53 protein-coding genes and 3 tRNA genes (1 of these 56 only partly in view) are annotated in these 47,677 nt (G+C 58.1%); 42 read left to right on the top strand and 14 right to left on the bottom strand.

The genetic code is table 11. The features are described from left to right. Positions 1-98: 98 nt before the first annotated feature. The 4 genes from Q7W83_RS16580 to Q7W83_RS16565 all read left to right on the top strand — a co-directional run bounded on the left by Q7W83_RS16580 (position 99) and on the right by Q7W83_RS16565 (position 4,357). Positions 99-175 (top strand) — tRNA-Asp (locus Q7W83_RS16580). Positions 176-424: 249 nt separating this feature from the next. After that, complete coding sequence (locus Q7W83_RS16575) at positions 425-934, top strand: sigma-70 family RNA polymerase sigma factor (RefSeq protein WP_150632462.1); 510 nt, start codon at positions 425-427, stop codon at positions 932-934. Continuing rightward, positions 931-1,875 carry a FecR domain-containing protein gene (locus tag Q7W83_RS16570; RefSeq protein ID WP_150637400.1) on the top strand — a complete coding sequence of 315 codons (945 nt, stop codon included), beginning with the start codon at positions 931-933 and terminating at the stop codon, positions 1,873-1,875. The genes Q7W83_RS16575 and Q7W83_RS16570 overlap by 4 nt, the downstream gene beginning before the upstream one ends. A gap of 67 nt (positions 1,876-1,942) precedes the next feature. Beyond that, the gene (locus Q7W83_RS16565; protein ID WP_150632460.1) at positions 1,943-4,357 is read left to right on the top strand and encodes a TonB-dependent receptor; all 2,415 of its coding nucleotides are present in this window, start codon (positions 1,943-1,945) and stop codon (positions 4,355-4,357) included. A gap of 68 nt (positions 4,358-4,425) precedes the next feature. Here Q7W83_RS16565 and aldA read toward each other — a convergent pair whose 3' ends face one another. The 4 genes from aldA to Q7W83_RS16545 are packed head-to-tail and all read right to left on the bottom strand — an operon-like array spanning position 4,426 to position 9,179. Beyond that, entirely contained in the window at positions 4,426-5,850 is a 1,425-nt protein-coding gene (gene aldA / locus Q7W83_RS16560; protein WP_458377219.1) for an aldehyde dehydrogenase, read from the bottom strand. A gap of 16 nt (positions 5,851-5,866) precedes the next feature. Beyond that, positions 5,867-6,667, bottom strand: coding sequence for an aldolase/citrate lyase family protein (locus tag Q7W83_RS16555; protein WP_473656363.1), 801 nt, complete (start codon positions 6,665-6,667; stop codon positions 5,867-5,869). Positions 6,668-6,681: 14 nt separating this feature from the next. Further along, positions 6,682-7,866, bottom strand: a complete 1,185-nt coding sequence (gene rhmD / locus Q7W83_RS16550) for an L-rhamnonate dehydratase (protein ID WP_008067008.1) — start codon at positions 7,864-7,866, stop codon at positions 6,682-6,684. 17 nt (positions 7,867-7,883) lie between these two features. Further along, entirely contained in the window at positions 7,884-9,179 is a 1,296-nt protein-coding gene (locus Q7W83_RS16545) for an MFS transporter (protein WP_473656362.1), read from the bottom strand. Between the two features lie 124 nt (positions 9,180-9,303). On the opposite strand from Q7W83_RS16545, the gene Q7W83_RS16540 reads away from it, so the two are divergent. From Q7W83_RS16540 to Q7W83_RS16520, 5 genes are all read left to right on the top strand, one after another. Then, positions 9,304-10,245: a LysR family transcriptional regulator gene (locus Q7W83_RS16540; RefSeq protein ID WP_458377221.1), complete on the top strand. Its 942-nt coding sequence runs from the start codon at positions 9,304-9,306 to the stop codon at positions 10,243-10,245. 184 nt (positions 10,246-10,429) lie between these two features. After that, complete coding sequence (locus tag Q7W83_RS16535) at positions 10,430-13,261, top strand: xanthine dehydrogenase family protein molybdopterin-binding subunit (protein WP_473656361.1); 2,832 nt, start codon at positions 10,430-10,432, stop codon at positions 13,259-13,261. After that, positions 13,254-13,793, top strand: a complete 540-nt coding sequence (locus Q7W83_RS16530) for a (2Fe-2S)-binding protein (RefSeq protein ID WP_150632453.1) — start codon at positions 13,254-13,256, stop codon at positions 13,791-13,793. Before Q7W83_RS16535 ends, Q7W83_RS16530 begins: the two co-directional genes overlap by 8 nt. A 2-nt stretch (positions 13,794-13,795) precedes the next feature. Further along, positions 13,796-15,031: a c-type cytochrome gene (locus Q7W83_RS16525; RefSeq protein ID WP_473656360.1), complete on the top strand. Its 1,236-nt coding sequence runs from the start codon at positions 13,796-13,798 to the stop codon at positions 15,029-15,031. A 1-nt stretch (position 15,032) separates the two neighbouring features. Further along, entirely contained in the window at positions 15,033-16,004 is a 972-nt protein-coding gene (locus tag Q7W83_RS16520) for an XdhC family protein (protein WP_150654176.1), read from the top strand. 72 nt (positions 16,005-16,076) lie between these two features. On the opposite strand, the gene Q7W83_RS16515 is transcribed toward Q7W83_RS16520, so the two are convergent. Then, the gene (locus tag Q7W83_RS16515; protein ID WP_473656359.1) at positions 16,077-17,360 is read right to left on the bottom strand and encodes an NAD(P)/FAD-dependent oxidoreductase; all 1,284 of its coding nucleotides are present in this window, start codon (positions 17,358-17,360) and stop codon (positions 16,077-16,079) included. Between the two features lie 183 nt (positions 17,361-17,543). Between Q7W83_RS16515 and Q7W83_RS16510 the strand changes: the two genes are divergently transcribed. The 3 genes from Q7W83_RS16510 (at position 17,544) to Q7W83_RS16500 (ending at position 18,887) form a co-directional block, all read left to right on the top strand. Continuing rightward, a tRNA-Val gene (locus Q7W83_RS16510) sits at positions 17,544-17,620 on the top strand. Positions 17,621-17,915: 295 nt separating this feature from the next. Continuing rightward, positions 17,916-18,251 (top strand): hypothetical protein, encoded by a 336-nt coding sequence (locus Q7W83_RS16505; protein ID WP_150632449.1) that lies wholly within the window; start codon positions 17,916-17,918, stop codon positions 18,249-18,251. 180 nt (positions 18,252-18,431) lie between these two features. Beyond that, positions 18,432-18,887 carry a DUF2214 family protein gene (locus tag Q7W83_RS16500; RefSeq protein WP_150637384.1) on the top strand — a complete coding sequence of 152 codons (456 nt, stop codon included), beginning with the start codon at positions 18,432-18,434 and terminating at the stop codon, positions 18,885-18,887. A gap of 169 nt (positions 18,888-19,056) precedes the next feature. On the opposite strand, the gene csrA is transcribed toward Q7W83_RS16500, so the two are convergent. Then, positions 19,057-19,248: a carbon storage regulator CsrA gene (gene csrA / locus Q7W83_RS16495; RefSeq protein ID WP_008028241.1), complete on the bottom strand. Its 192-nt coding sequence runs from the start codon at positions 19,246-19,248 to the stop codon at positions 19,057-19,059. A 250-nt stretch (positions 19,249-19,498) separates the two neighbouring features. Between csrA and Q7W83_RS16490 the strand changes: the two genes are divergently transcribed. Next, a complete protein-coding gene (locus Q7W83_RS16490; RefSeq protein WP_473656358.1) occupies positions 19,499-19,864 on the top strand; it encodes an SPOR domain-containing protein in 366 nt (121 codons plus the stop codon). Between the two features lie 81 nt (positions 19,865-19,945). On the opposite strand, the gene Q7W83_RS16485 is transcribed toward Q7W83_RS16490, so the two are convergent. The 3 genes from Q7W83_RS16485 to Q7W83_RS16475 form a co-directional block, all read right to left on the bottom strand. Next, positions 19,946-20,635, bottom strand: coding sequence for an endonuclease (locus Q7W83_RS16485; protein WP_150637380.1), 690 nt, complete (start codon positions 20,633-20,635; stop codon positions 19,946-19,948). Positions 20,636-20,639: 4 nt separating this feature from the next. Beyond that, a complete protein-coding gene (locus Q7W83_RS16480; protein ID WP_150632445.1) occupies positions 20,640-20,930 on the bottom strand; it encodes a DUF1654 domain-containing protein in 291 nt (96 codons plus the stop codon). A 155-nt stretch (positions 20,931-21,085) separates the two neighbouring features. Further along, positions 21,086-22,174, bottom strand: a complete 1,089-nt coding sequence (locus Q7W83_RS16475; protein WP_150632444.1) for an asparaginase — start codon at positions 22,172-22,174, stop codon at positions 21,086-21,088. A 349-nt stretch (positions 22,175-22,523) separates the two neighbouring features. Here Q7W83_RS16475 and Q7W83_RS16470 point away from each other — a divergent pair, with 349 nt between their 5' ends. The 8 genes from Q7W83_RS16470 (at position 22,524) to Q7W83_RS16435 (ending at position 30,173) form a co-directional block, all read left to right on the top strand. Beyond that, positions 22,524-22,979 carry a hypothetical protein gene (locus Q7W83_RS16470; protein ID WP_150632501.1) on the top strand — a complete coding sequence of 152 codons (456 nt, stop codon included), beginning with the start codon at positions 22,524-22,526 and terminating at the stop codon, positions 22,977-22,979. Positions 22,980-23,165: 186 nt separating this feature from the next. After that, positions 23,166-24,119 (top strand): sugar ABC transporter substrate-binding protein, encoded by a 954-nt coding sequence (locus Q7W83_RS16465; protein ID WP_150637378.1) that lies wholly within the window; start codon positions 23,166-23,168, stop codon positions 24,117-24,119. A 56-nt stretch (positions 24,120-24,175) separates the two neighbouring features. After that, on the top strand, positions 24,176-25,729 hold the full coding sequence (locus Q7W83_RS16460) for a sugar ABC transporter ATP-binding protein (RefSeq protein ID WP_150632442.1): 1,554 nt from the start codon (positions 24,176-24,178) through the stop codon (positions 25,727-25,729). After that, positions 25,726-26,703 (top strand): ABC transporter permease, encoded by a 978-nt coding sequence (locus Q7W83_RS16455; RefSeq protein ID WP_150632441.1) that lies wholly within the window; start codon positions 25,726-25,728, stop codon positions 26,701-26,703. Before Q7W83_RS16460 ends, Q7W83_RS16455 begins: the two co-directional genes overlap by 4 nt. Before the next feature lie 3 nt (positions 26,704-26,706). After that, positions 26,707-27,726, top strand: a complete 1,020-nt coding sequence (locus Q7W83_RS16450) for a LacI family DNA-binding transcriptional regulator (RefSeq protein WP_150632440.1) — start codon at positions 26,707-26,709, stop codon at positions 27,724-27,726. Positions 27,727-27,782: 56 nt separating this feature from the next. Then, positions 27,783-28,700, top strand: a complete 918-nt coding sequence (gene rbsK, locus Q7W83_RS16445) for a ribokinase (RefSeq protein WP_150654171.1) — start codon at positions 27,783-27,785, stop codon at positions 28,698-28,700. Continuing rightward, a complete protein-coding gene (gene rbsD, locus Q7W83_RS16440) occupies positions 28,697-29,101 on the top strand; it encodes a D-ribose pyranase (protein ID WP_150632438.1) in 405 nt (134 codons plus the stop codon). The genes rbsK and rbsD overlap by 4 nt, the downstream gene beginning before the upstream one ends. A 43-nt stretch (positions 29,102-29,144) precedes the next feature. Continuing rightward, on the top strand, positions 29,145-30,173 hold the full coding sequence (locus tag Q7W83_RS16435; protein WP_150632437.1) for a nucleoside hydrolase: 1,029 nt from the start codon (positions 29,145-29,147) through the stop codon (positions 30,171-30,173). A 32-nt stretch (positions 30,174-30,205) separates the two neighbouring features. Here the strand turns inward: Q7W83_RS16435 and Q7W83_RS16430 are convergent, their stop codons facing one another. Further along, complete coding sequence (locus Q7W83_RS16430) at positions 30,206-30,418, bottom strand: hypothetical protein (RefSeq protein WP_150632436.1); 213 nt, start codon at positions 30,416-30,418, stop codon at positions 30,206-30,208. A 131-nt stretch (positions 30,419-30,549) separates the two neighbouring features. Here Q7W83_RS16430 and Q7W83_RS16425 point away from each other — a divergent pair, with 131 nt between their 5' ends. Together Q7W83_RS16425 and Q7W83_RS16420 are read left to right on the top strand one after the other, a co-directional pair. Next, the gene (locus Q7W83_RS16425) at positions 30,550-30,855 is read left to right on the top strand and encodes a hypothetical protein (RefSeq protein ID WP_150632435.1); all 306 of its coding nucleotides are present in this window, start codon (positions 30,550-30,552) and stop codon (positions 30,853-30,855) included. A 165-nt stretch (positions 30,856-31,020) separates the two neighbouring features. Then, on the top strand, positions 31,021-31,341 hold the full coding sequence (locus tag Q7W83_RS16420) for an I78 family peptidase inhibitor (RefSeq protein ID WP_150632434.1): 321 nt from the start codon (positions 31,021-31,023) through the stop codon (positions 31,339-31,341). A gap of 72 nt (positions 31,342-31,413) precedes the next feature. Here the strand turns inward: Q7W83_RS16420 and Q7W83_RS16415 are convergent, their stop codons facing one another. Further along, positions 31,414-31,626, bottom strand: coding sequence for a cold-shock protein (locus tag Q7W83_RS16415; protein WP_003179963.1), 213 nt, complete (start codon positions 31,624-31,626; stop codon positions 31,414-31,416). Between the two features lie 292 nt (positions 31,627-31,918). Continuing rightward, the gene (locus Q7W83_RS16410; RefSeq protein WP_150632433.1) at positions 31,919-32,221 is read right to left on the bottom strand and encodes a hypothetical protein; all 303 of its coding nucleotides are present in this window, start codon (positions 32,219-32,221) and stop codon (positions 31,919-31,921) included. Positions 32,222-32,594: 373 nt separating this feature from the next. On the opposite strand from Q7W83_RS16410, the gene thrS reads away from it, so the two are divergent. From thrS to Q7W83_RS16355, 11 genes are all read left to right on the top strand, one after another. Further along, a complete protein-coding gene (gene thrS, locus Q7W83_RS16405) occupies positions 32,595-34,517 on the top strand; it encodes a threonine--tRNA ligase (RefSeq protein ID WP_473656357.1) in 1,923 nt (640 codons plus the stop codon). Next, the gene (infC, locus tag Q7W83_RS16400; RefSeq protein WP_172668659.1) at positions 34,517-35,068 is read left to right on the top strand and encodes a translation initiation factor IF-3; all 552 of its coding nucleotides are present in this window, start codon (positions 34,517-34,519) and stop codon (positions 35,066-35,068) included. Before thrS ends, infC begins: the two co-directional genes overlap by 1 nt. A 60-nt stretch (positions 35,069-35,128) precedes the next feature. Then, positions 35,129-35,323, top strand: coding sequence for a 50S ribosomal protein L35 (rpmI, locus tag Q7W83_RS16395; protein WP_002553160.1), 195 nt, complete (start codon positions 35,129-35,131; stop codon positions 35,321-35,323). Between the two features lie 28 nt (positions 35,324-35,351). Further along, complete coding sequence (gene rplT, locus Q7W83_RS16390) at positions 35,352-35,708, top strand: 50S ribosomal protein L20 (RefSeq protein WP_007905879.1); 357 nt, start codon at positions 35,352-35,354, stop codon at positions 35,706-35,708. Positions 35,709-35,817: 109 nt separating this feature from the next. Then, positions 35,818-36,834 carry a phenylalanine--tRNA ligase subunit alpha gene (gene pheS / locus Q7W83_RS16385; RefSeq protein WP_007940232.1) on the top strand — a complete coding sequence of 339 codons (1,017 nt, stop codon included), beginning with the start codon at positions 35,818-35,820 and terminating at the stop codon, positions 36,832-36,834. A 26-nt stretch (positions 36,835-36,860) separates the two neighbouring features. Then, entirely contained in the window at positions 36,861-39,242 is a 2,382-nt protein-coding gene (gene pheT, locus Q7W83_RS16380) for a phenylalanine--tRNA ligase subunit beta (RefSeq protein ID WP_150654169.1), read from the top strand. 3 nt (positions 39,243-39,245) lie between these two features. Beyond that, on the top strand, positions 39,246-39,548 hold the full coding sequence (gene ihfA, locus Q7W83_RS16375) for an integration host factor subunit alpha (protein WP_002553164.1): 303 nt from the start codon (positions 39,246-39,248) through the stop codon (positions 39,546-39,548). Continuing rightward, positions 39,529-39,885, top strand: coding sequence for a MerR family transcriptional regulator (locus Q7W83_RS16370; protein WP_003179985.1), 357 nt, complete (start codon positions 39,529-39,531; stop codon positions 39,883-39,885). Before ihfA ends, Q7W83_RS16370 begins: the two co-directional genes overlap by 20 nt. Before the next feature lie 89 nt (positions 39,886-39,974). After that, positions 39,975-40,051: transfer RNA gene (locus Q7W83_RS16365), tRNA-Pro, on the top strand. A 280-nt stretch (positions 40,052-40,331) separates the two neighbouring features. After that, the gene (locus Q7W83_RS16360) at positions 40,332-40,682 is read left to right on the top strand and encodes an ArsR/SmtB family transcription factor (RefSeq protein ID WP_150637268.1); all 351 of its coding nucleotides are present in this window, start codon (positions 40,332-40,334) and stop codon (positions 40,680-40,682) included. 38 nt (positions 40,683-40,720) lie between these two features. Continuing rightward, positions 40,721-41,791, top strand: coding sequence for a flavin-containing monooxygenase (locus Q7W83_RS16355; protein ID WP_150654168.1), 1,071 nt, complete (start codon positions 40,721-40,723; stop codon positions 41,789-41,791). A gap of 53 nt (positions 41,792-41,844) precedes the next feature. Here the strand turns inward: Q7W83_RS16355 and Q7W83_RS16350 are convergent, their stop codons facing one another. After that, complete coding sequence (locus Q7W83_RS16350) at positions 41,845-43,047, bottom strand: MFS transporter (protein ID WP_473656356.1); 1,203 nt, start codon at positions 43,045-43,047, stop codon at positions 41,845-41,847. A gap of 137 nt (positions 43,048-43,184) precedes the next feature. Between Q7W83_RS16350 and Q7W83_RS16345 the strand changes: the two genes are divergently transcribed. From Q7W83_RS16345 to Q7W83_RS16330, 4 genes are all read left to right on the top strand, one after another. Then, on the top strand, positions 43,185-43,682 hold the full coding sequence (locus Q7W83_RS16345; protein ID WP_150637263.1) for a MarR family winged helix-turn-helix transcriptional regulator: 498 nt from the start codon (positions 43,185-43,187) through the stop codon (positions 43,680-43,682). Positions 43,683-43,747: 65 nt separating this feature from the next. Continuing rightward, the gene (locus Q7W83_RS16340) at positions 43,748-44,251 is read left to right on the top strand and encodes an arsinothricin resistance N-acetyltransferase ArsN1 family A (protein WP_150637262.1); all 504 of its coding nucleotides are present in this window, start codon (positions 43,748-43,750) and stop codon (positions 44,249-44,251) included. 14 nt (positions 44,252-44,265) lie between these two features. After that, the gene (locus Q7W83_RS16335; protein WP_191630143.1) at positions 44,266-44,970 is read left to right on the top strand and encodes an FAD-dependent oxidoreductase; all 705 of its coding nucleotides are present in this window, start codon (positions 44,266-44,268) and stop codon (positions 44,968-44,970) included. Beyond that, entirely contained in the window at positions 44,948-45,622 is a 675-nt protein-coding gene (locus Q7W83_RS16330; RefSeq protein ID WP_224787839.1) for an NAD(P)-binding domain-containing protein, read from the top strand. The genes Q7W83_RS16335 and Q7W83_RS16330 overlap by 23 nt, the downstream gene beginning before the upstream one ends. Before the next feature lie 53 nt (positions 45,623-45,675). On the opposite strand, the gene Q7W83_RS16325 is transcribed toward Q7W83_RS16330, so the two are convergent. Further along, on the bottom strand, positions 45,676-45,948 hold the full coding sequence (locus Q7W83_RS16325) for a hypothetical protein (protein WP_150654167.1): 273 nt from the start codon (positions 45,946-45,948) through the stop codon (positions 45,676-45,678). A 263-nt stretch (positions 45,949-46,211) separates the two neighbouring features. Here Q7W83_RS16325 and Q7W83_RS16320 point away from each other — a divergent pair, with 263 nt between their 5' ends. The 4 genes in view from Q7W83_RS16320 to arsB are tightly spaced (at most 27 nt apart) and all read left to right on the top strand, a layout consistent with a single transcriptional unit that may run on beyond the window. Then, the gene (locus Q7W83_RS16320; protein ID WP_150637256.1) at positions 46,212-46,625 is read left to right on the top strand and encodes an arsenate reductase ArsC; all 414 of its coding nucleotides are present in this window, start codon (positions 46,212-46,214) and stop codon (positions 46,623-46,625) included. An 8-nt stretch (positions 46,626-46,633) separates the two neighbouring features. Next, positions 46,634-47,005 carry a metalloregulator ArsR/SmtB family transcription factor gene (locus Q7W83_RS16315; protein ID WP_150637254.1) on the top strand — a complete coding sequence of 124 codons (372 nt, stop codon included), beginning with the start codon at positions 46,634-46,636 and terminating at the stop codon, positions 47,003-47,005. 27 nt (positions 47,006-47,032) lie between these two features. Beyond that, entirely contained in the window at positions 47,033-47,503 is a 471-nt protein-coding gene (locus Q7W83_RS16310; protein WP_150637252.1) for an arsenate reductase ArsC, read from the top strand. Positions 47,504-47,520: 17 nt separating this feature from the next. Next, positions 47,521-47,677, top strand: partial view of an ACR3 family arsenite efflux transporter gene (gene arsB, locus Q7W83_RS16305; RefSeq protein WP_473656355.1) — the 5' end (the start) only. Its footprint extends 917 nt past the window's final position; 157 of the gene's 1,074 nt are visible here — the first part of the coding sequence; the start codon lies at positions 47,521-47,523; its stop codon lies off the right edge, out of view.

Here is a 47,677-nt window from a genome sequence, read left to right as displayed (position 1 = left end):
TTCCGAGTCGGGTTTATCCCTGATTTGAGATTGAAAGAGAGATTGAAAAGTCTCTGAGCTTCAATCAGACGAGTTAGGACGCAAGTCCAAAGCGATACGCAGCGGTAGTTCAGTCGGTTAGAATACCGGCCTGTCACGCCGGGGGTCGCGGGTTCGAGTCCCGTCCGCTGCGCCATATCTGCCTCAAGGCCCACTGAACGCCTTGGAGCTACGAAGAAAACCACTGGTTTATCTTCGAGTCGATAGCAAAGACCCTGGTCGAAAGACCGGGGTTTTTTGTGTCTGAAATTTGGCTTTTATCCCTCTTCAGCCTTCCAAGACCAACTTTTTGCCCGCGCGGTGCATAAAGGACTTGGTTCACAGTGCTGATATTAATTAGAATCACTCTCATTTACGATAACTCCTTGGCACAGGGCTTCTTGAGATGAGTGATGCAGCGATGCCGAAGGAGCAAACCCTTCACGACCTGTACCGCGATCACCGTGGCTGGCTTGAAAGCTGGTTGAGAAGACGCATGGGCAACGGCTGTGATGCGGCAGACCTGAGCCAGGATACGTTTCTGCGTTTGCTGGCCAGCTCCCAGCGGATCGCCGACCTGAAAGAACCCCGTGCCTATCTGCTGACGGTGGGCAAACGCCTGCTGAGCAACTTCTACCAGCGTCGCAGTCTGGAGCAGGCCTATCTGGCCGCGTTGGCGTCGATGCCCGAAGCGTGCGCGCCATCACCGGAACAGCGCTGGCTGCTGCTGGAAACCCTGCAAGCACTGGACGAGTTGCTTGACGGACTGCCGAGGGCGGTGCGCCGGGCGTTTCTCTGGAGCCAGCTTGAAGGTTTGAATTACCAGCAAATCGCCGAGCGCCTGGAGGTGTCCGAGCGCACGATCAAACGCTACATGGCGCAAGCCTACGAGCATTGCCTGTTGGTGGACCTGTGAACAGTCAAGCGACCGATGCCCGTCAGGCTGTCCGTGCTGCGGCGCAGTGGCTTGCTTTGTTGGAGTCTGGCGGCGCCAATGAGCAGGACCGCGCGAATTTACAGCGTTGGCGTGATACCTGCGCCACTCACGAACACGCCTGGCAGAAGGCACAAGCCTTGCGTCAGCGTTTCTCCGATCTGCCTTCAGGGCTGGCGCTGAGCAGTCTGGATCGTCCTGATCCGGGGCGGCGCGTGGTACTCAAGCGCGCATTGGGCGCCGTGGCGTTGGTGCCGACGGCCTGGCTGATCAGCCGACAATTGCCTCTGGATGTCTGGCGTGCCGACCTGCACACCGCCACTGGCGAGCGTAAAAAAGTGCAGCTCGCCGATGGCAGTTCCTTGCAACTCAACACCGCCAGCGCCGTCGATGTGGATGTGCAAAGCCACCGCGTGAAATTGATCGAGGGCGAACTGTCGCTGAAGGTGCCAGGTACTGCGCCGCTGACGATCCAGACGAAGTTCGGAAATGTCATCGTCAGTCAAAGCGAAGTCTGCGTTCGCCAACACGCGCAAGGCTGTCGAGTGTCGGTGTTCAACGGTTCCGTGCAGTTGCAGCCCTCGCAAGGGCCTGCTCTGGCAGTGCGCGGCGGTCAGCAGGTCAGCCTGCAAGCGGTGGGTGCCGGAGCGATCACGCCATTCGATGCGCTGGCTCCCGGTTGGCGCGAAGGTGTACTGATGGCGAAAAACCAGCCGTTGGGGGATTTCCTCCGCGAACTCGGCACTTACCGACCGGGTGTTCTGCGTTGGGAGCCGGAGCTGGAAACATTGCGCGTCACCGGCAGTTTCCTGCTGGACGACACTGACCGCGTCCTCGCGCTGCTCGCGGCCAGCCTGCCGCTGCAGGTGCATTCCCGAACCCGTTACTGGGTCACGTTGCTGCCGCGCAAAAATAGTGTGTAACGCCTGTCCCCTTTTTTCGACTCGCTTGTCATTCAAGGCATGTGAACGAATCAAGAGAGCAAATTGAATGCCCACCGCCTTTCCACGCCCGGCTACTTTCCGTCTGCGTCCGTTGTTGCACCTGAGCCTGTTGTTGGGCCTGAGTGCCAGTCCATTGTTCGTCACCGCAAGCTGGGCCGAAGACGGTGCCCGACGCAATTATCAGGTGCCTGCCGGCAGCCTGAGCGATGCGCTGACCCGTTTCGCCGGGCTATCCGGGGTCAATCTATCGGTTGACCCGGCGCTGGTCAGCGGTCGCAACAGCACCGGTCTGTCCGGCGAATACGCGGTCGAGGAGGGCTTTGCGCGGCTGTTGCAGGGTTCCGGTCTGCAACTGCAACCGGTGGGCGAACAGGCTTACATCCTGACCCCCGCGCCAGAAGGCAGCAGCCTGCAACTGGCCCCCACCTCGATTCTTGGCGCCACAGGCGGGACGGACGGCGAGGTGTATGCCGGCGGCCAGGTCGCACGTCGCGGATCGCAGGGCTTGCTGGGCTCGAAAGACTTTATGGAAACGCCATTCAGCATGACCACTTACACCAGTGAGGCGGTCAAGAACTTGCAGGCGCGTACCCTGGGCGAGCTGATCGCCAGCGATCCTTCCGTTCGCGCCACCAACCCGGCGGGCGGGCGTTATGAGCAGTTCACCATTCGCGGGTTCAGCCTGTTCAACAGCGATGTTGCCTACAACGGTCTCTACGGCATCCTGCCGACCTATACGATCGACATGGAGATGGCCGACCGCGTCGACATTCTCAAAGGCCCGAGCCAGCTCATCAATGGCATCTCGCCGCGAGGCGCCGTGGGTGGCGGAATTAACGTGGTGCCCAAGCGCGCGACCGACAAGCCGATCACTTCGTTTACCGGCAACTACGCGTCCGACAGCCAGACCGGCGGTGCCGTGGATATCGGCAGGCGCTTCGGTGAAGACAACAAGTTCGGGATTCGTTTCAACGGCGTGAAGCAGTCCGGCGACACCGAATGGGATGACCAGAATGTCGACCGCGAGATGGCCGTGCTGGGCCTGGATTTTCGCGGTGAACGCCTGCGACTCTCGACCGATCTCGGGCGCACCGAGCGTGATACCGATGCGCCGCAAGAGCGCGTGCAGGTGGGCGCCAACGCGCAGGTTCCGCATGCCAGCGACGTACGTCACAACTATGCGCAGCCCTGGAGCAAGGCAAGTACCAACGACACGTTTGGCACGGTGAACGGCGAATTCGATGTCAGCGACAACGTCATGCTGTACGGCGGAGTAGGGGCGCGCGAAAGCAGTCATGACTTCCTTCGTCATGCCGTTTCGGTCACGAACAACAGGGGCGACTTCAGCGTTCAACCCCGTGACTTCACCCGTGACGAGAGTGTGCGGACGGCGACCGCCGGGGTGCGCAACTGGTTCCACACCGGCCCCGTGAGCCATGAGGTCAACCTGGCCGCCAGCTATTTCTACATGGACTTCGAAAACGGCGGCGCCCGTTATGCCAATGGCAATAGCAACCTCTACAACCCTGTGGAAACACGTACGCCTGTTACGCCGACCCGGCAGGATTCCAAGGTCTACACGGAGCAACGCTTCAGCGGCGTGGCGCTGTCCGACACCCTGGGGTTCTTCGATGACCGGCTGCTGCTGACCCTCGGCGCCCGCTGGCAGCGCGTGAAGGTTGACGACTGGACCGATAACGTCAAAGGCGACACCGGCTACGATGAGGAAAAGGTCTCGCCGTCGGGCGGTATCCTGTTCAAGGCGACCGACAAGTTGTCGCTGTATGCCAACTACATGGAAGGCCTGAGCCAGGGCAAGGTCGCACCGTCGACCTCGATCAACGAGGACGAAATCTTCCCACCGTTTGTCAGCCGGCAGGTCGAGGTCGGCGCCAAGTATGACGCGGGTAAGTTTGCCGTCACCGCCGCCGTGTTCCGGATCAAGCAGCCGGCCTACGAGACCAACGCCACGACGCGCGTCTTCGGCCCGAATGGCAAACGTCAGAACGACGGTGTGGAGCTGAGTGTTTTCGGTGAGCCGCTCCAGGGTTTCCGCTTGCTCGGCGGTGTCATGTACATCGACAGCGAGTTGACCAAGACCACCAATGGCACTTTCGACGGCAACCGTGCGCCGGCCACGCCCAAGTACAACGTCAACCTGGGCGCCGAGTGGGACGTGCCGACCGTACAGGGCTTGACCCTGACCAGCCGCGGCATCTATTCCAGCTCGCAGTTCCTGGACCAGTCCAACAACAAGGAAATCGATTCGTGGGAGCGTTTCGACGTGGGCGCACGCTATGCGTTCAAAGTCGAGGACAAGAACATCACCCTGCGTGCCAATGTCGAGAACGTGGCGGACAAGCGCTACTGGAGTTCGGCCGGGGCTTCGGATGACAGTGAGCCTGGGTTGACGCTGTCGACACCGCGGACCTACTTGCTTTCGGCTACCGTCGACTTTTAATTCGATGTGCCTGACCTGACGCCATCGCGGGCAAGCCCGCGATGGCGGCATCAGCAACACCGCAAAACTCAGCCCTGCAAATACACCGCATGCGTATGGGTGTACTCATACAACCCATGCTTGCCATCCGCACCGCCAATCCCGGATTTGCGCACCCCGGCGTGGAAGCCCTGCATGGCTTCGAAATTCTCCCGATTCACGTAGGTTTCGCCAAAATCCAGCTCCCGCATCGCGTGCATGGTTTTGCTCAGGTCGCGGGTGTAGATCGATGACGTCAGGCCGTATTCGCAGTCGTTGGCCAGGGCGATGGCTTCGTCGAGGTCATCGATGATCTGAATCGGCAGCACCGGGCCGAAAATCTCTTCGCGCATGATCTCCATGTCCGCCCGGCAACCGGCCAGCACGGTGGGCTGGAAGTGGAATCCATTGGGCAGATCGGCAATCTGCCCGCCGCTGATCAAATTCGCACCCTGGCTCAACGCCGTACGGACTTTACGGTTGACGCTGTCCAGGCCCTGGCGGTTGATCAGTGGTCCCATTTCGATATCGGGTTGGGCGATCGGGTCGCCATAGCGCGTAGCACTCATCGCCGCCGCAATACGCTCGATGAATTGATCGGCAACCTTGCGCTCGACATACACCCGCTCGGCGCAATTGCACACCTGACCGCTGTTGATAATCCGCGAATCGCGGATGGCCTTCACCGCCAGATCCAGATCGGCATCCGCCAACACAATCGCCGGCGCCTTGCCGCCCAGTTCCAGATTGAGTTTGGTGATGTTCGGCGCGGCGGCGGCCATGATTCGCGAGCCGGTATCCACGCTGCCGGTGAAGCTGATCATGTCCACGCCCTTGTGCGCGCTGAGCGCCGCGCCGACTCGACCGTCGCCGCAGACCACATTGAACACGCCGGGCGGCAGGTCGGTTTCCGCCACCAGTCGGGCGAATTCGAAGCAGTTGTTCGGGGTTTCTTCGCTGGGCTTGATCACGATGGTGTTGCCGGTCAGCAGTGCCGGCGCCATTTTGCGGGCGATCAGGAAGAACGGAAAATTCCACGGCAGAATCCCGGCGACTACGCCTAGCGGCTTACGGAACAGAAAGATGTTTTCGTTCTGCCGGTCGCTGGTGATGATTTCGCCTTCGATGCGTCTGGCCCATTCGGCCATGTAGTCGAGGTAATCGGCGGTGAAGTTGACTTCGACTTCCGCCAGGCCGCTGATTTTGCCCTGTTCCAGCGTGATGGTGCGCGCCAGGTGCGCGACGTTTTCCCGCAGCTTGGCGGCGATGCGACGCAGATGCCCGGCGCGCTCAATCGCCGGTTTGCGCGACCAGTCTTTTTGCGCGGTGCGGGCGGCGGCGAGGGCGCGGTCTACGTCTTCGGCAGTCGAGGCCGGGACTTTCGACAGCACCGCGCCGGTGGCCGGGTTGATCACGTCGAGATGAGCAGCGCTGGCCACAAACCGGCCGTTGATGAAGTTTTCGTAGACAGGCATGGAGACGACTCCTTGATCAGTAGGTACGCGATGGCGCTTGAGCGGTGGCCGGTGTGCGATAACGCGCCAGGGTGGCCATGGCGCTCTGACGCAGCAGGCTGATATCGATGGCCACCGCAATGAACTGACAACCCCAGCTCTGATAGCGGCGCGCGTCCTCTTCGTTCGGCGCAAGAATGCCGCAGGCCTTGCCGGCCGCCAGCGTGGCGTTCACCGCGTGTTGAATCCGTTCCTGGACTTCCGGGTGACCGGGATTGCCGGCATGACCCAGCCCGATGGACAGATCCGCCGGGCCGATAAACACCGCATCGACGCCTTCGACGGCGGCAATCGCTTCGACGTTTTCAACACCCGTGCGCGATTCCACCTGAACGATCAGGCACAGCTGCTCATGGGCGGTGGTCAGGTAATCCGGTACGCCGTCCCAGCGGGTGGCGCGAGTCAGGCCGCCGCCGACGCCACGAATACCGTGCGGCGGATAACGCATGGCGCGCACCAGTGCCGCCGCCTGCTCGGCGGTTTCGACCATCGGGATCATCAGCGTCTGCGCGCCGACGTCCAGCAGTTGCTTGATCAGATTGGTGTCGCCCGTCACCGCACGCACCACGGGCGCGGTGGCGTAGGGCGCCACCGCCTGTAGCTGCGCCAGCACGCCGGGCACGGTGTTCGGCGCGTGTTCACCGTCGATCAGCATCCAGTCGTAACCGGTGGTGGCGACGATCTCGGCGGCGTAGCCCGTGGCGAAACCGGCCCAGATGCCATATTGGGTCGCCGGGTTTTTCAGGGCGGCCTTGAAAGCGTTGTGAGGCATGTTCATGACAGGGTCCTTTCTCAGCGGTTGTACGGCCGATGCAGTTGGCATTCCGGGTTGAGTGTCACGCCAAAGCCCGGCTGGTCGAGTGCCGACAGACGCATGCGGCCGTTCACCGGAACCGGTTCGCCGAGCAATTGCGGGTGGAACATCGGCACCACTTCGTCAGCCTTCGGCGCCATCATCAGGAACTCGGCGAATGGACTGTTATGCCGCGTGGCGACGAAGTGATAGCTGTAAACCGACGAACCGTGAGGGATGACCAGCGCGTTGTGGGCGTCGGCCAGGGCGGAAATTTTCACCAATTCAGTGATCCCGCCGCACCAGCCGACATCCGGCTGGATGATGTCGCAGCAGCCCATCTCCAGCAGCATGCGAAAGCCCCAGCGAGTGGCTTCGTGTTCGCCGGTGGTCACCAGCATGCCTTTGGGCACGTTGTTGCGCAGTGCGGCGTAACCCCAGTAATCGTCCGGCGGCAGGGCTTCTTCGATCCACTTCAAACCGTATTCGTGGGCGCCGACCGCCAGTTTGGTGGCGTAGTTGAGGTCCAGACTCATCCAGCAATCGAGCATCAGCCAGAAGTCCGGGCCGACCCGTTCGCGCATGGTCGCCAGTTCTTCAAGGTTCTTGCGCAGGCCTTCCTCGCCTTCGGCCGGGCCGTGGTGCAACGGCATCTTGCCGCCGATGAAACCCATTTTCTGCGCCAGGTCGGGGCGAGCGCCGGTGGCGTAGAACTGCAATTCGTCGCGCACCGCGCCGCCGAGCAATTGATGCACCGGCTCCTGGCGGATCTTGCCGAGCAGGTCCCACAGCGCCAGATCGACCCCGGAAATCGTATTGATCACGATGCCTTTACGCCCGTAATACAGGGTCGACTGGTACATCTGGTCCCAGATTTTCTCGATGTCGGTAACCCGTGCGCCTTCGAGGAAACGCGCCAGGTGTTTCTCGACGATGTAGGCGGCGGGCTCGCCCCCGGTGGTCACGGCGAAACCGACGGTGCCGTCGCTGGCTTCGATTTCCACCACCAGCGTGCCGAGCACATTGATGCCGAAGGTGCGGCGGCTCTGGCGGTATTCGGGGTATTTGCTCATCGGCGTGGCAATGTGATCGTCGATCCAGTGGCCGTCCGCCTGATCGTGATAGTCCGCGCCGCCGCCTCTCAATGTAAAAGCGCGGACGTGTTTGATGGTTGGAATGCCCATGGTGTGACTCCTCAGGTTTAAACGGTGGCCGGTTTGTTCGACGCTTTATGGCCGGGCGAACGCACGCCCAGCACCAGCAACGCGGCGATGACGGTGGTGCCGGCCAGCACGTACAAACCGGCGGCCGGTGAATGGAAGGCGCCTTCGGCCCAGTTTTTCAGCACCGGGGCGATGAAGCCGCCGAGGGCGCCGAACGAGTTGATCAGCGCGATACCGGCCGCCGCGGCACTGCCGGCGAGGTAACTGGAAGGGAAGGTCCAGAACACCGGTTGCACGGCGATGAAGCCGGAAGCGGCGAAGCACAGGGCGACGATGCCGAGGAACGGGCTGGCGAAGGTCACCGAGCAGGCGATCCCGGCTGCCGACATCAGCAAAGTCAGGCAAGCGGTGCCTCGACGTTCGCCGGTGCGGTCGCTGTAGCCGGGGATCAGGTACGCCGCGACTATCGCGCAGATCCATGGAATCGCCGTGACCAGTCCGACCATCAGCCCGACCTTGGTGCCCAGCAGTCCGCCGACCTGGGTGGGCAGATAGAACACCACGCCGTAGACGCTGGCCTGAATCAGCAGATAAATCAGGCACAGGTACAGCACCGACGGCTGGCACAGGACGTTGAGCAGGCTGCGGCCGTGGTTCTGTTTGTGGCTGTCTTCTTGATCGAGGATGCCTTGCACTTGCTGGCGTTCTTCAACCGTCAGCCACTTTGCATCGGCCGGGCGATTGTCCAGGTACCAATAGGCCCAGACACCGACCGCCGTGGCCATCAGGCCTTCAACTGCGAACAGCCATTGCCAGCCGTGGACACCGGCAAATCCGTCCAGCTCCAGTAACAGACCGGATAACGGGCTGCCGAAGATGAACGCCAGGGGAGCACCGAAGTAGAAGAAGCCCATGGCTTTGCCGCGCGCGGCGCTGGGGAACCAATAGGTGAGGTAAAGGATGACGCCGGGGAAAAAACCGGCTTCGGCCACGCCCAGCAAGAAGCGCAGAACGTAGAAGCTGGTTTCGGTGTGGGCGAAGACCATCGCGGCGGAGACCAGGCCCCAGGTGACCATGATCCGGCACATCCACAGACGGGCGCCGACGCGGTGCAGGATCAGGTTGCTCGGCACTTCTAGCAGCGCGTAACCGACGAAGAACACCCCGGCGCCGAAGGCGAACGCAGCGTCACTTATGTTGGTGTCGGCTTGAAAGGCTTGCTTGGCGAACCCGACGTTGGCGCGGTCGAGGAAGGCCATGATGTACATCAGCAGGAGAAACGGGAGCAGCCGCCAGGAAATTTTGGCGAGCAGAGGCGCGGGTAGAGTCTTCATCGCAGTTTTCCTTTGGTAGGGCATTTGTTCTTATGGGAAAGACTGTACGGCTGCGGATCGATGCGTTACAAATCGAATCTAGCTCACAACTGATACCTTCCGGGTATCGATAAAAAGGCTTGTCATGACGACACCCACCGTTTCCCGCAGCCTGCTCAACCGTCTGCGCTACAAGCATCTGCACATGCTGGTGGCGCTGAGTAGCAGCCTGAACCTGCACCGCGCCTCGCAAACCCTGAACATGTCGCAACCCGCTGCGACCCGCATGCTGCATGAGATTGAAGACATGTTTGGCTGCGACCTGTTCGAGCGCCTGCCGCGCGGGATGCGGCCGACGGCGTTGGGCGCCGAGTTGATCCGCTTCGCCGAGTCGGCCATCAGTGGTCTCGACCGCTGCGCCGAAGACCTGATCGCACGGCAGCAGGGCGGCTACGGCTATCTCTCCATCGGCACCATCATGGGCGCGGCGCCGGACCTGGTGATGGATTCGATTGCCGAGATCAAGTCGCTCAATCCGCAACTGCGAATTCGCATCATGGGCGACACCAGCGACCAGGTGATTCAACTGCTGGAGCAGGGCCGCATCGACCTCGCCATCGCTCGACGCAATGCCGCCACTGACAGCGAACACTACGCGTTCGAGCAATTGGGCAACGAACGATTGCTGGTGGTGGTACACGCCGGTCATCCACTGGCCAAACGCAAAAAACTCGAGCTGTCGGAACTGGTCAGCGGCTGGCCGTGGATCCTGCAGCCGGAATCCAGTCCGGCGCGCATTGGTCTGGATCAGGCCTTGCAACGACTGGCCTTGCCACTGCCGGCGGACATCATCGAATGCAGCTCGGTGTATTCCATGCAGCAGCTGATTCAACTGACCGACGCCATCATGGTGCTGTCGGAAACCGCGTTGCGCGACTACCTGAAAATGGGTCTGGTGGTGGCGTTGCCGGTCGAGCTGGACGTGCAACTGGCGCCGTTCGGGTTGTTGTTGCGCAAGGGCGAACACATCAGTCGGGAGCTGGGTTTGTTCATTGATTTGCTCCGTCGGAAAGCAGCGGTTTTTTGATTGTTCGGTCAGATTTTTGTAACCAGTTGTTTTCTATAAACGCATAAATCTATAAAGTTAACCTTTCGGTCAGCTTTGCACTGTCAACACAGCCCTTTGCAACGTCAAAAAGGGCTTCTGCAAGACTCGAGATTTCCAGAACATAACCAGAAGGGCGGACCCATAACCGCCCAGAGGATGATCCATGTCCAACCGTGAAATATCCCGGCGCTCGTTCCTTCAGGGCGGGCTGGTGGCGGGTGTGAGCGTGACGCTTACACCGCTCGGCAGTCCGGCGCTGGCAGCCTTGATGGAACACAGCGTGACCGTGCCTTCCGAGCAATGGCTCGGCAACAACGGCAAGGCGCGCTCGCGAAACGATGCCCTGTCCAAGGTCTGCGGCAGCAAAGTCTTTGCCCGCGACATCCGCGCCAAGGACATGCCGGGCTGGCCGCAGCAGCAGGGCCACGCCATGTTGCTGAAAACCATCAAGGCCGATCGCATCTACGCAGGCTACGACCTCGCCTGGCTCGGTGCCGACTTGCAGCCCGACCGCATCGTCACCGCCGCTGACCTGGTCAACGACGGCATCGCTTTCCCGGAAGAGCACGCGCCTGATCCGCTGCTGCCGGAAGGCAAAGTGCCGATGTTCATCGGTCACCCGGTGGCGATCCTGATCTGGAACGACTTCGAGCGTTTTCGCCGGGCCAAGGCCCAACTCAAATTCAATGACAAAGCGATTCGTTACGGTGCCCAGGTGCCATTCTACGAAGGCGATCCCTACGGCAGTTTCCGCTACGTACGCGTCGGCGGCGCCACCTCGGCGGACGAAGACGAATTCGCCAGCCTCAAGGATTCGATCCTGTTCCCGATGCTGCGCAACCGCCGTCCGGTGTGGAATTCCCAACCGAACCTGCACGGCAACCTGACCGAGCGCGGGCTGTTTTACGCCGAGCGCATGAAGCAGCAGATCGACACCCCGCCAGACAACTGGCTGGTGTTCGACGAGCGCTACAAAACCCCGTCGATCGAACCCGCTGCGATGGAGCCGGACAACGGCAACGGCTGGTACGACCCGGCGACCAAGACCCTGCATTTTGTCGTCGCCACCCAGTGTCCGCTGGAAACCGCGACCGAGACCGCGAAGATGATCGCGCCGTCGCGTTTCGGCCTGGCCAACCTGAACATGCACCCGGGCTACACCGTCGGCTACGGCTCCAAAGACCACAACATTTTCGTCTACTACGCGGCGCTGGCGGCGTTGTACGGCGCCGGTGTGCCGGTGCGTCTGGCCAACGACCGCTACGAGCAATTCCAGAGCGGCATCAAGCGTCACCCGTTCGACATCCGCTACCAACTGGCGGTGGACAAGACCGATCACAGCTTCAAGATTTTCCGCGCCGAGATGAGCGTCGATGGTGGCGGACGGATCAACTACAGCCCATCGGTGGCGGCGGTTGGCGCCACGGCGGCGCAGTCGATCTACTACATGCCGCAGAACGATTTGCAGGTCACGGCTTATCACTCGCGTGCTGTTGAAGCGGGCTCGATGCGTGGCTACGGCACGCTGCAAAGCATGGCCTCCACCGAAATGATGGTGGATGAAATTGCCGGTCGCCTCGGCATCGATGCCATCGACCTGCGAAAGAAAAACGCCATGGTCTCGGGGATGAAAAACACCCAGGGCGCGGTGCCGGCGGGTGCTTTGCGCCTGCATGAAATTCTCGACAAGGCCGCTGTTCACGATGTCTGGAAAAACCGCGACGCAATCAAGAAACAACGCGAAGCCGCAGACCCGGATAACTGGTATGGCGTTGGTTTTGCCATCTGCCAGAAAGACTTCGGCACCGGTTCCGAAGCGCCGATGGCGAGTGTCGAATTCAGCGCTGAAGGCCGCATTCACTTGCGCCACATCGGCATTGAAATCGGCACCGGGATGTCCACCTCGCAAGCACTGGTCGTGGCCGATTTCCTCGGCAGCCCGGCGCACGAGGTGAAGACCGGCGAGACCGAATGGAAAGAGTTGCAACTGATCACCGGCGGCAACCCATACATCATGAGTCAGGCCGAGCAGGACAACTTCCTGCGTAACCCGCGTTGGGTCGGCAAGCTCGCGTCGGCCTCGTCGGCGACCAACTCCGCGTACTACTTCAGCCACGCCACCCGTGAAGCGGCACGCGTGCTGTTCAACCACGGCTTGTGGCCGGCGGCGTTGCAGATCTGGGGCCAAGGCCCTTACGGCGGCCAAGCCAACCCGTACGTGGTGCGCCGTGAAGACGCGCATTGGGTCGACGGCAAGCTCACCGCCAACGGCATGCAGCCGCTGAGCTTTGAGCAATTGGCGAAACACGCCCACGAAAAAGGTTTGGTGACCGGCGCGACCGTACACGGTTTCAACCGCTGGAGCTGGGCTGAGGCCGAGTTCAGCATCGACGGCGTGCGTGAACGTCTGCCGCTCGACAGCCTGGCGGTGAAGTACGGCGATGGCGCTCCAAACGTGAAAAAGGCGCAGATGAACAGCGCCGGTTTCCATCTGCTGGACCGGCAGAACGTGCATTACCCGGACACTCAGTTGAACAACGCGGCGGTGACTTACTACAGCCCGGTGGCGACGCTGGTGGAACTGAAAGTGAACAAGGGTTCGGCTGAGGTTCAGGTGCTCAACCATCACTCGTGGGTCGAGTGCGGTCGGGTGCTGGTGGAAGAACTGGTCAAGGGCCAGCTCGAAGGCGGGATCGCCATGGGCATCGGCCATGCACTGATGGAAGAGATGCCGCTGTACGAAGGCGGGCCGGGGGAGGGGGACTGGAACTTCAACCGTTACCGCTTGCCGATGGCGCGCCACGTTGCGGTGTGGAAGCAGACGGCCGAGATCCTGCCGCCGCTGTCGCCGAGCGATCCATCGAAGGGCATCGCCGAAGTGGTGATGATCCCGGTGGTCGGTGCCATCGGTAACGCCGTGGCCCACGCCATCGGCAAACGGGTCCGCGACATGCCTATCACTTCTGCTCGCATCAAGGAGGCCCTCAATGGCTGACCGTCCGCTTCAACTGACCCTCAACGGTCAATCCGTCGGCCCGGTGGACATCCCTGATGACCTGCCGATGATCGACTACCTGCACGAATACAAAAACCTCACCGGCTCGCGTCTCGGCTGCGGCCAGGGCATCTGTCACGCCTGCGTGGTGATCGTCGACAACCCCGACGGCACCAGCGAAGAAGTGCGCACCTGCATCACCGGTGCGCATTACTTCGAAGGCAAAAAAGTGCGGACCATCGAAGGCCACGCGACCCGCGACGAGCAGGGCAAGGTCACCGAACTGAACCCGATCCAGCAGCGCTTCGTCGATGAATTCGCCTTCCAGTGCAGCTATTGCGCTCCGGGTTTCGTGAATGCCGCGACGGTGCTGGTGGAGAAGCTGCAACGTCAGCCGATCGTCAAAAGCCAGTTGGAACAAGTGATCGAGGACAGCCTCGGTCACCACATCTGCCGCTGCACCGGGTACGTGCGCTACTACAGCGCGACGCGCAACGTGCTGACCGATCTCGGCCTGGTCAAGGAGGGTTAAGCATGAAGCATCTACTTTCCCGTCTGGCGTTGGCGGTTGGCCTGGCTGCACCGGTATTGCTGGCGCAGGCAGATGATCAGGTAGTCCGCGGTGCCTATCTCGCTCGCGCCGCTGACTGCATGGCGTGTCACACCGCGCCGGGTGGCGCGCCGTATGCGGGTGGTCTGCCGATCGTCTCGCCGTTCGGCACGATCTACGGCACCAACATTACGCCAAGCAAAGAGCACGGCATCGGCCTCTACAGCGATGATGAATTCTTCGCCGCGCTCACCGACGGCAAACGCCGTGATGGCGCGAACCTGTACCCGGCGATGCCCTACACCTCGTATCACTTGATGCCCCGTGAAGATTCCGATGCGATTCACGCCTACCTGAAAACGGTCGAGCCGATCGAGCGCGCGGCACCGGTCACTAGCCTGAGCTTTCCGTTCAATGTGCGCCTGGGTTTGATGGGCTGGAACATGCTCTACGGCAAGGACGTGAAACTGTCGTCCACCGAAGGCAAAAGCGAAGCCTTCAAGCGTGGTCAGTACATGGTCGATGTGCTCGGCCACTGCGGCGAATGCCACACGCCGCGCGGTTTGCCCGGCGCGATGCAGCAAGACAAACGCATGACCGGCGGCCTGCTCAACGGCTATCTGGCGCCAAGCCTGCTGGCCGATGACCTCGCCGCTCGCGGCTGGAATCATCAGGACCTGAGCTCGTTCCTCAAACACGGCATGAGCGCCCAGGGCACGATGTTCAACGAGATGTTCCCGGTGTTCCACAACAGCACCCAAAGCCTCAATGATCCGGACCTGGCGGCGATGGCGACCTTCCTGCTCGGCGACCAGCCACCAGCGGCGAAAGTGCTGACTGACGTGCCGTTGGACACACTCAGTGCCAGCGCGCAACGCGGTCGTCAGGACTACCTGAACGTCTGCGCCGGTTGCCACGCGGTCAGTGGCGAAGGCAAGCCGCACATCGCCGTGGCCATGCGCGGCAACACCACGCTGCGCCTGGAAGATCCGCGCAATTTGGTGCGGGTGATCGACGACGGTATCGGCGAGCAGAAGTTTGCCGGGTTCGAACACATGCAACCGATGCCCGGTTTCGCCGAGAAGCTCAGCCACGAGCAACTCACGGATCTGCTGAACTACCTGCGTCAGGGCTGGGGTGGTCAGTCGAGCGATCTGGCGGTGAGCGACGTGCAGGCGTTGCGGGCGGATGCACCGCCGCTCGAGCACAAGGCGCACTGACATGCAGCATCTCGATCTGCAAGTGGTGCGCCGGGCGCTGGACTGGTCGACGGCCGGCCAGCGCCTCTGGTTGTGCTCGGTGCTCGCCACCTACGGCTCGGCACCGCGTGCGCCGGGCTCGCTGCTGGCGGTGAATGCCGAGGGGCAATGGATCGGCTCGCTGTCCGGCGGCTGTGTCGAGGAGGATTTCCTTGAGCGGGTCGCCGAGGGTGCATTTGATCAGGTTGTCAGCGTCGTTCGATATGGCGAAGGCGATGATCCGCGTTCCCGGGTGAGTCTGCCCTGTGGCGGTGTACTCGATGTGCTGGTGGAGAAGCTGGATCCTGATTGTGAGGTTCAGGCGCATTTGCGGGAATTGGAGTCGGCGTTGTTGGGTCAGCGTCGGTTGATCCGCGAAGTCGATCTTGCCAGCGGGGCGCGCAGCGTGTTCGCAGATCGTGAGCAGGGCGTACGCGTCGAGCGCGAGATCGACCGGATTCGACTGCGGATCGGCGCGGCTCAACGCTTGCTGCTGGCGGGGTATTCCAGCGTCGCTCAGGCGTGTGCGGAGTTTGCGGTGGGCCTGGGTTTCGAGGTGATCCTGTGCGATCCCCGCGACGAAGTGCTGGAAGGCGTGGTGCTGGAAAACGTCGAGATCCGCCGTCAGTTGCCATCGGTGTTCATCGCCGATGGCGGCTGTCACCGCGACACGGCAGTGGTGGCGCTGACCCACGATCCGCGCATCGACGATCTGGCAATGATGGAAGCGGTGCGCACCGAGGCGTTTTACATCGGTGTGATGGGGTCCGTGCAGACTTCGCAAAAGCGCTTCGAGCGGTTGCGCAGGATTGGTGGTTTGGGAGACGCGGAGTTGGCGCGGATTCATGCGCCGATCGGTCTGAACCTGGGCAGTAAAACCCCCGCAGAAATTGCCCTCGCCGTACTCGCCGACATCCTGCGAATCCGCAGCGGCATCAGCCGCGATCGGCTTTAACACCCTTCCACACCGGATTCTTGGTGGTCTGAAAAAAAGGGCCACCGCAAGCGGCCCTTTGCATATCGGTCGTCAGAATCCTAACTTGTCCCGCAACCCGTAATACCACGCACCCAGCGCCGCAAAGGGTGTCCGCAGCAATTGGCCGCCAGGAAACGGGTAATGCGGCAAGTCAGCAAAGGCGTCAAACCGCTCGGCTTGCCCGCGCAACGCTTCGGCCAGGACCTTGCCCGCCAAGTGCGTGTACGTCACGCCGTGGCCACTGCAACCCTGGGAATAGTAGATGTTGTCGCCCAGGCGCCCAACCTGCGGAAGACGCGACAGGGTCAGCAGGAAATTGCCGGTCCAGGCGTAATCGATCTTCACGTCCTTGAGCTGTGGGAAGGCTTTGAGCATCTTCGGCCGGATGATCGCTTCAATGTTTGCCGGGTCCCGTGCGCCGTACACCACGCCGCCACCAAAAACCAGGCGCTTGTCGCCCGTCAGACGGTAATAGTCGAGCAGGTAATTGCAGTCTTCGACGCAGTAATCCTGAGGTAGCAGGCTCTTGGCCAACGCCTCGCCCAATGGCTCGGTGGTAATCACCTGGGTTCCGCACGGCATCGACTTGGCTGCCAGTTCCGGCACCAGATTGCCGAGGTACGCGTTGCCCGCCACGATGATGAACTTGGCCCTGACCCTGCCCTGAGGCGTGTGCACTATCGGGTTTGCGCCGCGCTCGATGCGCACCGCCGGCGACTGCTCGTAAATCATACCGCCCAAGGACTCCACGGCCGCCGCTTCACCCAGTGCCAGGTTCAGCGGATGAATGTGCCCGCCGCTCATGTCGAGCATGCCGCCAACGTATTGCTCGCAGTTCACCACTTCACGGATGCGCTGTTGATCCATCAGCTCAAGCTGCGTGTGACCAAAACGCTCCCACAGACGCTTTTGCGATTCCAGATGGCCCATCTGCTTTGCAGTGTTCGCGGCAAACACGCCGCCGTCCTTCAGGTCGCACTGGATGTTGTATCTGGCAACCCGCTCACGAATGATCCGCCCGCCTTCAAACGCCATCTGCCCCAGCAACTGAGCCTGTTTGGGGCCGACGCTGCGCTCGATGACGTCGATGTCGCGGCTGTAACTGTTAACGATCTGGCCACCGTTACGGCCCGATGCACCGAAACCCACCTTGGCGGCCTCCAGTACCGTGACCTTGAAACCGTTCTCCAGCAGAAACAGGGCAGAGGACAGCCCCGTGTAACCGGCGCCGATCACACAGACGTCAGTCTCTACGTCACCCTGCAAGGCCGGACGCGGTGGAACCGCATTGGCTGATGCGGCGTAGTAGGACTCTGGGTAGTGGGTGTTCGCCATCCTGCTGCCTCTGTTTAATATATTTTACGAGTGCATCGATCCTACCCGACTTAAAAATCGACCGCCAGCCACTGCAAAATCTTCTTTGCAGCGGTGAAATTAAATATTTTGCATATTCATAGGGTTAGCTCGAAAAAAGGTGTTGACACCCCTCCGGAATTCCGTAGAATGCCGCCTCACAGCAGGCACGTAGCTCAGTTGGTTAGAGCACCACCTTGACATGGTGGGGGTCGTTGGTTCGAGTCCAATCGCGCCTACCAAACAAAATCCGCTCTGCTGGGCGGTCTAGAGGGGCTCACCGAAAGGTGGGCCCTTTTTTGTTGTCTGTGGATTTACACAACGTTTGCAACACCCCCGCTCAAAACGCCAATTCAGCGCCCATCTGCAATTCATCACCTCAAGGCAATCGCCGAGGGATAACCAAGGCTCCGTGGTCATCCAAGCCGGGTATCACCTTCCGTTACCTGATGCGACGCTGAGGTGATGGCAATTTGGCATTGCTGAGATTTCCGGGTACCGTAGCTCCCAATCTTTTACAGGCAATGGACGGCAGTAATGACAACAGGGACTTCAATCGTTACGAAGCAAGAGACTTACTCAGGTTACGAGATCCTTGTCGCTACAGTCGGCCCCATCAAAACAAATCCAGACGAGCCGGAAAATCTGCAAACGCATCACACGACAAAAATTTCGATTTGGTTCAACGGCAAAGAAATCAGAGAGGTCAGTGAAGCACCTTCGATGCTTTTTGTGTCGCGTGAAGATGCGGCTGAATTTGGCTTCGAAATTGGCCGAATGATTGTCACCCAGCGTCGCAAGTTAACTGCTTTCAAGCGGGTAGTTCGCATCTGCGAGCTCTTTAAGCTACCGCGATTGCTTTTCCGTTATTAAGAATTCAGGCCGTGAAGCGGGTGGGCTCATCCGTAATCATTCAACTGCCGGGCAGGCACTCTCCATAAAGTTCCGGATAGCGCAGGCAGCCTCTATTGCAGATACCTGAAGCAGGCAATACGGTGCTTTTTGAGCTACTACTTCAGGCCAATCCGAACGTTGGCTTGAGGGAGTATATCGATGCTTGTGCACTGGTTTCTTGCTGCGATCCATCTCTTGGCGTTTGCCTTGGGTTTCTGGGCAGTCCTGTCCCGCGGTACGGCTTTTCGGCGCCTGGCCAAGGGCGTAGGGGATGCTCGCAGCGTATTGATTGCGGATAACCTGTGGGGGATTTCTGCAGTCATCCTGCTGGTCACGGGTGGGATGCGAGCCTTCGCCGGGTACGAAAAGGGCGCTGACTATTATCTTCACCAGCCGCTGTTCCATCTAAAGATGACGCTTTTCGTTCTCATCCTGCTGCTTGAAATTGCGCCGATGATCACGCTGATCAAGTGGCGGATGGCGCAGGCGCGCGGCGTAGCCATTGATGCCGGTCGATCAAAGTTGTTCGCGCGGATCAGCCATATCGAAGCGCTGCTGGTGATGCTGATGGTTGTGGCGGCCACGGGCATGGCGCGGGGAGTGATATTCGATTAGTTGGGTAGGAATGCATTCTTCCCCAGGCTTAATCCGAAACGTCCGACAGCCATGGCTTGAGATATGCCGCTAGTATCGGCTTCACGTTCGGGGATGGGATCGACGATGCGTGAATCTTTAGCCAGCCGTGGTCCGGAGCGAACAGGCTGGCTACTGACTGCAGCAGGATTCAGGATTGCGGCTTGTCCGGGGCGGTCAGGCCAGCCTGAATGCGCTGATAAATTTCTTCGCGGTGCACCGCAACGTCTTTCGGGGCGTTGATGCCAATTCTGACTTGCTGGCCGCTTACGCCCAGAATGGTGATCGTAATGTCATCACCAATATTTATGCTTTCACCGACTTTGCGGGTGAGTATCAGCATGGTCTTCTCCTTGATTGCTTTGTAGGGCACCTGATTCGGACAGTGCAGAGGTCGGTGGTATGTATAGATTAGTGCGAAGTCTCACGGTTTGGGTGCCTCTTTCTGACGCGCAGATGCTGCATTAATTCCCAAGGCGTAACTATACAGAGGCCGCCTCCATGATTCTCGTTGTTTTGAGCCCATTTTGCGGCACTCGAGAAGTATTTATGGATGTTAAAATCCCCGCTTTCAGCATTCAGAGGGAAGCGTTGTGCGCAAAATGGCTTTGGTAATCGCAGTACTGGCATTGGCGGGATGCGGTGAGGGTAAGCGCGTTGATGCGCCAAAGCCGCAGCCAGCTGTGGCGGCAGCACCGACGGCGGTATCTGCGCCGCAGTGGGATCTGGAGGTTCGAGGCGAAATAACCCAGGCTGTCAGCGACCTGAGTGGCTGGCTGATCGAGCACAGTTTCATTTCCAGCGTGGTCAAGGAAAATGGCAAGACCCGCATCCTGATGGGCCCATTCAATTCGAAAGCCGAAGCTGAAGCCAAACAGGAAGAGGTGCGCGCGGCACTGACCCGGGCGAAAAAACAGAACATCGAACTGCTGGTCATCGAGCATCCGGTGACTCAGTAAGGCGCCTTGGCGCCAGCACTTGTTGAAAACGAAAAAGGCCTGGGGCATTCAACCCCAGGCCTTTTTGTTTTCAACAAGTGCTTAACCGCACGCTTTCATGTCTACCGGCCCGACAAACTCGTTGCCGCGCCCCATCACGCACGCCACGCTCTGATTGCGCTGGCGTTCCCAGGCTTGTACCGGATAGGTCTTGTTCCATGCATCGTACAGTTGTCGATCCTGTTTCGACAGGCGCAAACCGTACTGCTTGCTCATGTAGAAGTAAGTCCGGGCGATCATGCCGCGAATGGAAGGGCGGGGCATGACCTTTTTGGCCTTGAAGTCGACTTGGGTCAGGCATGAACCGTATTGCCCCGATTGCTCCGGCAGCCAGCCAAAACTGAAATTACTGCGATCACCATTCACCTCGCCGATGCTTGGCACCAGGTTATGCAAGTCAGCCTCGGCCTTTTGGTAGGTTGGGTCGTAGCGAGTGCAGTTCTTGCGTCCGCCTTCCTGCCAGCACTGGCGCTGATGGCCGATCTGCCAGGCCGGAACGATGTGCTCCCACTCGATGCGCGAAGCGCGCTTGGCATTTTTGCGTGGTACATAACCGCAGGCCGACAGGTTCACCTTGTTGCCGGTGTATTTACAGCCGCAATAGAACTCGGTGGATTGCGGGGCGTACAGCTTCCAGGCGACTTTCTTGGCTTCGCTGAAGGTGCGCGGGGCGTCAGCTTGCGCGCCCATTGCGAAGAGCAAAAACAGTAAAGCAAAGCAACGGACACTCATTGACTCAATCTTCCTTCGGCACAACCCAGAAAATCTGCACACCGCCATCGTCGCGGTAGGCGAGGGTAACGTTGTCGTTTTCGTCAATTTCTTCGAGTAGTTGCTCCCACTCATCCACCGGTTCGTCCGGAAGGCGGAAGATCAGGGCCGCCTTGGCTTTCTGGGCGGTGGGGGAATTGATGATTTTCTGAACGCGCATGCCCATGCGTTCATAGGCGTCAGGAGAGGCAGAGGTCGTAGCCACGGGATTATCCTTATTAAGCTGTACGTGCATACAGTATTTAACTGTAGGCATTTTCGCAACTGCTTAAAATTCAAGAAAATCCTCTGACAGCAGTTTTTTCCGTTTGGTGTAGGAAGAAGGAAATTTTTATCAGATAAGAAACCACTCGCCATGGATGGCGAGTGGTCAAAGCGGTGCCCGGCCGGGACCGGTCGGGCGAGGGCGAATCAGTATTCCCAGAACATCCGTTGCAGCTCTTTGCTGTCATTGGTCTTGGTCAGCGCGACCATGGCCAGGATGCGCGCCTTCTGTGGGTTCAGGTCATGGGCCACAACCCAGTCGTACTTGTCGTCAGGCTGTTCGGCGTTACGCAATACGAAGCCACCGGCGTTGACGTGGGAGGAACGAATGATTTGCACGCCATCCTTGCGCAGGGCTTGCAGGGTTGGAACCACGCGCGAAGAAACCGAACCGTTGCCGGTGCCCGCGTGGATGATGGCTTTGGCGCCCGACTGAGCCAGCGCTTTGTAGGCGGTATCACTCACGTTGCCGTAGGAATAGGCGATTTCCACGTCAGGCAGGCTCTTGATGTTCTTGATGTCGAACTCCGAGTCCATGGTGTGGCGCTTGGCCGGCAGGCGGAACCAGTAGGATTTGCCTTCGACTACCATGCCGAGCGGACCCCAGGCGCTTTTAAACGCTTCGGTCTTGATGTTGATCATTTTGCTGACGTCGCGACCCGACTGGATTTCGTCGTTCATGGTCACCAGTACGCCTTTGCCGCGTGCGTCTTGGCTGCTGGCCACGGCCACGGCGTTGTACAGGTTCAGCATGCCGTCGGCGGACATCGCGGTGCCTGGGCGCATGGATCCTACGACGATGATCGGTTTGTCGGTTTTTTCCACCAGGTTCAGAAAATAGGCGGTTTCTTCCAAGGTGTCTGTGCCGTGGGTGATGACGATGCCATCGACGTCTTTGCTGTCGGCCAGTTCAGCCACGCGACGGCCCAGTTGCAGCAGGTTGTCGTTGGTAATGCTTTCGGATGCGATCTGCATGACCTGTTCGCCGCGAACATTAGCCAATTGGCTCAGTTCCGGAACGCCGGCGATCAGTTGCTCGATGCCGACTTTCGCCGCTTGATAAGTCGCGCTGTTGGCGGCGCTGGCGCCCGCGCCGGCAATGGTGCCGCCGGTGGCCAGGATTACTACGTTCGCCAATTTCTGTTTGGTTTCGACTTCTTTCGCCTGAAGGGCGGTCGGAAGGAGCAGCAGGAGGGCCAAGGCGCCCGGAACAAAAGTCTTGAAAGCAGATGTCATTATTTTTCTCTCTAGTAGTGAGACGGTGCGGATGCAGGTTCATCTAGATGCGCCCCGACAGATCTGAACGTCCGGGGTGAATGAGAGGGAGCAGGATCTGTACCAGTCATACCTGGAAATGAAAAATAGCTTTAACCTAATGATTTATATCAATTATTCACATTTTGTTGGTCGTGATTTAAACGTCCTGTTGTCCGGTTTTCCGAATATGTTTGTTATTTGCGTTCGGCTCTCCGAAAAGGGCTACGTCTGCTGTAGATCAAGTCGCCTTGCAAGATGGCAAATCATTGCTAAAGAAACCTGCGCACAGGTCGATGTTTCTCTGAAGGATTATTTTTCAGGAGTTCATATGTCGTTTTCGATCGGTTTTCCCAATGCAGGCGCAATCACCATCGGTGGCAAGTCCACCGCTGTGATCAACACCCTGAGCGAATCAACTTCCGAGGCTTCGACACTGGCGTTGGGTACCGAGGAAGAGGGTGGCGCTACCAAGGTGCGGACCGGTGGTGGCGCGGAGAACGAAACGAAAACCGACAGTGAAAGCGGCAGCGACCAAAGCGTCGCGGTGAAAATGTTGCTCAAGCGTATGCAGGAATTGCAGCAGCAACTGCGCGAACAGCAACAGCAATTGGCGGCAGCTCAAGTGGCGCCTTATACGACGCCGGAAGCCAAAACGGCTGTCGTCATGTCGATTCAGGGGCAAATTGCCAACACCAGCGGGGCGCTGTCGGAAGTCACAGGTAATCTGGTCAAGGAACTGGCCAAGGGCTCCAGCGCGGGCGGTGTGATCAGCACAACGGCATAACCGGTTTTGTTGCCCGAAGCACAAACCGTACTTTTCGGTCGTTGACAAATATCGGCAGGGTTCGCATAGTTCAGTCTACGCAAACGTTTGCGAGGCACTGCCGATGGCTTGTGCCATCGGTTCACGCGGTGAACCTTACGCCAGCGCAAGCGTTGCTCAGAATAATCATAAGATCGGAGTGAACCCATGAAGCTGCCATTCGCTGGACGTCTTCTCGCTGTCGCTATGCTGGCTGCCGCATCCGCCGTGTTGCCTCTCTCCTCGGCCTTCGCCGACACTGAAAAACCCAAAGTCGCACTGGTCATGAAATCCCTGGCCAACGAATTCTTCCTGACCATGGAAGACGGCGCCAAGGCGTACCAGAAAGACCATTCCGCCGATTTCGACCTGATCTCCAACGGCATCAAGGACGAAACAGACACGGCGGGCCAGACACGTATTGTCGAGCAAATGATTCTGGCCAAGGTCAATGCGCTGGTCATCGCTCCCGCTGACTCGAAGGCCATGGTTCCGGTGATCAAGAAAGCCATCGACGCCGGCATCACCGTGATCAACATCGATAACCAGCTGGATCCAGCGGTCGTCAAAAGCAAAAATATCAATGTTCCGTTCGTAGGTCCCGACAATCGCAAAGGCGCGCGCCTGGTGGGTGAATACCTGGCCAAACAGCTGAAGGCTGGTGACGAAGTCGGCATCATCGAAGGCGTGTCCACCACCACCAATGCCCAGGCCCGCACTGCCGGCTTCAAGGATGCGATGGAAGCGGCGCAGATCAAGGTCGTGTCCCTGCAATCCGGCGATTGGGAAATCGATAAAGGCAACAAGGTCGCCGCGTCGATCCTCAGCGAATACCCGCAAGTCAAAGCCCTGCTGGCCGGCAACGACAGCATGGCCGTCGGCGCAGTGTCTGCCGTGCGTGCGGCGGGCAAGGCCGGCAAGGTGCAAGTGGTTGGCTACGACAACATCAACGCCATCAAGCCGATGCTCAAGGACGGGCGCGTCCTGGCCACCGCTGACCAGTTCGCTGCCAGGCAAGCCGTGTTCGGCATCGAGACGGCGCTGAAGATCATCAAAGGCGAGAAAGTCGACAGCGGCACCAACGGCGTGATCGAAACTCCGGTAGAGCTGGTGACCAAGTAGACCTTTAGGCGACACAACGGTGCTCGCCCGTCCGGGCGAGCGCATGGAGAGTTTTTATGTCTGTTTCCGCTCCGAACGCTGTCCTCTCGGTCAGCGGTATCGGCAAGACCTACGCTCAGCCTGTCCTCACCGGTATCGACCTGACGCTGATGCGTGGCGAGGTGTTGGCGCTGACCGGCGAGAACGGCGCCGGCAAAAGCACACTGTCGAAGATCATCGGTGGATTGGTCACGCCGACCACCGGCCAGATGCAATTCCAGGGGCAGGATTACCGCCCTGGCAGCCGTGCCCAGGCTGAAGACCTGGGCATCCGTATGGTCATGCAGGAACTCAATCTGTTGCCGACCCTGTCGGTGGCGGAAAATCTGTTTCTCGATAACCTGCCCAGCAACGGCGGCTGGATCAGCCGCAAGCAATTGCGCAAGGCTGCGATCGAAGCCATGGCTCAGGTCGGGCTCGACGCGATCGACCCGGACACCCTCGTCGGCGAACTGGGCATCGGTCACCAGCAAATGGTCGAGATCGCTCGTAACCTGATCGGCGATTGTCATGTTCTGATCCTCGACGAACCCACCGCGATGCTGACGGCCCGTGAAGTCGAGATGCTGTTTGAGCAGATCACGCGCCTGCAGGCTCGTGGCGTGTCGATCATCTATATCTCCCATCGCCTGGAAGAGCTGGCGCGGGTGGCTCAGCGCATTGCGGTGTTGCGCGACGGCAACCTGGTCTGCGTCGAGCCGATGGCCAATTACAATAGTGAGCAATTGGTCACCTTGATGGTTGGCCGTGAGCTCGGCGAGCACATCGACATGGGGCCGCGCAAGATTGGCGCTCCGGCGTTGACGGTCAAAGGGCTGACCCGCTCCGACAAAGTGCGCGACGTGTCCTTCGAAGTGCGCGCCGGCGAGATCTACGGGATTTCCGGTTTGATCGGGGCAGGGCGCACTGAGTTGCTGCGCCTGATCTTCGGCGCCGACGCAGCGGACAGCGGCACGGTTGCGCTGGGTTCACCGGCAAAGGTCGTGAGTATTCGTTCGCCGGCGGACGCAGTCGGTCATGGTATTGCCCTGATCACCGAAGACCGCAAGGGAGAGGGCTTGCTGCTGACCCAGTCGATCAGCGCAAACATCGCCCTGGGCAACATGCCGGAGATTTCCAGCGGTGGCTTCGTCAACAACGGTGAAGAGATGTCGCTGGCCCGGCGTCAGATCGACGCCATGCGCATCCGCAGTTCCAGCCCGACGCAATTGGTGTCGGAACTGTCCGGCGGCAATCAGCAGAAAGTCGTGATCGGCCGTTGGCTGGAGCGCGATTGCTCGGTGTTGCTGTTCGACGAGCCGACTCGCGGCATCGACGTCGGCGCCAAATTCGACATCTATACGCTGCTCGGTCAGTTGACCCGTCAGGGCAAGGCGTTGGTGGTGGTGTCCAGCGACCTGCGTGAACTGATGCTGATCTGCGACCGCATCGGTGTACTGTCTGCGGGGCGCCTGATCGAGACTTTCGAGCGCGACAGCTGGACCCAGGATGACTTGCTTGCCGCTGCTTTTGCCGGCTATCAAAAACGTGATGCGCTGCTCAACGAAGCAGTGCCTAGGGATCTTCCATGAAAACTGCAACATCTGCCGGTAAACGTAGTGGCAATTTTTACGGCCTCGGCACCTATCTGGGCCTGGCCGGTGCCTTGCTGGCGATGGTCGCGCTGTTCTCGGTCCTGAGCAGCCATTTTCTGTCTTACGACACTTTCAGTACTCTGGCCAACCAGATTCCGGACTTGATGGTGCTGGCGGTCGGCATGACGTTCGTACTGATCATCGGCGGTATCGACCTGTCGGTGGGCTCGGTGCTTGCACTCGCCGCGTCGACGGTCAGCGTGGCGATTCTCGGTTGGGGCTGGAGCGTATTGCCGGCAGCGTTGCTCGGCATGGCGGCAGCCGCATTGGCGGGAACGATCACCGGTTCGATCACGGTGGCGTGGCGGATTCCGTCGTTCATCGTCTCCCTCGGCGTGCTGGAAATGGCACGCGGCTTGGCCTATCAGATGACCGGTTCGCGCACCGCCTATATCGGCGATGCCTTCGCCTGGCTGTCCAATCCGATTGCCTTCGGCATTTCGCCGTCGTTCATCATTGCCTTGCTGATCATCTTTATCGCCCAGGCCGTGTTGACCCGTACGGTGTTTGGTCGCTACCTGATCGGCATCGGCACCAACGAAGAAGCCGTGCGTCTGGCGGGGATCAATCCAAAACCCTACAAGATTCTGGTGTTCAGTCTGATGGGGCTGCTGGCCGGTATTGCCGCGCTGTTCCAGATTTCCCGCCTGGAAGCGGCGGACCCGAATGCCGGATCCGGCCTGGAACTGCAAGTGATCGCTGCGGTAGTGATCGGCGGCACCAGCCTGATGGGCGGGCGCGGCTCGGTCATCAGCACGTTCTTCGGGGTGTTGATCATCTCGGTACTGGCCGCTGGTCTGGCGCAGATCGGCGCGACCGAACCGACCAAGCGCATCATTACCGGCGCGGTCATCGTGGTGGCGGTGGTGCTGGATACCTATCGCAGTCAGCGCGCAAGCCGGCGGACCTGAGTCATGGCAACAATCAAGGATGTGGCAGCGCTCGCGGGGATTTCCTACACCACGGTTTCCCATGTGGTGAACAAGACCCGGCCGGTCAGCGAAGAAGTGCGGATCAAGGTCGAAGCCGCGATCAAAACTCTAGACTATGTGCCCAGCGCCGTGGCCCGCTCGTTGAAGGCCAAGACCACCGCGACCATCGGTCTGCTGGTGCCCAACAGCCTCAACCCATACTTCGCCGAACTGGCGCGCGGTATCGAGGATTACTGCGAGCGCAATGGCTATTGCGTGATCCTCTGCAACTCCGACGACAACCCGGACAAGCAACGCAGCTACCTGCGCGTGTTGCTGGAAAAGCGGATTGACGGGCTGATCGTGGCGTCAGCCGGTGGGGATGCCGGGCTGGCGGAAGGTCTGGCAGGTGTGCGCACGCCGATGGTGATTGTCGACCGTGGGCTGGAAGGGGTTGATGCGGACCTGGTGCGCATCGATCACGAGTACGGCGCCTATCTGGCGACTCGTCACCTTCTGGAGTTGGGGCATCGGGACATCGCCACTATTGGCGGGCCGGCCAGTACCAGCGTCGCGCAGATGCGTCTGGCAGGTTATTGCCGCGCCTTGAAAGAGGCGGGCGTCGAAGTGCCTCGCGAGCGCATGCTGGAAAGTGACTTCACCAGCACCGGCGGTTACAGCGCCGCCGCGATCCTCCTGGAACATAACCCGCCCAGCGCCATCTTCGCCGGCAACGACATGATCGGAATCGGCGTGCTGCGCGCCGCCGCCGAGCGCAATATTCGTGTGCCGAGCGAGCTGTCGGTGATCGGCTTCGACGATATCCAGATGAGCCGTTATGTCTATCCGGCGCTCACCACGGTCGGGCAGTCGATCTTGCAGCTCGGCGAGATGGCGGCCGAAGTGCTGTTGCGCAGGATCGCCACGCCGGCCATGGCCACCGATCAACGGATCGTGACGCCCAGTATTGTGCTGCGGGAATCGACCGCGCCGCTGGCCGGTGTGTTCGCCCAGTTTCGTTGAAGTAGAAAGCGCTAAATCAAAAGCACCGCCGAAACAGAATTGATGAGTAGCAATGTATGTCAGCAAAAGTAGTAGTGATAGGCAGCCTGAACATGGACCTGGTGACCCGGGCTTCCCGGCTGCCCCGTGGCGGTGAAACGTTGATCGGCGAGTCGTTTGCCACAGTCTCCGGCGGCAAGGGCGCCAATCAGGCAGTAGCTGCGGCGCGACTGGGCGCGCAGGTGTCGATGGTCGGTTGCGTGGGCAGCGACGCCTATGGAGAGCAGCTGCGCGGAGCGCTGTTGGCCGACCGTATCGATTGTCAGGCGGTCAGCACCGTCGACGGTGCCAGCGGTGTGGCGTTGATCGTGGTCGATGACAACAGCCAAAACGCGATCGTGATTGTCGCCGGTGCCAACGGTGCGCTGACGCCAGCAGTCATTGACCGTTTCGATGCGGTGTTGCAGGCGGCGGATGTGATCATCTGTCAGCTCGAAGTGCCGGATGCCACGGTCGGCCATGCGCTCAAGCGCGGCCGTGCACTGGGGAAAACCGTGATTCTCAATCCTGCGCCCGCCAGCCGACCGCTGCCAGCAGACTGGTATGCGGCCATCGACTACCTGATCCCCAACGAGAGCGAAGCCTCGGCCCTCAGCGGTTTGCCGGTGGATTCACTGGCAACCGCCGAAGTCGCGGCGACCCGATTGATCGCCATGGGAGCTGGCAAGGTGATCATCACCCTCGGAGCTCAAGGCTCGTTGTTTGCCAATGGCAACAGCTTCGAACACTTCCCTGCGCTGAAGGTGAAAGCGGTCGATACCACCGCGGCGGGCGATACCTTTGTCGGTGGTTTCGCTGCCGCACTGGCCGCCGGCAAAAGCGAGGCGCAAGCGATCCGTTTCGGCCAGGTCGCTGCGGCACTTTCAGTGACTCGTGCTGGCGCGCAACCCTCGATCCCTACTTTGTCCGACGTACAGGCCTTTAAAGCACCATGAAAAAAACACCGTTGCTCAACGTCGCGCTGTCGCGGCTGATCGCTTCCCTTGGGCATGGCGATATGGTTGTGATTGGCGATGCCGGTCTGCCGGTTCCGCCGGGGGTCGAATTGATCGACCTGGCCCTGACCCACGGCATTCCGGATTTCATCAGTACGTTGAAAGTCGTGCTCAGCGAAATGCAGGTCGAAAGTCACGTGTTGGCCCAGGAGATTCTGGACAAACGGCCGTCGGCGCTGGTGACGCTGGATGAGCTGAATGCCGCAGGTGCGCTGGGTCAGCGGGAGCTGCTCAGTCATGACCAATTCAAAGTCCTGAGCCGACAGGCGCGGGCGATTGTTCGTACAGGCGAATGTCAGCCTTACTGCAACGTCGTGCTGGTGGCTGGGGTCACGTTCTGATTCGTTGTCGTCTCTCTGTTTTCCCACGCACAAGGAGTGCGCTATGTATCGCTATGCTCAGAAACTGCACCATCTGCTCCGGAGTCTGCTGCTCTTGTCCCTGATTACAGCAACAAGCGCCCAGGCGGCGGAAAAAATCGACTTGATCATCGACACGGACCCGGGTGCCGATGACGTGGTCGCCTTGCTGTTTGCCCTGGCATCACCGGAAGAATTGAACATCCGCGCGCTGACCACCGTCGCCGGTAATGTGCGTCTGGACAAGACGTCACGCAATGCGCGACTGGCCCGCGAGTGGGCAGGGCGTGAGGATGTGCCGGTTTATGCCGGTGCGCCGAAACCGCTGATGCGGACGCCGATCTATGCCGAGAACATTCATGGTAAAGAAGGCCTGTCGGGCGTCACCGTGCATGAGCCGAAGAAAGGTCTGGCGAATGGCAATGCAGTCAACTACCTGATCGATACCTTGAAAACCGCCAAGCCCCATAGCATCACCATCGCCATGCTCGGTCCACAGACCAACCTCGCGCTGGCATTGATCCAGGAGCCTGAAATCGTTCAGGGCATCAAGGAAGTGGTGATCATGGGTGGTGCGCACTTCAACGGCGGCAACATCACGCCGGTGGCCGAGTTCAACCTGTTTGCCGATCCGCAGGCTGCCGAAGTCGTGCTGAAAAGTGGCGTCAAACTGACGTACCTGCCGCTGGACGTGACCCACAAAGTCCTCACCAGTGAAGCGCGCCTGAAGCAGATCGCCGCACTGAACAACAACGCCAGCAAGTTGGTGGGCGACATTCTCAATGAGTACGTCAAAGGCGATATGGAGCACTACGGTCTTCCGGGTGGCCCGGTGCATGACGCTACGGTCATAGCCTACCTGCTCAAGCCGGAGTTGTTCACAGGTCGTTCGGTCAATGTGGTGGTTGATAGTCGCGAAGGCCCGACCTTCGGTCAAACCATCGTCGACTGGTATGACGGCCTGAAAGCGCCGAAGAACGCTTTCTGGGTTGAAAGCGGCGACGCTCAAGGCTTCTTTGACCTGCTGACGCAGCGTCTGGCGCGCTTGAAGTAGGCTTCGCGCCCGCAGGTGCCAGCCTGCGGGTTTCACTCCCTTTCGTTGTATTCAGCACCCTGGTAGTCGGCCGGGTACTTCTCGAACACCTGGGCGATGAAGGACTGTGCCGCTTCAGTCCCCAGTTCCTTGACCAATAGATCGATGCCAATGATTGCCAACTCTTCCGGACTACCCGGGCTATAGGAGCTATGACCTTGCGGCCACTTGGCTTTGATGTCGGCGTCGATGCTTACGGTGGTCATGATGGCGCTCGTGAATTAGGGAAAGTCTGGGTGTGAGTTAACCATTTTGCATGGCGTTTGGCACTCCGACTTAGGCATGACGGGAGGGCTATGCGACACTTGGTCTTTGATGATTTATCAAGGACCGTGCTGTGCAGATCGATTTGAACTCTCCTGACGGCTTGACCCTTGAGGCTGTGCGCCAGCTGCTAGCCTCTGCCAGTGATGATGAGCACACCCAATTGCGGGTGACCAAGGGCGGCATCGCTTACATTTCATCGGGCGTCGTGGGCGGCACCGACATCGACGGGCTGCTGTTTCGGCTGGAGACGTGGGCCAAAGGCTCTGGGTATGTGGGATTGGTCGCGGCCAGTGACGAAGTCTGGGTCATGCAGATCTTTAATGCGCTGAAAGAGAATTGGCCTACACCACCGTTCGACTACATCGACATTTATTGAGTGCTGTTCATATCCAGTCACGATTGAGGGATGAACGGCCGGGAATGCTCAGGCAAACTCGCCGATTGTCCGGATCGAGGGCAGGGTGAAAGCGCTGCCTGTGAAACAAAACGCCAGATTGGCGGTCGCACGATCTCAGCTTAACTATTGAAAAAAGGAGGCTTCATGCCTTGGAAGCTCGCGTCATTGGGTACTCTGTTGGCCGCTAGTCTGCTGGCAGGTTGCAGCAGCACGTCCACCGATTCGGTAGCAGACCCTGTCACGACGACGGATACCGGCCACAGCCGTTGCGAAGCAAAGGCTGCCGAATTCACCATTGGCAAAAAGGCTTCGCCTGAACTGCTGGAACAGGCGCGCATTCGCGCTGGCGCGCAAAATGCCCGTATCCTCAAGCCTGACGATATGGTGACCCTGGAGTACCGCTCCGATCGCCTGAACCTGAACACCGATAACAACCTGGTGATCACGCGCATCAACTGCGGCTGACACCGTCAGGCTTTTGCTTCACCCATAAAAAACCCCGTCACATGGACGGGGTTTTTTTAGTGCGCCTGGAAATTACTCTGGGCGAACTTGAGCAGCTTGCATACCCTTTTGGCCTTTCTCAGCCACGAAGGAAACGGTCTGGCCTTCTTTCAGGCTTTTGAAACCGTCGCTTTCGATAGCTTTGAAGTGTACGAACAGGTCGTCACCGCCACCTTGAGGAGTGATGAAGCCGAAGCCTTTTTCATCGTTGAACCATTTAACGGTGCCGGTTTGGCGATTAGACATGGTGTATCTCCAAGAAACATATATTTTCAGTAGTACTGTGCTGCTCAGGCCAACTGGGCACACCGGGGTATCATAGTCGAAATGTTCGCTTTGGGAGCCCCCCGGACGTGCTGTTTGCCCTACAGTCACGCTTTCTTTGTTGCTTGATGTGGCTGAAAGCCCCGTTTTAAAAGGCTTTCAGCCGAAAGTAAAGACGATAAAAAAAGCTGTAAAACCTGCATAAATTGTACGAAAAAGTGCTTTTCGGGAGCTTTTCATCGGCTGTTTGGGCCTTCAAAGCGTCCTTTCAGGCTTATTTTTTCGCCTTGTTATCAGCCTTGCACGACGAAATCTGGGTCAGTGCTTTTTGTTTCAGTGCGTCGCTGGCCTTGTTGTCCATCAATGCCTGGATGTCGCTGGCCGGGTACGACTTGATCGCATCGGCGCCGCAAGCGCAGTGGGCTTTTGCCGCTGCTGCACCAATCTGCGGAGTCGCTGCCTGGGTGCATTGAGCCATGTATTTCTCGCGCTCGCCCTTCGGCCAATCGGCATGGGCAGCCAGCGGCAGCAACAGGACGATGGGGGCGACTACTGCGAACAAACGATTCAGACGCATGCTGGGATGCTCCTTGTGGGTCAATGTCTTGTTATCTGAGGGGTAAAGCGGGGTTCAAGTTCAGCACTCTGGCATAAAAAGGACTGATTTGCCCCAGCATAAAACCTCGGCACCGCGACGACCGTTCATCTGTGCTAGCATGCCTCGCTCGGGTATTTGCAAGCTCCGCGGACCTTCAGTCACGGTGGCGGCAGATGTTCGAATAACCCTGATTTGAATCCCAGTCACTCTGGTTCGGTTTTCCGGTTGGCCGCAAGGCTCCTGCCGCTGTAAGGCAGGCGTTCGTCATTGAATGGCCTGGACCGGATCTTGTACTGGCTCATCCCAACCCACGTGACCTTTGGTAGGGGTCACCACTAGGAGAGGAGGCGCCATGCCAACTATTACTCTTCCCGACGGCAGTCAACGTTCATTCGATCACCCGGTTTCCGTAGCCGAGGTCGCCGCATCCATTGGTGCCGGTCTGGCCAAGGCCACCGTGGCCGGCAAGGTCGATGGCAAGCTGGTCGACGCCAGTGACATCATCAGCGCCGACGCTACGCTGCAAATCATTACGCCAAAGGATGAAGAGGGGCTGGAGATCATTCGCCACTCTTGCGCCCACCTGGTTGGCCATGCGGTTAAGCAGCTGTACCCGACGGCCAAAATGGTCATCGGTCCGGTCATCGACGAAGGCTTCTATTACGACATCGCCTTCGAACGTCCTTTCACTCCGGACGACCTGGCCGCCATCGAGCAGCGCATGCAGCAGCTGATCGAAAAAGATTACGACGTGATCAAGAAAGTCACTCCGCGCGCCGAAGTGATCGAAGTGTTCAAGGCCCGCGGCGAAGACTACAAGCTGCGCCTGGTCGAGGACATGCCGAACGAGCAGGCCATGGGCCTGTATTATCACGAAGAATACGTCGACATGTGCCGCGGTCCGCACGTGCCGAACACGCGTTTTCTGAAATCCTTCAAACTGACCAAGTTGTCCGGCGCCTACTGGCGTGGCGATGCGAAAAACGAGCAATTGCAGCGCGTTTACGGCACCGCATGGGCTGACAAGAAGCAGTTGGCAGCTTACATCCAGCGCATCGAAGAAGCTGAAAAACGCGATCACCGCAAGATCGGCAAGCGCCTGGGCCTGTTTCACACCCAGGAAGAGTCGCCGGGCATGGTATTTTGGCACCCGAACGGCTGGACTCTGTACCAGGTGCTCGAGCAGTACATGCGCAAGGTTCAGCGCGACAACGGCTACCTGGAGATCAAGACTCCACAAGTCGTTGACCGCAGCCTGTGGGAGAAATCCGGGCACTGGGCCAACTACGCCGACAACATGTTCACCACTCAGTCGGAAAACCGCGACTACGCCATCAAGCCAATGAACTGCCCTTGCCACGTGCAAGTGTTCAACCAGGGCCTGAAAAGCTACCGCGAGTTGCCGATGCGTCTGGCTGAATTCGGTGCCTGCCACCGTAACGAGCCATCGGGTGCGTTGCACGGCATCATGCGTGTACGTGCGTTTACTCAGGACGACGCCCACATCTTCTGCACCGAAGAGCAGATGCAGGCTGAATCCGCCGCTTTCATCAAGCTGACCATGGATGTCTACGCCGACTTCGGCTTCAAAGATGTCGAGATGAAGCTGTCCACTCGTCCGGAAAAACGTGTCGGTTCCGACGAGCTGTGGGATCGCGCTGAAGCAGCATTGGCTGCAGCCCTTGATAGCGCTGGCCTGCCGTACGATCTGCAGCCGGGTGAGGGTGCGTTCTACGGTCCGAAGATCGAGTTCTCGCTGAAAGATTGCCTCGGTCGCGTCTGGCAGTGTGGTACCCTGCAGCTCGATTTTAACCTGCCTGTCCGTCTGGGAGCCGAATACGTCTCCGAAGACAACAGTCGCAAGCACCCGGTGATGTTGCACCGGGCGATCCTCGGATCCTTCGAACGTTTCGTCGGAATCCTGATCGAGCACTACGAGGGTGCATTCCCTGCGTGGCTGGCTCCGACCCAGGCAGTGATCATGAACATCACTGACAAACAGGCCGATTTTGCCGCCGAGGTTGAAAAAACTATCAACGAAAGCGGATTTCGTGCCAAGTCTGACTTGAGAAATGAAAAGATCGGCTTTAAAATCCGCGAGCATACTTTGCTCAAGGTTCCCTATCTCTTGGTTATCGGAGATCGGGAAGTCGAGATGCAGACTGTCGCTGTGCGTACTCGTGAAGGTGCTGACCTGGGCTCGATGCCCGTCGCCCAGTTCGCTGAGTTTCTCGCGCAAGCGGTTTCCCGGCGTGGTCGCCCAGATTCGGAGTAATTATTATTAAGCGTGAAATGAGACAAGATAAACGAGCTGCACCGAAAGCCCCGATCAACGAGAATATCTCGGCACGCGAGGTTCGGTTAATTGGGGCTGAAGGTGAACAGCTTGGGATTGTGTCAATTGAAGACGCGCTTCTTAAGGCTGAAGAGGCCAAACTGGATTTGGTGGAAATTTCCGCCGATGCAGTACCCCCTGTTTGCAAACTGATGGACTACGGCAAATCGATCTTCGAGAAGAAGAAGCAGGTTGCCGCGGCCAAGAAAAACCAGAAGCAGATTCAGGTTAAAGAAATCAAGTTTCGTCCAGGGACGGAGGAAGGGGATTACCAGGTAAAACTGCGCAACCTGGTACGTTTCCTGAGTGATGGGGACAGGGCCAAGGTATCCTTGCGATTCCGCGGCCGTGAGATGGCCCACCAGGAGCTGGGGATGGAACTCCTCAAGCGAGTTGAAGGTGACTTGCTCGAGTACGGTTCGGTCGAACAGCATCCTAAGATGGAAGGACGCCAGCTGATCATGGTCATCGCCCCGAAAAAGAAGAAGTAATCAACAGGGCACGGCAGGCCTTCTGATTATGTTTATCAACTGAATGCGGAGTATCCGAACATGCCAAAAATGAAAACGAAAAGTGGTGCTGCTAAGCGGTTTCTGAAAACTGCTAACGGTATCAAGCACAAGCACGCTTTCAAGAGCCACATCCTGACTAAAATGTCGACCAAGCGTAAGCGTCAACTGCGCGGTAGCAGCTTGCTGCATCCGTCTGACGTGGCAAAAGTCGAGCGCATGCTGCGCCTTCGTTAATTTTAGTCAAGAATAGAGGAAGTAACTCATGGCTCGTGTAAAGCGTGGCGTCATTGCCCGTAAACGTCACAAAAAAATTCTGAAACTTGCTAAAGGCTACTACGGCGCTCGCTCGCGCGTATTCCGTGTTGCCAAGCAAGCGGTAATCAAGGCAGGCCAATACGCCTACCGTGACCGTCGTCAGAAAAAACGTCAGTTCCGCGCTCTGTGGATCGCTCGTATCAACGCTGGTGCACGTATCAACGGTCTGTCCTACAGCCGTTTCATCGCCGGCCTGAAAAAAGCGTCCATCGAGATCGACCGTAAGGTTCTGGCTGATCTGGCAGTGAACGAAAAAGCGGCGTTTGCTGCGATTGTCGAGAAAGCTAAAGCCACCTTGGCTTAAGTACCCCCGACAGTCACCCGGCCTCACCTCTGTGGGGCCAGGTGTTAAACGTCATAAATAGGGGAAGAGCCTTCAAGCTCTTCCCCTATTTTGTATCTGGAGTCTGTACATGGAAAACCTGGATGCGCTCGTCTCTCAAGCACTAGAGGCTGTGCAAAGCGCTGAAGATATCAATGCCCTGGAGCAAATCCGGGTTCACTACCTTGGTAAAAAGGGTGAATTGACTCAGGTGATGAAGACCCTGGGGAATTTGCCGGCAGAAGAGCGTCCGCAAGTCGGCGCCCTGATCAACGTTGCCAAGGAGCGTGTCACAGAGGTTCTCAATGCCCGCAAGGCACTGTTTGAAGAGGCCGACCTGGCCGCCAAACTGGCTGCCGAGTCCATTGACGTGACCCTGCCTGGCCGTGGCCAGACCTCGGGTGGTCTGCATCCGGTTACTCGCACTCTGGAACGTATCGAACAGTTCTTCACCCACATCGGCTACGGCATCGCCGAAGGCCCTGAGGTCGAAGACGATTACCACAACTTCGAAGCGCTCAACATCCCAGGCCATCACCCGGCCCGGTCGATGCATGACACTTTCTATTTCAACGCCAACATGTTGCTGCGCACCCATACCTCGCCGGTACAGGTCCGCACCATGGAATCGAAGCAGCCGCCGATCCGCATCGTCTGCCCTGGCCGTGTGTACCGTAGCGACTCGGATATCACCCACTCGCCGATGTTCCACCAGGTCGAAGGCCTGCTGGTCGATCGCGATATCAACTTCGCCGACCTGAAAGGGACCATCGAAGAATTCTTGCGTGTGTTCTTCGAAAAAGAACTGGCCGTGCGTTTCCGCCCTTCGTACTTTCCGTTCACCGAGCCATCCGCTGAAGTCGACATGGAATGCGTGATGTGCAGCGGTAAAGGCTGCCGCGTCTGCAAACAGACTGGCTGGCTGGAAGTGATGGGTTGCGGCATGGTTCACCCGAACGTGCTGCGCATGTCCGGGATCGACCCGGAAGAGTTTTCGGGCTTTGCCTTCGGCATGGGCGTTGAGCGTCTGGCCATGCTGCGTTACGGCGTGAACGACTTGCGTCTGTTCTTCGACAACGACTTGCGGTTCCTCGCGCAATTTCGCTAGTCGTAACGAATTCTTAGGAGAGCAGGATGAAATTCAGTGAACAATGGCTGCGTGGCTGGGTTAGCCCGCAGGTAAGTCGCGACGAGCTGGTTGCTCGTCTGTCGATGGCCGGTCTTGAGGTCGATAGTGTTACGCCGGCCGCCGGTGAATTCAGTGGCGTGGTGGTGGGCGAGGTGCTGAGCACCGAACAGCATCCCGACGCTGACAAGTTGCGTGTTTGTCAGGTCAGCAATGGCTCGGAGACCTTTCAAGTAGTCTGCGGCGCGCCAAACGTGCGCCCGGGCCTGAAGATCCCGTTCGCCATGATCGGTGCCGAACTGCCGGGCGACTTTAAAATCAAGAAAGCCAAGCTGCGTGGCGTTGAGTCCAACGGCATGCTGTGCTCGCAAGCCGAGCTGCAAGTGGGCGAAGGCAACGACGGCCTGATGGAATTGCCGGCTGATGCGCCGGTTGGCCAGGACATTCGTGAATATCTGAGCCTGGACGACGCCAGCATCGAGGTCGACCTGACCCCGAACCGCGGCGACTGCCTGTCTCTGGCCGGTTTGGCCCGTGAAGTCGGCGCGCTGTACGACGCCAAAGTCACTCGCCCGGTCATCGCCTCCGTTCCAGCCGTGCACGACGAAGTGCGCTCGGTTGAAGTGCTGGCGCCAGTTGCTTGCCCGCGTTACCTGGGTCGTGTGATCCGTAACGTCGACCTGTCCAAGCCTACGCCTCTTTGGATGGTCGAGCGTCTGCGTCGCGCCGATGTGCGCAGCATTGACGCGGCCGTCGACATCACTAACTACGTGATGCTGGAGCTGGGTCAACCGCTGCACGCGTTCGATCTCGCCGAAATCAATGGCGGCATCCGCGTGCGTATGGCCGAAGAAGGCGAGAAGCTGGTGCTGCTCGATGGTCAGGAAGTCAGCCTGCGTAGCGATACGCTGGTGATTGCCGACCACACCCGCGCCCTGGCAATCGCCGGCGTCATGGGGGGCGAGCACAGCGGCGTCAACACCGCGACTACTCGCGACATTTTCCTTGAAAGCGCGTTCTTCGATCAGATTGCCGTTGCTGGCAAGGCTCGTTCCTATGGCCTGCACACCGACGCCTCGCACCGCTACGAGCGTGGCGTGGACTGGCAACTGGCCCGTGAAGCCATGGAGCGCGCCACTGGCCTGCTGCTGGAAATCACGGGTGGCGAAGCCGGCCCGATCATCGAAACCGTCAGCGAACCGCACCTGCCTTCGATTGCGCCGGTTACTCTGCGTGCGCAACGCATCACTCAGATGCTGGGTATGGAAATGGATTCGGCCGAAGTCGAGCGATTGCTCAGCGGCTTGGGTCTGAAGATTTCTGCAGATGGGGCAGGGCAGTGGCGCGTTGAAGTGCCAAGCCATCGCTTCGACATCAGCCTCGAAGTTGACCTGATCGAAGAGCTGGCGCGTCTGTACGGCTACAACCGTCTACCGGTTCGTTACCCGCAAGCCCGTCTGGCGCCTCAAGCCAAGGCTGAAGCGCGTAGCGATCTGCCTGAACTGCGTCGTTTGCTGGTAGCTCGCGGTTATCAGGAAGCGATTACTTACAGCTTCATCGATCCGAAACAATTCGAGTTGTTTAATCCAGGTGTCGAGCCGCTGCTGCTGGCTAACCCGATTTCCAACGACATGGCGGCCATGCGCTCGTCCCTGTGGCCAGGTCTGGTCAAGGCGCTTCAGCACAACCTGAATCGTCAACAGGATCGCGTCCGTCTGTTCGAAAGCGGTCTGCGTTTTGTCGGTCAACTGGAAGGTTTGAAGCAAGAGCCGATGTTGGCGGGTGTCGTTTGCGGTAGCCGTTTGCCGGAAGGCTGGGCGCAAGGTCGCGATGTCGTGGATTTCTTCGACGTCAAGGCTGACGTGGAAGCGGTACTGGGCTTCGCCGGTGCACTGGATTCGTTCACGTTCGTGCCGGGTAAACACCCAGCATTGCACCCGGGTCAGACCGCGCGCATCGAACGCGAAGGCCGTTTGGTAGGTTTCGTTGGCGCAATCCACCCTGAATTGTCGAAATCCCTCGGTCTCGACCGTCCGGTCTTCGTTTTCGAGCTGGTTCTGGCCGAAGTGGCGTTGGGTAAAATGCCTAAATTCCAGGAGTTGTCGCGTTTTCCTGAAGTGCGCCGTGACCTTGCGCTGATTGCCGAAAAAGACGTTGCAGCCAGTGCCGTACTGGACGTAATCCGTGAAAATGCAGGGGAATGGCTGACGGACCTCAGGCTATTTGACGTATATCAGGGTAAAGGCATTGATCCTGATAGAAAAAGCCTTGCAGTCGGCTTGACCTGGCAGCATCCATCGCGCACTCTTAATGACGATGAGGTGAATACCACGACGCAAAATATCCTCACCTCGCTCGAACAAAGGTTGAACGCCACGTTAAGGAAGTGACGTATGGGGGCTCTGACGAAAGCTGAAATGGCGGAACGTCTGTATGAAGAGCTGGGCCTGAATAAACGGGAGGCCAAGGAATTGGTCGAACTGTTTTTTGAAGAAATCAGGCACGCTCTTGAAGACAACGAACAAGTCAAATTGTCCGGTTTCGGCAATTTCGACCTTCGGGACAAACGCCAGCGGCCTGGCCGCAATCCGAAAACGGGTGAAGAAATCCCGATCACGGCTCGCCGTGTGGTCACCTTTCGTCCAGGGCAGAAGTTGAAGGCCCGAGTTGAGGCTTATGCTGGAACCAAGTCATAACGACGAGCTACCCGTCATCCCAGGCAAACGCTACTTCACCATTGGTGAAGTTAGCGAGCTGTGCGCGGTAAAACCGCACGTGCTGCGCTATTGGGAGCAGGAGTTTCCTCAACTCAACCCCGTCAAACGCCGCGGAAACCGCCGGTATTATCAGCGACAGGACGTGCTGATGATTCGGCAGATCCGCGCGCTTCTTTACGATCAAGGGTTCACCATCGGCGGCGCGCGCTTGCGCTTGTCCGGCGATGAAGCCAAAGACGACACCACTCAATACAAACAAATGATTCGGCAGATGATTGCCGAACTGGAAGATGTGCTGGTGGTCCTCAAGAAATAAATTCATGCGTTTGAATACTTCCAGTTTTCAAAAGCTTGCGATATATTCTTGAGCGTTCTTCGAGAAGAGGAACAAGTTTCACGCCTAGTCGGGGCGTAGCGCAGTCCGGTAGCGCACTAGCATGGGGTGCTAGGGGTCGAGTGTTCGAATCACTCCGTCCCGACCATATAATTCAAAGGGGTCGCGAGATTTTATCTCGCGACCCCTTTTTATTTAGGTCGCTTTTACCCCCACAAATTGGCTGGCTCTCGGTGGAATCTTGCAGGTGCCATGGGTTGATTCCTTGCTGCTGTCCTCCCGTGATAATCCACGTCGTGCGCGTTCAGTGGTTTGTTTCAGTGCGGGTAACTTCATGGCTTGGCTATTGCGGTGCAAACCAAACAAAGGTTTCCCTCAGTCAGGCAGGTTATTGACGTGTGCATAAGCGTGCACATATAGTTGGTGGCATGACCAATCGAACCTCAACCCGAACCCGAGCAATTGATGCCGTAATCGATTCTTTCGATGGAGCTTTCTTCAAAGCTCTTTGCGAGCCGTCGCGGGTAGCGGTACTCAAGCGAGTCATGCAACTGGGGCGTGCGGATATCGGCGAGATCGCTGAAGGATTACCTCAAGAGCGTTCAGTGGTGTCCCGTCATCTGCAAGTGCTACTAGAGGCGGGCATTGTCCGCGCTACCAAGGTCAGTAGGCAGATGTTCTACGAGGTGGATGGGCCGGCGGTGTTGGCACGGCTCGAAGCCATGCTTCAGCACATGAAGAGTCTGGCTCCGTTTTGCTGCCCTGGTGTATCTGAGTAGTTTTTTTATCATTTCAATATATGCATGAGTGCGCATACATGAACATAATTAATGAGCCCACGGATGTCATCGTTATTGGTGCGGGCCAAGCTGGGCTCGCGTGCGGTTGGCATCTGCGGCAGCAGAATCTCAGTTTTCTCATATTGGATGCGGAGAGCCAGCCAGGTGGAAACTGGCGCAATTACTACGACAACCTGAGATTATTTTCTCCTGCTGCTTACTCGTCTTTACCTGGGATGCCCTTTCCAGCGGAAGCTAAGCACTATCCGCTACGCGATGAAGTCGTACGTTATTTGGAGCAGTACGCGGACGCTTTCCAGCTACCCATTCGGCAGAACATACGAGTCCAGAGAGTGAGTAGGGAGGATGGACTCTTTTTGCTTCAGGCATCTGATGGTCAGCGTTTCTGCTCAAGAGCGTTGATCGTTTGCACTGGCGGATTCAACCAGCCGTTCATCCCTGACATTCAGGGGCTGGGGAGTTTTCGCGGGCAACGTTTACACAGTGCTGATTACCGAAATGTCGACGGCTTCAGTGATCAACGAGTAGTGGTCATAGGTGCGGCCAACTCAGCAGTACAAATTGCCCATGAGTTGGCTCAAGTCAGCAGCGTCGTATTGGCGACAAGGGAATCGATTCGATTTTTTCCGCAAAAGATCCTCGGTGTGGATTTTCATGCTTGGCTCAAGTGGACAGGGATGGAGAAAACTCGTTGGCTGAATGACCAAAGTACCCCTGTACTGGATGATGGCACCTATCGTCGAGCCATGAAGCAGGGACTTTTTGAGCGCAAGCCGATGTTCACGGAGGTAACGTCAACGGGCGTGATCTGGGCTGATGGGCAGCACACTGACGTGGATAGTTTGGTTTTCGCGACCGGGTTTCGTCCGAACCTTGGTTTTTTGGCAGGTCTGCACGTGGCGGGCAATGAAAGCCTCACCCAACGCAACGGGAAAGCGGAGCACGTACCGGGTTTGTATTTTGTGGGATTACCGAAGCAGCGCAACTTTGCTTCGGCCACCCTCAGAGGCGTTGGGCCGGATGCTTCTCACATCATTCCTAGCTTGATGCGCCTCATTCACAATACATCGGCCCCAGTGTTCGCTTGATGCCGGGTATCGACTTTTTTCTGCTCAACACGGCGTCTACCGGAACGTCATAATTACTGTCCTTTTGGCGTAATTGGCAGGCGCCAAGTGGCGATGAAGCACAGCAACAGAAACCCGCACATCACGCTAAGAAGTACCGATGCTCCGAAGCTGTCCAGAACGTAAGCGGCGGCGATGGGTCCGCAGGCTTGGGCGACAAGGACGGGCCTTGCGAGCAGTCCCATTCGTGCGCCATATCCTTGAGGCCCGAACAGCGCCAATGGAAGAGTACCGCGAGCGATGGTGAGGATGCCGTTACCGGCTCCGTAAAGTGCTATCGCTACGAAGGCTAGCCAAGGCAGGCCTGAGATCAGCAGTCCAAGCCCGATCAAACTAAGCAACACGCCGGCTCGTGCGGACCAGGTTGGATGGAGGTTCCTGCCGATGGAAAACTCAGCCACCCGTGCCAGGACTTGCGAAGGACCAATCACCATGCCGATGGCCAAGGCCACAGCAGTCGCGATCCCCAGTTGCTTGAGGACATTGAGTAGGTGCACTGAGATACCTGATACCACCAGCGCCAGAATCGTCAGCATGGCGCCAATCAGTAAGAACAGATGATTGGTGGTGTCGGGGCGAAGTACTGATGCATTGGGTGTTTCTGTAATGAAGGGGTGAGGCGGTTGTTTTGTACTTCCAGGAATCAACAGGGCATGGATAGGGAATCCGATTAGCAAGTGAGCTGCGGCGATGGCAAAGCAGGCGCTCCTCCAACCGATCCAACTCTCCAGCCCCGCAATCACCGGCCAACCTATGGTGCTGGCGAAGCCACCTAGCAAGGTCAGCCCCGTAATTGATGTTCGAGCCCCTTCGCCGAAAAGACGTCCCAGGGTTGAGAAAGCTGCGTCATATAAACCCGCCGCCATGGCAACGCCGATCAGCGTCCAGGCGACATAGTAGATGGCAACGTTGTCCGCCAGTCCCATCAGTAGCATGCCGAAAGCCAGCAGCAGTGAGCTGGCGGCCAGGACAGAGCGTCCGCCATGGCGATCAATCTGACGACCAACTGCCGGCGAGGAAACTCCGGCGACCAGCAGCCCCCAGGACAAGCCACCCACCACACTGGTGATGGACCACCCTGTTTCTTTGGCTATCGGAGCCGCAAGCACTGCCGGCAAATAGTAGGTCGAACCCCAAGCAAGAATCTGGGTGAACCCCATGGCCCATACGAGCCTGGAGCGATTGATCGGGAGATGGATCTGCTCTGGAAGTGTCATGACCGACGCGCTCATTTTTTGTTGTCAGTAACAACAAGCTAGCGCCTTCCTTTGGTCATCGTCAACCGAGAGATCGGTGTTGACGATTTCGGGAAATCAGGATTAATGTTGCAACTAACAACTAATTTGTGGCGCCTATGACAAAGCATAAAAGCGATCAGCTGACTCAGGATTCCGAGGACTTGTACGAGGCGTTGAACCAGCTGGTTCGCGTCCATCAGTTCCGTGACCGAGATCGGATCTGCTGTTACGACGTATCTGTAACCCAGTGCTATGCCGTCGAAACGCTGGTCAAAAGGGGCGCATTGCGCCTTCAGGTCTTGGCGGAAGAAATGTTCTTGGACAAGAGCACGGCGAGTCGAGTGATCGATACCTTGGAACGCAAAGGGTATGTGTCCCGCGTTGAAGATGATGAAGATCGGCGTGCGGTGCGAATTCAGGCAACGGTTGCTGGACGGGAGCTATACGAGAAAATCAGAGCTGACCTGATTGCCGATGAGCGAGCAATGATCGAAAACCTCTCGGCTGAAGCGCGGCAGGGAGCGCTGAGTTTACTCAGGCAGATTACGCGGGCCACGGAGATTCGCTGCGGGCTCGTGAGTGAGTGCTGCCCAGCCGTGAAGAACAAGGATTGAAGAGGGAAGAATTTCCCTTTTTTTGCCAATAATGTTGTTACTACCAACGTAATGGGGCTCCAACAATGCGAGTTCGTTTAGCTGAGCCCAAGGACACCGTTTCAATAGCAGCCATCTACAACCAGGGGATCGAGGAACGTAGCTCTACGTTTGAAACTGCCCCTCGAAGCCTGGCGGACATGCTTGATCGCATCAACGCAATGGAGCGTTATCCAGTGTTGGTCATGGTCGATGAGGCGAATCAGGTTTTTGGCTGGGCTGGACTCAGTAGTTATCGCGGCCGTGCCTGTTACGACGGTATTGCGGATTTTTCCATCTACCTGGATCGCAGTGTTCGTGGCGAGGGGCTCGGCAAGCAGTTACTTCAGTCACTGCTGGCGGAAGCAGAAGCTCGCGGATTCTGGAAAGTCCTTTCACGCATTTTTACCTTCAATCACGCCAGTCTCGCCTTGTGCGAAGCCTGCGGTTTCCGCCAAGTGGGGGTATATGAAAAACACGCCTGCCTGGAAGGACGCTGGCTCGACTGCGTGATTGTCGAGCGCCTGTTTCCGATCAATCAGCCAGCCTGAAGAAGGAATCGATCATGGAAAACACTTACCTTCCCGTCGCCATAATCGGAGCAGGTCCAGTGGGGCTCGCCGCAGCTGCCCATCTGCTGGCACGAGGTATCACGCCGCTGATTCTGGAAGCAGGGCCGAAGGCTGGGTCCAGCATTGAAGAATGGGCGCATGTAAAGATGTTCTCTCCGTGGCAGTTCAATGTGGACAAGGAGGCGGCCAAACTTTTGCTGGCCGATGGTTGGACTCCACCACTGAAGAACGAGTATCCAACGGGTCGTGAACTGCTGGATCGGTTTGTTCGACCTCTCGCGGACCTCGAACAGATCAAGCATCACTTGCAGCTCAATACCCGTGTTCTGGCAGTCACTCGCGTTGGTCAGGATGTGATGAAGACCCAGGGCAGATCGGCAGCTCCTTTTTTGCTGCGTGTCAGAGGGCCGTCAGGTGAACAAGATCTGCTGGCCAGCGCTGTCATTGATGCCTCAGGCACCTACCTGACACCGAACTTGATGGGTGCCCATGGCATCCCGGCCTTGGGTGAGATCGAGCATGCAGCACACATCGCATACGGCATCCCAGAAGTATTGGGTCGTGTCCGGAATCGCTATGCCAACAAAAGAGTGCTGGTAGTGGGTGGTGGTCACTCCGCGTTTAACGTCCTCCAGGATCTGGTGCGGCTGACTCAGGAGGGCCCCGCAAACCAAAGTGCTATGGGCGATCCGGGGTAACTCTCTTGAGCGCATTTTGGGTGGTGGTGCGAATGATCAATTGGAAGAGCGCGGAAAGCTCGGCCTGAAGATTCGCCAATTGCTGAATGACGGCGTGATCGAGTTGTTCAAAAACGTCGCTATCGATCAAGTCACAGGCAATGGCCAAGGGCTGGTCGTGAAGGCGGGAGAGCGGATACTTCCACCAGTGGACGAACTCATCGTGGCGACTGGATTCCGCCCAGACCTGAGCTTGCTCAGCGAACTACGCATCGCACTTGATCCCGCGACCCAAAGCGCAGTGTTGCTCGCACCAATGATTGATCCCAACGAGCACAGCTGCGGTACCGTCAGGCCTCATGGCGCGATAGAACTTGCCCATCCTGAGGAAGGTTTGTTCATTGTGGGGATGAAAAGCTATGGCCGAGCACCTACGTTTTTGTTGATGACGGGGTATGAACAGGTACGGTCTGTTGTCGCGGCATTGGCGGGCGATTGGGATGCGGCCAAAAGGGTGGAGTTGGTTCTCCCGCAGACCGGCATATGCAACTCTGATTTCGATGAGGCTGATGTTCGTTTGGAGGCTTCTGCAAGTCAGACGTCTTGTTGCGGCGCTGGAGGGACAGTTCGTGAGGTGGCGGTTCAGACCTCGCCGGGTTGTTGCAAAGGCTAATATCCATTCACCGTATCCGCCCCTGCGAAAGGGGCGGATCAGGTTTAAATGTCTTATTTCTTAAGCGTGCTCAGATAGTCCTTGAGCGCCTTCTCGTCACCCGACTTAACGGTCATCCCGTCTGGGCCGGTGCCGATCTCTGTGTATTGCTTGGCCGGTTCGCCGTGCGCTTTGAATTCTTTCAATTGTTCAGAGCCTTCACGAAAGACCCAAAGGCGGCCGTCTTCTATTTTGGTAAAAAATCCGGGCTTGTCGTACTGGCTTGCGAAGCTGACGCTTGTAAACAGGCTGGTCAGCAAGGCTGCGGTGATCGTAAGTTTTTTCATCTTCCTGGCTCCTGGTGGTTGGATCGGAACAGAGGCTATCCCCGATGGGATGACAAACTTATTACAATATTCGCATATGCATTTTTCCAAATGTTTATAAAGGGTTTTACTGAGAAAGTACCCTATAAACCCCTCAGATAGAGAATTTAAGGTGTTTAAGCTCAGCAGGGGCTGGTCAATTCTGAATTTTCTGCCGCTATGGCTTTACCTTGAATACATAAAATCATATATTCGTTAAACCGCATATGAGCTGAGATTGCACAATGACCAGCAAAGCCCGTGTCCTGTTCGTTTGTACCGCCAATGCTGCCCGCTCACAGTTAGCCCAAGCGCTGCTCAGGCATACCGATTCGGAGCATTTCGAGGCGTTTAGCGCCGGAACCATCCCCACTCAGGTCGATCCGCGCACCTTTGATGCACTCTCCCACCTCGGGGTGAGTACTGAGGGATTGCGTAGTAAGTCAATAGACGAATTCCGAGGTGAGCGTTTCGATTACGTCATCACCTTGTGTGATAAAGCCGCAGCTGAATGCCAGTCGTTACCTGGAGCTGGCGAGGTATTGGCCTGGAGTTTTGAAGATCCGGTCACCAGCACCAAACCCGACGCTTTCCGTCACACCCTTCACGAGATTCATGAGCGCATCAAGATGTTCGTCTTGGTCAAAAACAAACACTGAGAAACGATATGGCTGACCATCTGACACCGACCACTGTTTTCAAATGCCTGGCTGACGACACTCGGGTGCGCACGATGATGCTCATCACTCGTGAAGGAGAGCTATGTGTTTGCGAGCTGACCTGTGCGTTGAATGAGAGTCAGCCAAAAGTTTCCAGACACCTTGCGCAACTGCGCGGTTGCGGTTTGCTGTCGGACCGTCGGCAAGGCCAATGGGTGTATTACCGACTGCACCCGAATCTCCCGGATTGGGTTCATCAAGTACTGACCACCGTGCTGGAAAGCAACAAGCACTGGTTGAGCCCTGACGCCAAACGCCTTGATGAAATGGGCGACCGTCCTGAACGGGCACTGGCCTGTTGTGAAAGCAAAATCGCCTGATTGCGCCTTCGACTACGAGATCGCTCGATGAAAATCCTGTTCCTCTGCACGGCCAATAGCTGCCGCAGCATCCTTTGTGAAGCGGTCTTCAATCACTTGGCACCGCAAGGCATGAAAGCTTACAGCGCGGGCAGTCAGCCCAAAGGTGAAGTGCATCCGCTGAGTCTCCAAACGTTGGAAAAAGCTGGTATTTCGACAGCCGGGCTGTTGAGTAAGTCCCGCGATGTCCATGTGAACCTGGCACCGGATTTCGTCATCACGGTGTGCGACAAGGCGGCCGGTGAGGCCTGCCCGGTATTTTTCGGGCCGGCCACCAAGGCGCACTGGGGCCTGGCTGACCCTTCGGAATACCAAGGAACTGAAGAAGAGATCGAGGCAGCTTTTGAAGCCACTTTGGAGCAGATCAAAACCCGTATTGAAGCCTTCCTGGCTTTACCGCTATCCCGTCTGAGTGCCGAACAGCTCAAGGCAGAGCTGGCCCTGATTGGCACGCTGTAACCACAGGAGCAATGATCATGAGTAACAGCCGCCTTTCCTTCCTGGACCGTTACCTGACCCTGTGGATTTTTCTCGCCATGGCCTTGGGCGTCGGTTTGGGGAGCCTGTTCGAAGGCTGGCCGCAGTGGCTGAACAGTCTTTCCGTGGGCACAACCAACATACCCATCGCGATTG

It is taken from the genome of Pseudomonas sp. 300, assembly GCF_055803035.1.
Note: the sequence above shows the minus strand (reverse complement) of the source record. Positions and strands in the feature narration are given on the sequence as shown.

Excerpts from the sequence above, each read along its gene's own strand:
- Q7W83_RS16565 (WP_150632460.1), top strand. The coding sequence starts at position 1,943 with ATGCCCACCGCCTTTCCACGCCCGGCTACTTTCCGTCTGCGTCCGTTG.
- rpmI (WP_002553160.1), top strand. The coding sequence starts at position 35,129 with ATGCCAAAAATGAAAACGAAAAGTGGTGCTGCTAAGCGGTTTCTGAAA.
- Q7W83_RS16555 (WP_473656363.1), bottom strand. The coding sequence starts at position 6,667 with ATGAACATGCCTCACAACGCTTTCAAGGCCGCCCTGAAAAACCCGGCG.
- Q7W83_RS16335 (WP_191630143.1), top strand. The coding sequence starts at position 44,266 with ATGGAAAACACTTACCTTCCCGTCGCCATAATCGGAGCAGGTCCAGTG.
- aldA (WP_458377219.1), bottom strand. The coding sequence starts at position 5,850 with ATGCCTGTCTACGAAAACTTCATCAACGGCCGGTTTGTGGCCAGCGCT.
- ihfA (WP_002553164.1), top strand. The coding sequence starts at position 39,246 with ATGGGGGCTCTGACGAAAGCTGAAATGGCGGAACGTCTGTATGAAGAG.
- rplT (WP_007905879.1), top strand. The coding sequence starts at position 35,352 with ATGGCTCGTGTAAAGCGTGGCGTCATTGCCCGTAAACGTCACAAAAAA.
- Q7W83_RS16535 (WP_473656361.1), top strand. The coding sequence starts at position 10,430 with ATGTCCAACCGTGAAATATCCCGGCGCTCGTTCCTTCAGGGCGGGCTG.
- Q7W83_RS16525 (WP_473656360.1), top strand. The coding sequence starts at position 13,796 with ATGAAGCATCTACTTTCCCGTCTGGCGTTGGCGGTTGGCCTGGCTGCA.
- Q7W83_RS16480 (WP_150632445.1), bottom strand. The coding sequence starts at position 20,930 with ATGCCTACAGTTAAATACTGTATGCACGTACAGCTTAATAAGGATAAT.
- Q7W83_RS16370 (WP_003179985.1), top strand. The coding sequence starts at position 39,529 with ATGCTGGAACCAAGTCATAACGACGAGCTACCCGTCATCCCAGGCAAA.
- rbsD (WP_150632438.1), top strand. The coding sequence starts at position 28,697 with ATGAAAAAAACACCGTTGCTCAACGTCGCGCTGTCGCGGCTGATCGCT.
- Q7W83_RS16465 (WP_150637378.1), top strand. The coding sequence starts at position 23,166 with ATGAAGCTGCCATTCGCTGGACGTCTTCTCGCTGTCGCTATGCTGGCT.
- rbsK (WP_150654171.1), top strand. The coding sequence starts at position 27,783 with ATGTCAGCAAAAGTAGTAGTGATAGGCAGCCTGAACATGGACCTGGTG.
- Q7W83_RS16420 (WP_150632434.1), top strand. The coding sequence starts at position 31,021 with ATGCCTTGGAAGCTCGCGTCATTGGGTACTCTGTTGGCCGCTAGTCTG.
- Q7W83_RS16345 (WP_150637263.1), top strand. The coding sequence starts at position 43,185 with ATGACAAAGCATAAAAGCGATCAGCTGACTCAGGATTCCGAGGACTTG.
- pheS (WP_007940232.1), top strand. The coding sequence starts at position 35,818 with ATGGAAAACCTGGATGCGCTCGTCTCTCAAGCACTAGAGGCTGTGCAA.
- Q7W83_RS16455 (WP_150632441.1), top strand. The coding sequence starts at position 25,726 with ATGAAAACTGCAACATCTGCCGGTAAACGTAGTGGCAATTTTTACGGC.
- Q7W83_RS16575 (WP_150632462.1), top strand. The coding sequence starts at position 425 with ATGAGTGATGCAGCGATGCCGAAGGAGCAAACCCTTCACGACCTGTAC.
- Q7W83_RS16460 (WP_150632442.1), top strand. The coding sequence starts at position 24,176 with ATGTCTGTTTCCGCTCCGAACGCTGTCCTCTCGGTCAGCGGTATCGGC.
- pheT (WP_150654169.1), top strand. The coding sequence starts at position 36,861 with ATGAAATTCAGTGAACAATGGCTGCGTGGCTGGGTTAGCCCGCAGGTA.
- Q7W83_RS16530 (WP_150632453.1), top strand. The coding sequence starts at position 13,254 with ATGGCTGACCGTCCGCTTCAACTGACCCTCAACGGTCAATCCGTCGGC.
- Q7W83_RS16520 (WP_150654176.1), top strand. The coding sequence starts at position 15,033 with ATGCAGCATCTCGATCTGCAAGTGGTGCGCCGGGCGCTGGACTGGTCG.
- Q7W83_RS16340 (WP_150637262.1), top strand. The coding sequence starts at position 43,748 with ATGCGAGTTCGTTTAGCTGAGCCCAAGGACACCGTTTCAATAGCAGCC.
- csrA (WP_008028241.1), bottom strand. The coding sequence starts at position 19,248 with ATGCTGATACTCACCCGCAAAGTCGGTGAAAGCATAAATATTGGTGAT.
- Q7W83_RS16360 (WP_150637268.1), top strand. The coding sequence starts at position 40,332 with ATGACCAATCGAACCTCAACCCGAACCCGAGCAATTGATGCCGTAATC.
- Q7W83_RS16310 (WP_150637252.1), top strand. The coding sequence starts at position 47,033 with ATGAAAATCCTGTTCCTCTGCACGGCCAATAGCTGCCGCAGCATCCTT.
- Q7W83_RS16515 (WP_473656359.1), bottom strand. The coding sequence starts at position 17,360 with ATGGCGAACACCCACTACCCAGAGTCCTACTACGCCGCATCAGCCAAT.
- Q7W83_RS16485 (WP_150637380.1), bottom strand. The coding sequence starts at position 20,635 with ATGAGTGTCCGTTGCTTTGCTTTACTGTTTTTGCTCTTCGCAATGGGC.
- Q7W83_RS16540 (WP_458377221.1), top strand. The coding sequence starts at position 9,304 with ATGACGACACCCACCGTTTCCCGCAGCCTGCTCAACCGTCTGCGCTAC.
- Q7W83_RS16320 (WP_150637256.1), top strand. The coding sequence starts at position 46,212 with ATGACCAGCAAAGCCCGTGTCCTGTTCGTTTGTACCGCCAATGCTGCC.
- Q7W83_RS16415 (WP_003179963.1), bottom strand. The coding sequence starts at position 31,626 with ATGTCTAATCGCCAAACCGGCACCGTTAAATGGTTCAACGATGAAAAA.
- Q7W83_RS16545 (WP_473656362.1), bottom strand. The coding sequence starts at position 9,179 with ATGAAGACTCTACCCGCGCCTCTGCTCGCCAAAATTTCCTGGCGGCTG.
- Q7W83_RS16430 (WP_150632436.1), bottom strand. The coding sequence starts at position 30,418 with ATGACCACCGTAAGCATCGACGCCGACATCAAAGCCAAGTGGCCGCAA.
- Q7W83_RS16315 (WP_150637254.1), top strand. The coding sequence starts at position 46,634 with ATGGCTGACCATCTGACACCGACCACTGTTTTCAAATGCCTGGCTGAC.
- Q7W83_RS16505 (WP_150632449.1), top strand. The coding sequence starts at position 17,916 with ATGACAACAGGGACTTCAATCGTTACGAAGCAAGAGACTTACTCAGGT.
- Q7W83_RS16475 (WP_150632444.1), bottom strand. The coding sequence starts at position 22,174 with ATGACATCTGCTTTCAAGACTTTTGTTCCGGGCGCCTTGGCCCTCCTG.
- Q7W83_RS16470 (WP_150632501.1), top strand. The coding sequence starts at position 22,524 with ATGTCGTTTTCGATCGGTTTTCCCAATGCAGGCGCAATCACCATCGGT.
- Q7W83_RS16435 (WP_150632437.1), top strand. The coding sequence starts at position 29,145 with ATGTATCGCTATGCTCAGAAACTGCACCATCTGCTCCGGAGTCTGCTG.
- Q7W83_RS16500 (WP_150637384.1), top strand. The coding sequence starts at position 18,432 with ATGCTTGTGCACTGGTTTCTTGCTGCGATCCATCTCTTGGCGTTTGCC.
- Q7W83_RS16410 (WP_150632433.1), bottom strand. The coding sequence starts at position 32,221 with ATGCGTCTGAATCGTTTGTTCGCAGTAGTCGCCCCCATCGTCCTGTTG.
- rhmD (WP_008067008.1), bottom strand. The coding sequence starts at position 7,866 with ATGGGCATTCCAACCATCAAACACGTCCGCGCTTTTACATTGAGAGGC.
- Q7W83_RS16450 (WP_150632440.1), top strand. The coding sequence starts at position 26,707 with ATGGCAACAATCAAGGATGTGGCAGCGCTCGCGGGGATTTCCTACACC.
- thrS (WP_473656357.1), top strand. The coding sequence starts at position 32,595 with ATGCCAACTATTACTCTTCCCGACGGCAGTCAACGTTCATTCGATCAC.
- Q7W83_RS16350 (WP_473656356.1), bottom strand. The coding sequence starts at position 43,047 with ATGACACTTCCAGAGCAGATCCATCTCCCGATCAATCGCTCCAGGCTC.
- Q7W83_RS16355 (WP_150654168.1), top strand. The coding sequence starts at position 40,721 with ATGAACATAATTAATGAGCCCACGGATGTCATCGTTATTGGTGCGGGC.
- Q7W83_RS16325 (WP_150654167.1), bottom strand. The coding sequence starts at position 45,948 with ATGAAAAAACTTACGATCACCGCAGCCTTGCTGACCAGCCTGTTTACA.